The 57,671-nt window shown below is 73.8% G+C and carries 46 protein-coding genes (1 of these 46 running past the window's edge); 28 read left to right on the top strand and 18 right to left on the bottom strand.

Annotated features, from left to right (window positions below):
* Nucleotides 1-1,387, top strand: the 3' portion of a protein-coding gene (locus C5507_RS06210; RefSeq protein WP_104527662.1) for a DEAD/DEAH box helicase. Its footprint begins 77 nt before the window's first position; 1,387 of the gene's 1,464 nt are visible here — the last part of the coding sequence; its start codon lies off the left edge, out of view; its stop codon occupies nt 1,385-1,387.
* A gap of 104 nt (nt 1,388-1,491) precedes the next feature.
* Here C5507_RS06210 and C5507_RS06205 read toward each other — a convergent pair whose 3' ends face one another.
* From C5507_RS06205 to deoC, 7 genes are all read right to left on the bottom strand, one after another.
* Nucleotides 1,492-2,844: a hypothetical protein gene (locus tag C5507_RS06205; RefSeq protein WP_104527661.1), complete on the bottom strand. Its 1,353-nt coding sequence runs from the start codon at nt 2,842-2,844 to the stop codon at nt 1,492-1,494.
* Between the two features lie 91 nt (nt 2,845-2,935).
* The gene (gene lpdA / locus C5507_RS06200; RefSeq protein ID WP_104527660.1) at nt 2,936-4,342 is read right to left on the bottom strand and encodes a dihydrolipoyl dehydrogenase; all 1,407 of its coding nucleotides are present in this window, start codon (nt 4,340-4,342) and stop codon (nt 2,936-2,938) included.
* Nucleotides 4,343-4,408: 66 nt separating this feature from the next.
* Nucleotides 4,409-4,885, bottom strand: a complete 477-nt coding sequence (locus tag C5507_RS06195) for a universal stress protein (RefSeq protein WP_104527659.1) — start codon at nt 4,883-4,885, stop codon at nt 4,409-4,411.
* Nucleotide 4,886: 1 nt separating this feature from the next.
* Entirely contained in the window at nt 4,887-6,314 is a 1,428-nt protein-coding gene (locus tag C5507_RS06190; RefSeq protein WP_104527658.1) for an APC family permease, read from the bottom strand.
* A 91-nt stretch (nt 6,315-6,405) separates the two neighbouring features.
* Nucleotides 6,406-7,278 (bottom strand): aldehyde dehydrogenase family protein, encoded by an 873-nt coding sequence (locus tag C5507_RS06185; protein ID WP_242611158.1) that lies wholly within the window; start codon nt 7,276-7,278, stop codon nt 6,406-6,408.
* Nucleotides 7,275-8,729: an aldehyde dehydrogenase family protein gene (locus tag C5507_RS06180; RefSeq protein ID WP_104527657.1), complete on the bottom strand. Its 1,455-nt coding sequence runs from the start codon at nt 8,727-8,729 to the stop codon at nt 7,275-7,277. The genes C5507_RS06185 and C5507_RS06180 overlap by 4 nt, the downstream gene beginning before the upstream one ends.
* Before the next feature lie 6 nt (nt 8,730-8,735).
* Nucleotides 8,736-9,731 (bottom strand): deoxyribose-phosphate aldolase, encoded by a 996-nt coding sequence (gene deoC, locus C5507_RS06175; RefSeq protein ID WP_242611157.1) that lies wholly within the window; start codon nt 9,729-9,731, stop codon nt 8,736-8,738.
* A gap of 148 nt (nt 9,732-9,879) precedes the next feature.
* On the opposite strand from deoC, the gene C5507_RS06170 reads away from it, so the two are divergent.
* The 7 genes from C5507_RS06170 to C5507_RS23480 all read left to right on the top strand — a co-directional run bounded on the left by C5507_RS06170 (nt 9,880) and on the right by C5507_RS23480 (nt 17,951).
* Nucleotides 9,880-12,978 carry an arabinosyltransferase domain-containing protein gene (locus tag C5507_RS06170; protein ID WP_104527656.1) on the top strand — a complete coding sequence of 1,033 codons (3,099 nt, stop codon included), beginning with the start codon at nt 9,880-9,882 and terminating at the stop codon, nt 12,976-12,978.
* 99 nt (nt 12,979-13,077) lie between these two features.
* The gene (locus tag C5507_RS06165) at nt 13,078-14,136 is read left to right on the top strand and encodes a glycosyltransferase family 2 protein (protein ID WP_207225835.1); all 1,059 of its coding nucleotides are present in this window, start codon (nt 13,078-13,080) and stop codon (nt 14,134-14,136) included.
* Entirely contained in the window at nt 14,096-14,515 is a 420-nt protein-coding gene (locus C5507_RS06160; RefSeq protein ID WP_207225833.1) for a GtrA family protein, read from the top strand. Before C5507_RS06165 ends, C5507_RS06160 begins: the two co-directional genes overlap by 41 nt.
* Nucleotides 14,512-15,777: an NAD(P)/FAD-dependent oxidoreductase gene (locus tag C5507_RS06155; RefSeq protein ID WP_104527655.1), complete on the top strand. Its 1,266-nt coding sequence runs from the start codon at nt 14,512-14,514 to the stop codon at nt 15,775-15,777. Before C5507_RS06160 ends, C5507_RS06155 begins: the two co-directional genes overlap by 4 nt.
* Before the next feature lie 97 nt (nt 15,778-15,874).
* Complete coding sequence (gene upp, locus C5507_RS06150; protein WP_104527757.1) at nt 15,875-16,498, top strand: uracil phosphoribosyltransferase; 624 nt, start codon at nt 15,875-15,877, stop codon at nt 16,496-16,498.
* Between the two features lie 2 nt (nt 16,499-16,500).
* Nucleotides 16,501-17,391: a Gfo/Idh/MocA family protein gene (locus tag C5507_RS06145; RefSeq protein WP_104527654.1), complete on the top strand. Its 891-nt coding sequence runs from the start codon at nt 16,501-16,503 to the stop codon at nt 17,389-17,391.
* A 227-nt stretch (nt 17,392-17,618) separates the two neighbouring features.
* Nucleotides 17,619-17,951, top strand: a complete 333-nt coding sequence (locus tag C5507_RS23480) for a DUF805 domain-containing protein (protein WP_104527653.1) — start codon at nt 17,619-17,621, stop codon at nt 17,949-17,951.
* On the opposite strand, the gene C5507_RS06135 is transcribed toward C5507_RS23480, so the two are convergent.
* From C5507_RS06135 to C5507_RS06120, 4 genes are read right to left on the bottom strand one after another with little or no spacing between them, the layout of a single operon-like run.
* Nucleotides 17,881-19,953, bottom strand: a complete 2,073-nt coding sequence (locus C5507_RS06135) for an acyltransferase family protein (protein ID WP_104527652.1) — start codon at nt 19,951-19,953, stop codon at nt 17,881-17,883. The genes C5507_RS23480 and C5507_RS06135 overlap by 71 nt on opposite strands.
* Before the next feature lie 8 nt (nt 19,954-19,961).
* Nucleotides 19,962-21,593: a phospho-sugar mutase gene (locus C5507_RS06130; RefSeq protein WP_104527651.1), complete on the bottom strand. Its 1,632-nt coding sequence runs from the start codon at nt 21,591-21,593 to the stop codon at nt 19,962-19,964.
* Nucleotides 21,590-22,408 (bottom strand): NAD-dependent epimerase/dehydratase family protein, encoded by an 819-nt coding sequence (locus C5507_RS06125; RefSeq protein ID WP_104527650.1) that lies wholly within the window; start codon nt 22,406-22,408, stop codon nt 21,590-21,592. The genes C5507_RS06130 and C5507_RS06125 overlap by 4 nt, the downstream gene beginning before the upstream one ends.
* Nucleotides 22,405-23,214, bottom strand: coding sequence for a purine-nucleoside phosphorylase (locus tag C5507_RS06120; protein ID WP_104527649.1), 810 nt, complete (start codon nt 23,212-23,214; stop codon nt 22,405-22,407). Before C5507_RS06120 ends, C5507_RS06125 begins: the two co-directional genes overlap by 4 nt.
* Before the next feature lie 251 nt (nt 23,215-23,465).
* Here C5507_RS06120 and C5507_RS06115 point away from each other — a divergent pair, with 251 nt between their 5' ends.
* From C5507_RS06115 to meaB, 5 genes are read left to right on the top strand one after another with little or no spacing between them, the layout of a single operon-like run.
* Nucleotides 23,466-24,671 carry a glutamate--cysteine ligase gene (locus C5507_RS06115; protein ID WP_104527648.1) on the top strand — a complete coding sequence of 402 codons (1,206 nt, stop codon included), beginning with the start codon at nt 23,466-23,468 and terminating at the stop codon, nt 24,669-24,671.
* Nucleotides 24,668-25,957 carry an amidohydrolase gene (locus C5507_RS06110; RefSeq protein WP_104527756.1) on the top strand — a complete coding sequence of 430 codons (1,290 nt, stop codon included), beginning with the start codon at nt 24,668-24,670 and terminating at the stop codon, nt 25,955-25,957. Before C5507_RS06115 ends, C5507_RS06110 begins: the two co-directional genes overlap by 4 nt.
* Nucleotides 25,954-27,915: a methylmalonyl-CoA mutase family protein gene (locus tag C5507_RS06105; protein ID WP_104527647.1), complete on the top strand. Its 1,962-nt coding sequence runs from the start codon at nt 25,954-25,956 to the stop codon at nt 27,913-27,915. Before C5507_RS06110 ends, C5507_RS06105 begins: the two co-directional genes overlap by 4 nt.
* On the top strand, nt 27,912-30,137 hold the full coding sequence (gene scpA / locus C5507_RS06100; protein ID WP_104527646.1) for a methylmalonyl-CoA mutase: 2,226 nt from the start codon (nt 27,912-27,914) through the stop codon (nt 30,135-30,137). Before C5507_RS06105 ends, scpA begins: the two co-directional genes overlap by 4 nt.
* Nucleotides 30,137-31,150, top strand: coding sequence for a methylmalonyl Co-A mutase-associated GTPase MeaB (gene meaB, locus C5507_RS06095; protein ID WP_104527645.1), 1,014 nt, complete (start codon nt 30,137-30,139; stop codon nt 31,148-31,150). Before scpA ends, meaB begins: the two co-directional genes overlap by 1 nt.
* A 13-nt stretch (nt 31,151-31,163) precedes the next feature.
* On the opposite strand, the gene C5507_RS06090 is transcribed toward meaB, so the two are convergent.
* Complete coding sequence (locus tag C5507_RS06090) at nt 31,164-32,462, bottom strand: hypothetical protein (protein WP_104527644.1); 1,299 nt, start codon at nt 32,460-32,462, stop codon at nt 31,164-31,166.
* Nucleotides 32,463-32,658: 196 nt separating this feature from the next.
* Nucleotides 32,659-33,759 (bottom strand): glycosyltransferase family 2 protein, encoded by a 1,101-nt coding sequence (locus tag C5507_RS06085; protein ID WP_207225831.1) that lies wholly within the window; start codon nt 33,757-33,759, stop codon nt 32,659-32,661.
* A gap of 256 nt (nt 33,760-34,015) precedes the next feature.
* Between C5507_RS06085 and C5507_RS06080 the strand changes: the two genes are divergently transcribed.
* The 5 genes from C5507_RS06080 to C5507_RS22145 are packed head-to-tail and all read left to right on the top strand — an operon-like array spanning nt 34,016 to nt 39,619.
* Complete coding sequence (locus tag C5507_RS06080; RefSeq protein ID WP_104527643.1) at nt 34,016-35,155, top strand: DegT/DnrJ/EryC1/StrS family aminotransferase; 1,140 nt, start codon at nt 34,016-34,018, stop codon at nt 35,153-35,155.
* Entirely contained in the window at nt 35,145-36,116 is a 972-nt protein-coding gene (locus C5507_RS06075) for a glycosyltransferase family 2 protein (protein WP_207225829.1), read from the top strand. The genes C5507_RS06080 and C5507_RS06075 overlap by 11 nt, the downstream gene beginning before the upstream one ends.
* Complete coding sequence (locus tag C5507_RS06070; protein ID WP_158657525.1) at nt 36,103-36,516, top strand: GtrA family protein; 414 nt, start codon at nt 36,103-36,105, stop codon at nt 36,514-36,516. Before C5507_RS06075 ends, C5507_RS06070 begins: the two co-directional genes overlap by 14 nt.
* Nucleotides 36,510-37,448, top strand: a complete 939-nt coding sequence (locus tag C5507_RS23290) for a WxcM-like domain-containing protein (protein ID WP_207225827.1) — start codon at nt 36,510-36,512, stop codon at nt 37,446-37,448. The genes C5507_RS06070 and C5507_RS23290 overlap by 7 nt, the downstream gene beginning before the upstream one ends.
* Nucleotides 37,445-39,619, top strand: a complete 2,175-nt coding sequence (locus C5507_RS22145) for a hypothetical protein (protein ID WP_158657524.1) — start codon at nt 37,445-37,447, stop codon at nt 39,617-39,619. The genes C5507_RS23290 and C5507_RS22145 overlap by 4 nt, the downstream gene beginning before the upstream one ends.
* A gap of 7 nt (nt 39,620-39,626) precedes the next feature.
* Here the strand turns inward: C5507_RS22145 and C5507_RS06055 are convergent, their stop codons facing one another.
* On the bottom strand, nt 39,627-40,097 hold the full coding sequence (locus C5507_RS06055) for a gamma-glutamylcyclotransferase family protein (RefSeq protein ID WP_104527641.1): 471 nt from the start codon (nt 40,095-40,097) through the stop codon (nt 39,627-39,629).
* A 114-nt stretch (nt 40,098-40,211) separates the two neighbouring features.
* On the opposite strand from C5507_RS06055, the gene C5507_RS06050 reads away from it, so the two are divergent.
* The 3 genes from C5507_RS06050 (at nt 40,212) to C5507_RS06040 (ending at nt 46,308) form a co-directional block, all read left to right on the top strand.
* Nucleotides 40,212-41,615 carry an NAD(P)H-quinone dehydrogenase gene (locus C5507_RS06050; RefSeq protein WP_104527640.1) on the top strand — a complete coding sequence of 468 codons (1,404 nt, stop codon included), beginning with the start codon at nt 40,212-40,214 and terminating at the stop codon, nt 41,613-41,615.
* A 173-nt stretch (nt 41,616-41,788) separates the two neighbouring features.
* The gene (locus C5507_RS06045) at nt 41,789-43,480 is read left to right on the top strand and encodes a reprolysin-like metallopeptidase (protein ID WP_104527639.1); all 1,692 of its coding nucleotides are present in this window, start codon (nt 41,789-41,791) and stop codon (nt 43,478-43,480) included.
* Between the two features lie 65 nt (nt 43,481-43,545).
* Nucleotides 43,546-46,308 carry a S8 family serine peptidase gene (locus C5507_RS06040; protein ID WP_104527638.1) on the top strand — a complete coding sequence of 921 codons (2,763 nt, stop codon included), beginning with the start codon at nt 43,546-43,548 and terminating at the stop codon, nt 46,306-46,308.
* Nucleotides 46,309-46,360: 52 nt separating this feature from the next.
* Here C5507_RS06040 and C5507_RS06035 read toward each other — a convergent pair whose 3' ends face one another.
* The 4 genes from C5507_RS06035 to C5507_RS06020 all read right to left on the bottom strand — a co-directional run bounded on the left by C5507_RS06035 (nt 46,361) and on the right by C5507_RS06020 (nt 50,769).
* Nucleotides 46,361-48,124: an acetyl/propionyl/methylcrotonyl-CoA carboxylase subunit alpha gene (locus C5507_RS06035; protein WP_207225825.1), complete on the bottom strand. Its 1,764-nt coding sequence runs from the start codon at nt 48,122-48,124 to the stop codon at nt 46,361-46,363.
* 82 nt (nt 48,125-48,206) lie between these two features.
* Entirely contained in the window at nt 48,207-48,815 is a 609-nt protein-coding gene (locus C5507_RS06030; protein WP_104527636.1) for a Maf family protein, read from the bottom strand.
* Entirely contained in the window at nt 48,812-49,144 is a 333-nt protein-coding gene (locus C5507_RS06025) for an acyl-CoA carboxylase subunit epsilon (protein ID WP_104527635.1), read from the bottom strand. The genes C5507_RS06030 and C5507_RS06025 overlap by 4 nt, the downstream gene beginning before the upstream one ends.
* Nucleotides 49,141-50,769, bottom strand: coding sequence for an acyl-CoA carboxylase subunit beta (locus tag C5507_RS06020; RefSeq protein ID WP_104527634.1), 1,629 nt, complete (start codon nt 50,767-50,769; stop codon nt 49,141-49,143). The genes C5507_RS06025 and C5507_RS06020 overlap by 4 nt, the downstream gene beginning before the upstream one ends.
* Nucleotides 50,770-51,065: 296 nt before the next feature.
* Between C5507_RS06020 and C5507_RS06015 the strand changes: the two genes are divergently transcribed.
* From C5507_RS06015 to C5507_RS05985, 7 genes are all read left to right on the top strand, one after another.
* Nucleotides 51,066-52,037: a decaprenyl-phosphate phosphoribosyltransferase gene (locus C5507_RS06015; protein WP_104527633.1), complete on the top strand. Its 972-nt coding sequence runs from the start codon at nt 51,066-51,068 to the stop codon at nt 52,035-52,037.
* Entirely contained in the window at nt 52,030-53,394 is a 1,365-nt protein-coding gene (gene dprE1, locus C5507_RS06010) for a decaprenylphosphoryl-beta-D-ribose oxidase (protein ID WP_207225823.1), read from the top strand. The genes C5507_RS06015 and dprE1 overlap by 8 nt, the downstream gene beginning before the upstream one ends.
* Nucleotides 53,391-54,146, top strand: a complete 756-nt coding sequence (dprE2, locus tag C5507_RS06005) for a decaprenylphospho-beta-D-erythro-pentofuranosid-2-ulose 2-reductase (RefSeq protein WP_104527632.1) — start codon at nt 53,391-53,393, stop codon at nt 54,144-54,146. Before dprE1 ends, dprE2 begins: the two co-directional genes overlap by 4 nt.
* Before the next feature lie 21 nt (nt 54,147-54,167).
* Complete coding sequence (locus tag C5507_RS06000) at nt 54,168-54,995, top strand: biotin--[acetyl-CoA-carboxylase] ligase (RefSeq protein WP_104527751.1); 828 nt, start codon at nt 54,168-54,170, stop codon at nt 54,993-54,995.
* Nucleotides 54,996-55,058: 63 nt separating this feature from the next.
* Complete coding sequence (locus C5507_RS05995) at nt 55,059-55,631, top strand: PH domain-containing protein (protein WP_104527631.1); 573 nt, start codon at nt 55,059-55,061, stop codon at nt 55,629-55,631.
* Nucleotides 55,632-55,712: 81 nt separating this feature from the next.
* Nucleotides 55,713-56,861 (top strand): exonuclease SbcCD subunit D, encoded by a 1,149-nt coding sequence (locus tag C5507_RS05990; RefSeq protein ID WP_104527630.1) that lies wholly within the window; start codon nt 55,713-55,715, stop codon nt 56,859-56,861.
* The coding region (locus tag C5507_RS05985) for an AAA family ATPase (protein ID WP_158657523.1) at nt 56,858-57,671 on the top strand (814 nt) is incomplete at its 3' end. The genes C5507_RS05990 and C5507_RS05985, both read left to right, overlap by 4 nt.

Genomic DNA, 57,671 nt, shown 5'->3' with positions numbered 1-57,671 from the left:
CGTCGAGGCCCCGACCGGCCCGACGTTCGGCCAGCTGGGCCTGCCCCAGCAGCTCGTGACCGCCCTCGAGCGGCGCGGCATCCACCGCCCGTTCGCCATCCAGACCTCGGCCCTCCCCGACGCCCTCGCGGGCCGGGACGTGCTCGGCAAGGCCGCCACGGGTTCGGGCAAGACGCTGGCCTTCGGCCTGCCCCTGCTCGCCCGCGTCGGTGCCGAGGTCAAGAACGGCCGCCGGGCCCCCCGCGGACTGGTCCTCGTGCCCACCCGCGAGCTGGCCCAGCAGGTCTACGACAACCTGGCCCCGCTCGGCCAGGCGACCGGCGTCGTGCTGGCCACCGTCTACGGCGGCGCGCCGATGTACCGCCAGATCCAGCAGCTGCGCCGCGGCGTCGACGTCGTCATCGCCACCCCCGGCCGGCTGCAGGACCTGATCAGCCAAGGGGAGTGCACCCTGGCCGAGGTGGTCGTCACCGTGCTGGACGAGGCCGACTTCATGGCCGACCTGGGCTTCCTCCCGGTCGTCAAGGAGCTGCTCGACCAGACCGACCGCAACGCCCAGCGGCTGCTGTTCTCGGCGACCCTGGACGGCGAGGTCGACTCCCTGGTCCGCCGCTACCTCAAGGACCCGGCCCGGCACGAGGTCAAGCGGGCCGGCGACGACGCCCCGCCGGCCGAGCACCTGGCCTTCACCCTCGCCTTCCGCGACAAGCTGCAGGTGGCCACCGAGCTGGCCTCCCGCCCGGGCCGGACGATCATCTTCGCCCGCACCCAGCTGGGTGTGGACCGGCTGGCCGAGAACCTGAAGGCCGCCGGGATCAGGGCCGAGGCCATCCACGGTGGGCTGCCCCAGTCCGCGCGCAAGCGTGCGCTGGAGGAGTTCACCGATGCCCGCTCGCCGGTGCTCGTGGCCACCGACGTCGCCGCCCGTGGCATCCACGTCGACGACGTCTCCCTGGTCCTGCACTACGACCCGCCGGCAGACGCGAAGACCTACCTGCACCGTTCGGGCCGCACGGCCCGCGCCGGCGCCGCCGGTGTGGTCGTCTCGCTGCTGCTCCCGGACCAGGTGGGACAGGCCAAGCGCCGGTTCCGCACGGCCAAGGTCGACCCGCCCCTGGACCGCACCCGTCCGGGCGACAAGCCGATCCTGGACCTGGTCGCCGCCGGCATCCCGGTGGAGCCCAAGGAGCGCACGCAGCGCGACATGCGCCGCGGTGGCGGTGGCCCCGGTGGCCGTCCGCGCCGCGACGGCGACCGCCCCGGCGGTCCGCGCCGCTCCTACGGCGACCGCAACCGCTCCGGCGGCGACCGGTCGGGCCGTCCCGGTGGCGGCGAGCGCCGGTTCTCCGGTGAGCGGTCGTCCCGGCCCCCGCGCACCCGCGACTGACCCGCACGAGCCGTCCTGGGTCACCTCGAGGGGTCCTGGCTCACCGTCGATGGTGAGCCAGGACCCTTCGTGATCAGGTCACCTGATCAATAAGGCGTTCGAGGTCAGTCGCGGAACACCAGGGCGCCGTTGACGGCGGCCACGACCTCGTCCCAGGCCGGGTGCAGCTGCGCGGCGTCGGCGGCGGTGAGCGTGGCGTCGGGCTCGCGGTCGGCGCGGGCCACCGCGCGGCCCAGGGGAGCGGTGGGGGCCAGCAGCTCCTCCACCCGGGTGAGGCCCGCGTACTCGGCGAGGTCGCGGACGCCCTCCACCGGCTGGGCCAGCGTGCCGTACGTGACCAGGCCGGTGGCTCCGTCGGCGACCTGGGCGAGGGCCTCGGAGAGCTCGGTCAGGTCGTAGCGGTCCTGGTCGGCGGGCAGCGGCATGGTGTCGGTGTCGGCGACCTCCGGCCAGGATGCGATCTCGCTGAGGTCGTGCGGCTCCGTGCCGGCGCAGAAGCGGGCGAGGTCGGTCGGGCTGTCGAAGACGAAGATCTCGCCGTCGCGGCCCAGGAACCGGGCGACGTCCTCGACGTAGCAGCGCAGCGTCACCCCGGAGCCCTCGGGCACGACCACCTCGACCGGCAGGATGCCGACGGCCTCCCAGAACTCCTGGGCGGCGGCGACGGCGGCCGGGGTCGCGGTGATGCGGCTGTTGCCGCGGATGGTCGAGACGCCGGCCGTGGTCGCCTCGGCGGGCGCCGCGGCCGTCGAGCCCGCTGCCGGCCGGCGCACGTCGCCCTCGGCGTCGGTGTCCTCGTCGTCGGCCGGCTCCTCGTCGGTCGCCTCGGACGCCGAGGGGTACTCCTCCAGCGTGGCGGTGCCCCCGCCGGTCCAGTCGAAGTGCTCGGACAGCTCCTCGACGACGTCCTCCCAGAGGTCGTCCAGGACGCTGCCGACGCCGATCCAGGCGTCCTCGCCGGACCGGCCGGCGAACGCCTCGACGCCCAGGCCCAGCGAGCCGATCTCCGGCTTGGCGACGAGCTCGGCGGTGGCCTCGAACTGCTCCTCGTCGTCGTCCTCGTCCGTGGTGTCCAGGCACTCGGCGAGCCGGCTGACGATGTCGACGGTGGCGGCGAGCTCCTCGACCGCCCAGCGGTCGGGGTCCTCCGCGGCGATGTCGTACACGCCGTCGAGGTCGAAGCGGTGGTCCTCGTCCGGCGTCAGGTCCGCGGCACCCAGCCCGGAGACGACCGGCCACACCGGGTGGTCGGCGAGGTCGTGGTCGGTGCTGCTGCGGCAGAACGCGGCGAGCTTCGCCGGTGTCGGGAAGAGGTGCACGGTGGCCGTGTCACCCTCGGTCGTACCGAGGAACGCCTGCCACTCCTCGCCGTCCTCCTCCCAGGGCGGAGCCCACAGGGTGTACCCCGTGCGGTCGTCGAGAGTGAGGGCGATCGGGACGATGCTCGGCCTGGCCACCCGCCCATCCTGCCCTGTCGTCGTGGCCGCGCATCCCCGGGTGGCGGAGGACCGGCCCGTCCCCGTGCGGGAACGGGCCGGTCTCGCGCCGTCAGAGGTTGATCATGTGGCCGGCGAGACCGTGGATGGCCTCCTGCAGGCCCTCGCTGAGCGTGGGGTGGGCGTGCACGTTGCGGGCCAGCTCGGTGGTCGTCAGGTCCCACTTCTGCGCCAGCGTGAGCTCCGGCAGCAGCTCGGTGACCTCCGGACCGACCAGGTGCCCGCCGAGGAGCTCGCCGTAGGTCTCGTCGGCGATCAGCTTGACGAAGCCGTTGGGCTCGGCGAGGCCGTGCGCCTTGCCGTTGGCGGTGAAGGGGAAGGAGGAGACCTTGACCTTCCAGCCCTTCTCCTCGGCCATTTCGCGGGCCTGCTTCTCGGTGTAGCCGAAGCTGGCGACCTGCGGCGAGCAGAAGGTGGCCCGCGGCATCATCACGTAGTCCAGCTCCATCGTCTCCGCGCCGGCGATCGTCTCGGCGGCGACCACGCCCTGCGCCTCGGCGACGTGGGCGAGCATCAGCTTGGCGGTGACGTCGCCGATGGCGTAGACGTGCGGCACGTTGGTGCGCATCCGGTCGTCGACGGCGATCGCGCGGACCCGGTCGGTCAGCTCCACGCCCAGCTTCTCCAGGCCGTAGCCCTCGACGCGGGGGGTGAACCCGATCGCCTGCATGACCTTGTCCGCGTGCAGCTCGCGGGTGCCCTTGGCGTCGGAGACGGTGACGGTGACGCCAGCGCCGGTGTCCTCGATCTTCTCCACCTTGGTGGAGGTGAGGAGGTCGACGCCGAGCTTGCGGTAGGCCTTGGCCAGCTCCTTGGACACGGCCTCGTCCTCCAGCGGCAGCACGCGGTCGGCGAACTCGACGATGGTCACCTGGACGCCGAAGTTGCGGAGCACGAAGGCGAACTCGACGCCGATCGCGCCCGCGCCGGCGATGATGATGCTCTTCGGCAGCTCGCGGGTGAGGATCTGCTCCTCGTAGGTGACCACGCGCTCGGAGAGCTCGGTGCCGGGCAGCAGCCGGGTGTGCGCGCCGGGCGCCAGGATCACGTTCTCGAAGGTGACGGTCTCCTCGCCACCGGCGTTCAGCGCCACCTGCAGCGTGTGCGGGTCGGTGAAGGTGCCCCACCCGTCGAACTCGGTGATCTTGTTCTTCTTCATCAGGTAGTGCACGCCCTTGACCCGGCCCTCGGCGACCGAGCGGCTGCGGTCGAAGGCGGCGCCGAAGTCGAAGGAGACGTCCCCGGAGATGCCGAACGTCTTCGCCTCGTCGCGCACCAGGTGGGCGAGCTCGGCGTTGCGCAGCAGCGCCTTGGACGGGATGCAGCCCACGTTGAGGCAGACCCCGCCCCAGTACGTGGACTCGACCACGGCAACGGACCTGCCGAGCTGGGCGGCGCGGATGGCGGCGACGTACCCACCGGGGCCGGCACCGAGGACGACGACGTCGAAATGAGGCACGGAGCGAGGGTAGTGCGCCGCCGGGACGGTCCGGGACCGATGGTCAGCGGATCCGGGCGAGCGGGTTCAGGCCCTGCCCCGCTCGGTTCCCCCCGGCTCTCGCGCGGGGCGCACGACGAGGACCGGGCACGGTGCGTAGTGCTGGACCCGCTGGGCGGTGCTGCCGACGAGCATGACGTCGCTGAGCCCGCGCCCTCCGGCGGCCACCACGACCAGCCCGGCGTCGAGCTCCTCCGCCGCCTCGATGATCTCCGCGGCCGGGGAGCCGCTGCGGACCTGCCTGTGCACCTCGGGGCCCCAGTCGTCGAAGACGGCCGCCACCGCGTCGACGGCTCTCTGGGCCGCCTCGCGGAAGCTGCCCGTCCACTCGCCGGCACGGCCCTGCGGCTGCGAGATCTCGTCGGCGAACGCGACCGAGGCGAGGGGGCGGATCACCGCCACCACCGAGATCCCGGAGATCTTCCGCGGGTCCGCGAAGGACGTCAGGTGGTGCGCGGCGGCCAGCGACTGCGGTGACCCATCGGTGGCGACGACGACGTGCATCTCAGGCCTCCGTCCGCGAGACGGCCTCGGGATCGCCGCGCTCGATCCCCGGCGGACGGTTCCGCGAGCCGACGGCGTACTCGATCAGGAACAGCACCACTCCGACAGCGATCAGGGCGGCGCACCACAGCAGCGACGCGGGGTCGTCGTAGACGGAGAACCCCAGGATGGCGAGGTTGCCGACCAGCCCGACGACCAGCAGCGGGGTGTTGGCGCGGAACGTGCGCTCGTCCTCGTCACGTCCGCGCAGCTTCAGGCAGGTGACGATCACGAGGGCGTAGATGGCCAGGAGGAGGACGACGGTGACCAGCGCCAGCCGGTTGACGAGGTCGAGGCCGCCGGCCTGGAGCAGGATGTTGCCGATGATCAGCAGGGCCGCGACCACCGCACCGCTGAAGAGGAGCCCGACCCACGGGCTGCGGCGGGTCGCGTGGACCTTGGCGAAGACGCCGGGGACGACGTCCTCCTTGGCCATGCCGTAGAGGATCCGGGGCTGGGTGACGACCGTGACCAGCGTCGTGTTGGTGATCGCGATCAGCGCGATGATCGAGAACAGCGTGGTCATGAAGTCGGTCGAGAAGGGCAGGATGCCCTGCTCCACGACCTCCAGCAGCGCCGCGTCGGACTCCGCGAGCTGGTCGACGGGCACGGTGAGGGCCGCGGCCATCGAGACCAGGACGTAGACCGTGCCGGCGACGATCATCCCGCCGACGAGGGACCGCGGGAAGGACTTGTGCGGGTCGATCGTCTCCTCCGCGACGTTGGCGGTGTTCTCGAACCCGGTCATCGCGAAGAACGAGAAGGCGATGCCCGCCAGCACCGCGAGCGCCGGGTTGCCGGCGACGCTGATGTCACCGAGCACGCCGAAGTCGGCGTTCCCCTGGGCGATGTACACGATCCCGATGACCATGACGATGAGCAGGCCCGCCACCTCGACGAAGGTCATCAGCATGTTCATGACCACCGACTCGGTGATGCCGATGAAGTTGACGACCAGGAGGAGCAGGAGGAAAACCAGCGAGACCAGCAGCGCCGGCGGCCCCTCCCAGAGGGTGGCGAAGTAGGAGGAGAATCCGGTCGCCAGCGATCCGGTCGCGGCGAAGCTGGCCGACAGGAACGACACGGTGACCAGGAACGTCAGAGCCTTGTTGCCGAAGGCCTTCTGGACGTAGAGCGAGGAACCGGCAGCCTGGGGGTACTTGGTGACCAGCTCCGCGTAGGCCGCGCCGGTGATCGCGGCGACCGTGACGCCGAGGGCGAAGGCGAGCCAGAAGGCCCCGCCGACGGCGGCCGCGACCAGGCCGATGAGGACGTAGATCCCCGAGCCCAGGACGTCACCGAGCGTGTAGAAGAACAGCTGCTTCCCGGTGATGGACCGGCGGAGACCTGCGTCCTCCCGGTCGACCGTGGTGGGACGGGACTCGGCCACGAGGTCCTCGCTTCGGCGCCGGCGGACTAGCTGGGGAACGATCCTGACGCCGCCGACGAGCCGACGCTCGCTGAACGCCGGGCCGGGCCTCTCAGACCCCCATCGGGTGCCACACCGTCTTGGTCTCGAGGAACGGCGTCATGCGGCTGAGGCCCGGTTCGGCGCTCCAGTCCGGCTCGGTCGCCGGCGGCCGGACGACGCGCTTGATGGTGCCGGCGGCCTCCCGCTCGAACTCCATCGCCCGGCCCGCGGGGGCGCCGGTGAGGTCGATGCCGTCGACGTCGGCGTGCTCGGCCAGCCACGGGCCGAGCTCCTCGGCGTCCCCGGTGAGCAAGTTGACGACGCCGCCGGGGACGTCGCTGGTGGCCAGCACCTCGGCGAGGGTCACGGCCGGGATCGGCCGCTGCCGGGAGGTGACGACGACGGCGGTGTTGCCGGTCGTGAGCACCGGCGCCAGCACGCTCACCAGGCCCAGCAGCGAGGACTGCTGCGGCGCCAGGACGGCGACCACACCGCTGGGCTCCGGCGTCGAGAAGTCGAAGTACGGGCCGGCGACCGGGTTGGCCCCGCCGAGGACGGCGGCCAGCTTGTCGGTCCAGCCGGCGTACCAGACCCAGCGGTCGATGGCGGCGTCCACGGCGGCCCGCGCCTTCGACGACGACAGGCCCTCCGCGGCGGCGACCTCCTCGCAGAACTGGAGGTGGCGGCCCTCCATCACCTCGGCCACGCGGTAGAGCACCTGGCCGCGGTTGTAGGCGGTGGCGCCCGACCACTTGGCGAAGGCGCCGCGGGCAGCGACGACGGCGTCCCGGGCGTCCTTGCGCGAGGCCCACGCCACGTTGGCCAGGAAGTGGCCCTTGCTGTCGGTGACCTCGTAGGTGCGGCCGCTCTCCGAGCGCGGGAAGGCGCCGTTCACGTAGAGCTTGTAGGTCTTGCGGACGGCGAGCCGGTCGTTCCCGATCACTGGTCGGCACCCTTCAGGTATGCGGCGAGCCCGTGGCGGCCGCCCTCGCGGCCGTAGCCGGACTGCTTGTAGCCGCCGAAGGGCGACGTCGGGTCGAACTTGTTGAAGGTGTTGGCCCACACGACCCCGGCGCGCAGCTCGTTCGCGATCTTCAGGATCCGCGAGCCCTTCTCGCTCCAGATGCCGGCGGACAGCCCGTAGGTGGTGTTGTTCGCCTTGGCCACCGCCTCGTCGGGGGTGCGGAAGGTGAGGACGCTCAGCACCGGACCGAAGACCTCGTCGCGGGCGATGCGGTGGGCGGGTGAGACGTCGGTGAACACCGTCGGCGGGAACCAGTAGCCCTTGGCCGGCAGGTCGCAGGCCGGCTGCCAGCGCTGCGCGCCCTCGGCCTCGCCGATGTCGGACAGCTCTCGGATGCGGGCCAGCTGCTCTGCGGAGTTGATCGCGCCGATGTCGGTGTTCTTGTCCAGCGGGTCACCGACGCGCAGGGTGCCGATCCGGCGCTGCAGCGAGGCGACGACCTCGTCGTGGATCGACTCCTGCACCAGCAGCCGGGAGCCCGCGCAGCAGACGTGCCCCTGGTTGAAGAAGATGCCCTGCACGATTCCCTCGACGGCCTGGTCGATCGGGGCGTCGTCGAACACGATGTTCGCGGCCTTGCCGCCGAGCTCGAGGGTGAGCAGCTTCTGAGTCCCGGCGACCGCGCGGGCGATGGACTTCCCGACCGCGGTGGAGCCGGTGAACGCGACCTTGTCGACGTCGCCGTGCTCGACGACGGCGCGGCCGGTGTCCCCGGCGCCGGTGACGATGTTCACCACGCCGGCCGGCAGGTCGGCCTGCTGGCAGATCTCGGCGAACAGCAGCGCCGACAGCGGGGTGGTCTCGGCCGGCTTGAGGACGACGGTGTTGCCGGCGGCCAGCGCCGGGGCGACCTTCCACGCCAGCATCAGCAGCGGGAAGTTCCACGGGATGACCTGGCCGGCCACGCCCAGCGGCCGCGGGCCGGTGCCCAGGCCGACGTGCTCGAGCTTGTCGGCCCAGCCGGCGTAGTAGAAGAAGTGCGCCGCGGCCAGCGGGACGTCGACGTCGCGCGACTCGCGGATCGGCTTGCCGTTGTCCAGGGACTCGAGGACGGCGAACTCGCGCGCCCGCTCCTGCAGCAGCCGGGCGATGCGGAACAGGTACTTGCCGCGGTCGGCCGGGCGCATGGGGCCCCAGACGCGGGTGAACGCGCGGCGGGCGGCGGCGACCGCCCGGTCGACGTCGGCCTCGCTGCCGGAGGCGACCTCGCTGAGGACCTCCTCGGTGGCCGGGTTGACCGTCTTGAAGGCCTCGCCGGTGCCGTCGACGAACTCGCCGTCGACGAACAGGCCGTAGGAGGGGGCGATGGAGACGATCGACCGCGACTCGGGGGCGGGGGCGTACTCGAAGGCTGAGCTGGTGCTGGTCATCGTCGGTCAGTCCACCGTGACGTAGTCGGGGCCGGAGTAGTGGCCGGTGCGCAGCTTCTGCCGCTGCAGGAGGAGGTCGTTGAGCAGGCTCGAGGCGCCGAAGCGGAACCAGTCGGGGCTCAGCCAGTCGGGGCCGGCCGTCTCGTTGATCATCACGAGGTGCTTGACGGCGTCCTTCGTCGTCCTGATGCCGCCGGCGGGCTTGACGCCGATCTGGCGGCCGGTGGCGATGCGGAAGTCGCGGACCGCCTCGAGCATCACCAGGCCGACCGGCAGCGTCGCGGCAGGGGTCACCTTGCCGGTGGAGGTCTTGACGAAGTCGCCGCCGGCGAGCATGGCGATCCAGCTGGCGCGGCGGACGTTGTCCAGCGTCTTCAGCTCGCCGGTCTCGAGGATGACCTTGAGGTGGGCGTCCCCGCAGGCCTCCTTGACGGCGACGATCTCCTCGTAGACGTCGAGGTAGCGACCGGTCAGGAAGGCGCCCCGGTCGATGACCATGTCGATCTCGTCGGCGCCGTTCCCCACGGCGTCCCGGACGTCGGCGATCTTCACCGCGCGGCTGGCGCGCCCGCTGGGGAACGCGGTGGCGACGGCGGCGACGTGGATGCCGGTGCCCGCGAGCGCCTCCCTGGCGACGCCGGCGAGGTCGCCGTAGACGCAGACGGCGGCGACGCGCGGGGTGGTCGGGTCGCTCGGGTCGGGCTGCTTGGCCTTCGCGGCCAGGCTGCGGACCTTGCCGGGGGTGTCGGCGCCCTCGAGCGTGGTCAGGTCGACCATCGAGATCGCGGTGTCGATCGCCCACGCCTTCGAGGTGGTCTTGATGGACCTGGTCCCCAGCTGCGCCGCCCGGGACTCCGCACCGACCTGGTCGACGCCGGGCAGCCCGTGCAGGAACGAGCGGAAGGCGGCGTCGGACCGGGTGACGTCGTCGTAGGGAGGCAGCGGCGCGTGCACCGCGGGGGTCGCCCCGGGCAGCGCGTCGGGGTCGAGCACGTGGGTCATGCCGGCCATTCTCCCCCGCGGACCGGTGAGCACGGACGGCACCAACCCGGGGTGAGGATCCGGGGGCAGCGGCCGCTCCTGCGGACGGGCGGCGGCGCGACCGTCCGCTAGCCTTCGGGGAACTTCTCCGTCCCACCGGAAGGCGCCAGTGTCGACCACGCTCGTCCCGGAGGCGGTGGACGACGGGACGCCCGCCGCCGCGCGCCGCCGCCCGCGAGCGGGAACCCGCTGGCTCGCCCCCTCCCTCGGGCTGCTGGGGGTCGTGCTGGCGGTCGCGCTGCCGTTCGCGCCGGTCGTCGTCGACCGCACCGAGGTCAGCTGGCCGCAGCAGGGGGCGCAGCCGACCTCCACGACGGCGTTCTTCGTGCCCTACCGTCCCGCCGAGCTGCATGCGGAGGTGCCCTGCGCAGCCGTGCAGGCGGCCGCCGCGCAGGCCGACCGGACGACGCTGCTGGCCACGACGGTGGTCCGCGACGGGGGGCAGGCTGCGGGGCTCGTGATCGACACCGCCGACGGCCGGCTGCGCGTGCTGGTGAACGGCCGCCTGGTCAGCGAGGCGCCGGTGCCCGCCACGGGCTGCGACGTCCGGGTGGACTCCGACGACGTCGCGACGACGCTCGCGGTCGGCTCGGCGCCGCCCACGGTGCTGCCGGGGGAGCCGGTGCCGGAGGTCTTCGCCTTCGCCACCGACCTGCCACCCGGTGACGCAGCGGGGACCTCGGTGACCGCCCGGACGCGCACGTGGTTCGAGAGCCGGCCGAGCGACGCGAAGCTGGCGATGATCGGCGGCTACGTCGTGCTGCTGGCGGTCTCGCTCGCGCTGCTGGCCCGCCAGGACGTCCGGCGGGTCCCGGCGCCGGCGCGCGAGCGGGGGGCCCGCTCGCCGGGCCGGGCGCTGCGCGCGGGCCTGGATGCCGTCGTCGTGCTGGTGCTCGCGGGCTGGGCGGTCATCGCGCCGCAGACCGACGACGACGGCTACGCCTCGATGACGATCCGCAACGGCCTCGAGAGCGGCGACATCGGCAACTACTACCACTGGTTCAACGCCTCCGAGGCGCCGTTCACGCTGGTGCAGCACCTCGTCCAGCCCCTGGCCGCGGTCACCACCGCGCCGCTGTGGTTGCGCCTGCCGAGCCTCGTGGCCGGGCTGGTGGCGTGGTTCGTGCTCAGCAGGGGGGTGCTCGGGGCCGCGCTGCCGGCGCACGCGCGGCGCCCCCTCGTGCGGGGCTTCGCGGCGCTGTGCTTCCTGGCCTGGTGGCTGCCGTTCAACATCGGGGTGCGGCCCGAGCCGTTCGTCGCGCTCGGGTCGGCGACGGTGCTGGCCCTCCTGCTGCGCGGGACCGCCCCCGGGGCCCGGCGCCCGCTCCTGCTGCTCGGTGGCGCGGCGCTGGCCGCGGGTCTCACCATGTCGGTGACCCCCTCGGCCGTCGTCGCGCTGGCTCCCGTGCTCGTGCTGTTCCCCCGCATCTGGGGGCTGCTGCGCGCCGGTGGCACCCCGTCGGCGCGGGCCTCGTGGGTGACGACGGTCGGTCGCACCGCGCTGGTGGCCGCCGCCGCCGCTAGCGGACTGGTGGTGATGTTCGCCGACCAGTCGTGGGACGGGGTCGCCAAGGCCACCGAGCTGCACACCCTGATCGGGCCGAACCTGCACTGGTACGAGGAGCTGACGCGCTACGGCTACCTGATGAGCATCGGCGCCCAGGGGACGGCCACCAAGCGGCTGCCCGTGCTGCTCACGCTCGTGCTGGTCGTCGTGGTCGCGCTGCTGCTGGCGCGACGGGTGCCGGCGCTGCACGGGCTCGGCCGGCCGCAGGCCGTGACCGGGGCGGCCGCCCTGGCCTTCGCGCTGCTCATCGTCACGCCGTCGAAGTGGTCGCACCACTTCGGCGCGGTGGCCGGGCTCGGTACGGCGTTCCTGGTCGTCGCGGGCGTGCTCCTGGTCCGGGTGGCGAGGGCCCGGTCGGGGGACAGCGCTCTCGTGCTCGTCAGCGCGCTCGGGACGGGGCTGGTCGCCCTGGTCGCGGGGCTGTCGTTCTCCGGGGCGAACAGCTGGTGGCTGTACTCCAACTACGGCCTCGCCTACCGCGACGTGGCGGTGCGGCCGCTCGGCATCCCCATCGACAACCCCGTGACCTGGCTCCTCGTCGCGGGCGCGGTGGCGGGCGTGGCGTGGCTCCTGGCGCGCCGCGGCGCGGGGGACCCGCGGGCAGCGGTCGTCGCCGGGCCGGCGCTGCTCGCCGGCGCGGCGATGCTGGCCTCGGTCACCGTCCTGCTGGCCACCTTCACGGCGGCGCCGCTGCGGCAGGCGGACGGCGGCGGCTATTCGCTGGCGGCGGAGAACGTCGCCACCCTGACCGGCGCGGCCGACTGCGGCATCGCCGATCACATCGAGGTCCTGCGCGACGCACCCGGGGGGCAGCTGCCGCCGGCGGCCGAGGTCTCGCCGGACGCCGGCTCGACCGGCTTCGCCCTCGGCGGCGGGTACCCCTCGCCACCGCCGCCGACCTCCGGCGGTGCGGCGCCCGCCGCCGCCTGGGGCAGCCTGCTCGGTGGCGAGCTCGGCACGGGCTCCCTGGTGAGCCCCTGGGCCACGCTGCCGGCGGTCAGCGGTCTCGGCGACGTGGCCGTGGACGCGGTGGGGCGGGTGAACGGCGCCAACCGGCTGGAGCTGGAGTTCGGCCGGTCCGGCACCGGGGGCGTCGTGACGCCGCTGGCTCGGGTCCTGCTGGGGGAGGACGGCGTGGCGACCCCCGAGTGGCGGACGTTCGCCGTCGGCTCCGACCGGATCCCCGCGGACGCCGACCGGGTCCGCGTGCTGGCCACGGACAGCGCCACCGACGCCGGTGGGTGGCTGGGGGTCACCGGCCCGCGGGCGCGCACGGCCCAGCCGATGACGGAGTTCCTGGCCGACCGGGGGCCGGTGCTGCCGGACTGGCCGCTGTCCTGGCAGGTGCCGTGCGTCCGCGACATCCCCGTGCTGTCCGACGGTCTCGCACAGGCGCCGGAGGTCCTGCTCCAGGCGCCACCGGCCTACGCCGACCTCGCCGGCATCGCCTACGAGCCGAGCCAGGGCGGCAGCTTCGCGGGCGCCTCGCTCGCCCGTCGGGAGGTCCTGGCCACCCGGCTGGTCGGCCCCGGGAGCGAGGAATGGGGGAGCCTCGCCGTGCTCGACTACCCTGTGACCAGGGACGCCTACGACCGCGCGACGCAGCGGACAACGCTCTGGGGTTGGGAGGGTGACCGGTGACTCGGTCGCGCACCCGTCCCGCGGGGCGCATCGACAGCCACCCGTCCAGCGCCCCCAGGTCGGAGCACCTGTTCCGGGGCCGACACCGGAGAGTGCCGAGTGACCACGACACCGCAGCGCCAGACGACCGTCACGGGGAACTTCGTCGTCCAGCCGGGTCTGGGAGCAGAGGCAGTGCACGACCCTGCCGGGCGCCGGCTCGTCTCCTACGTCCTGCCCGTCTACAACGAGGCCGACGGCATCGAGAAGTTCCACGAGCGGCTGTTCGCGGCCTCGCGCTCGCGGCCGGACCTGGACTTCGAGTTCATCTACGTCAACGACGGGTCGCGGGACGGCTCCCTGGAGGTCCTGGAGAGCATCGCCCGGTCCTGCCCTGAGGCGACGGTTCTCGACCTGTCCCGGAACTTCGGTCACCAGATGGCGATCACCGCCGGGCTCGACCACGCCCGCGGGGACGCGATCGTCGTCATGGACACCGACCTGCAGGACCCGCCGGAGGTCAGCCTGCAGCTGATCGTGGCGTGGGAGGCCGGCGCCCAGATCGCCTACGCGCAGCGCCGGACCCGCAAGGACACGGCGATGAAGCGCTTCACCGCGCACGCGTACTACCGCCTCCTGCACCGGTTCGCCGACATCGAGATCCCGGTGGACACCGGTGACTTCCGGCTGATGGACCGCGCCGCCGCCGACGTGCTGCGCGCCCACCGGGAGCGCAACCGGTTCGTCCGCGGGCTGGTCGCCTCCCTCGGGTTCCACCAGGTGGCCGTGCCCTTCGACCGCGACGACCGGACCACGGGGGAGACGAACTACCCACTGCCCAAGATGCTGCGGCTCGCGGCCGACGGCGTGACCAGCTTCTCGACGACGCCGCTGAAGTGGATCACCCGGCTCGGCATCATCACCACGGTGCTGTCCCTGCTCGGGATCGTCTACGCCCTCGCGCTGCGGCTCTTCCTGCCGGAGATCTCCGTCCCGGGCTGGACCCTGCTCATGATCATGGTCCTCTTCCTCGGCGGCGTGCAGATGTTGTCGCTCGGCGTGATCGGCGCCTACGTGGGGCGCATCTACACGGAGGTCCAGGCCCGCCCCCTCTACATCGTGCAGAAGGTGGTGGGCAGTGACGACAGCGGAGCGGGGACACCGGGACCGGCTGAGTGAGCTCTGGACGCGGTACCGCAGCTTCGTCCTCTACCAGCTCATCGGGGTCACCGGCGTCCTGCTGGACCTTGTGCTGTTCCTCGTCCTCTACAACGTGGTGGGGATGCACGAGCAGATCGCGACGGCGATCAGCACCTCGGCCGGGATCACGAACAACTTCCTGCTGAACAGCTACCTGAACTTCCGCAAGCGCGACGGGATGCTGCGCCGCTTCGCGCGGTTCTACTCGGTCGGCCTGCTGGGCATCGCCCTCGTGGCCGTCCTGCTGCTGGTCTTCCACACCTGGCTGGGCGTGGACGCCAACATCGTCAAGGTCGCCTCGATGCCGGTCGTCGCGGTGGTGCAGTTCTTCCTGAACAAGAGATGGAGCTTCGGATGAGGATCGGCATCATCGGTGCGGGCGCGACCGGCCTGACGGCGGCGTACGACCTGGTCGGGGACGGCCACGACGTCACCGTGCTCGAGGGCGCCGACGAGATCGGCGGCCTGGCCGGGTCGCTCACGGTGCAGGGCACCCCGCTGGAGCGCTTCTACCACCACATCTTCGAGAGCGACCGCGCGATGATCGAGATCATCGACGAGCTGGGGCTGTCGCCGAAGCTGACCTTCCACTCGACGACGACCGGGATCTTCCACGGCGGGGAGCTGCACGACTTCTCCACCCCGGTGGACATGCTGAAGTTCCCGCCGCTGCGGCTGGTCGACCGGATCCGCTTCGGCGCCTCGTCGGCGATGCTCAAGCTCATCCGCAACGGCGAGCGCCTGGGCGACCGGCGCGCGCTGGAGTGGGTGCGCCGGTGGGCCGGCCGACGGGCCGGCGACGTCATCTGGGAGCCGCTGCTCACCGGCAAGTTCGGGTCGCGCGCGCCGGAGATCTCCATGGCGTGGCTGTGGGCACGGGTGCACTTCCGCACCTTCAAGCTCGGGTACATGGACGGCGGCTTCCACCAGGTCTACGAGGCGCTGCTGCGGGCCGTGGAGAAGCGCGGCGGCACGATCGAGACCGGGAAGAAGCTCACCGCCGTCGCCCAGCCCGACCCGGCCGGCCCCGTCGAGGTGCGCACGCAGGACGGCGCCCGCTACGAGTACGACAAGGTGCTGGTCACCGTTCCGCAGCCGGCGTTCGCCCAGGCGGCCGGGGCCGGGCCCGGGGACGTCCTGCAGCGCGCCGAGTACCTCGGGGCCACGTGCTTCGTGCTCGAGTGCGATCGCAGCGTCATCCCCTACTACTGGCTGAACATCAACGACCCGTCGTTCCCCTTCCTCGCCGTCGTGGAGCACACGAACATGGTCCCGCCGGAGCAGTACGGCGGTCGGCACGTGATCTACGTCGGCAACTACGTGCCGCGCGACGACTGGCGCTACACCACCGACCCGGCCGAGCTGCTGGAGCGCTACGTCCCGTGGCTGCGGAGGATCAACCCGGACTTCGACCTCTCCTGGGTCACGGACTGGCACTTCTCCAAGGCCGGGTTCGCGCAGCCGGTCGTCACCCCCGACTACCGGGAGTCGATCCCGCCGCACGAGACCTCGATGCCCGGGGTCGTGCTCGCCACGATGTCGCAGGTCTACCCGCAGGACCGCGGCCAGAGCTATGCCGTGGCGATGGCCCGCCGGGTGGTCCAGCAGTACTTCCGCTGAACCGGTGCTGCGGTCCGGACGGCAGCAGCCGGCCCCGGACCGGGCAGCGGAGGCGGGTGTGGCGGGGACGATCCCGGGGGCCGATACCGTGTCCCGCGTGCAGCTGACCGTCGTCGACCACCCGTTGGCCCGTGCCCGCCTGTCCCGCATGCGGGACGAGCGCACGGACAACGCCATGTTCCGGGCCGCCCTCCGCGAGCTCACGCAGATGCTGGTCTACGAGGCCACCCGCGACCTGATCGTGGCGGAGGAGCAGATCACCACCCCGGTCACCACGACGACCGGCTACCGGCTCGCCGCCCCGCCGCTGATCGTCCCGGTGCTCCGGGCCGGCCTCGGCATGGCCGACACCGCGCACGGGATGCTGCCGGAGTCCCAGATGGGCTTCGTCGGCCTGGCCCGCAACGAGGAGACCTTCCAGCCGGAGGCCTACATGGCCTCGCTGCCGGAGTCGCTCGTCGACCGCGATGTCTTCGTCCTCGACCCGATGCTGGCCACCGGCGGGTCGCTGGTGCACTGCTGCGAGCTGCTCACGGCCCGCGGGACGACGTCGATCACGGTGCTCTGCGCGTTGGCCGCGCCCGACGGCATCCGCCGCCTGGAGGCGAGCGGCCTGCCGCTGCGGGTGTTCACCGCCAGCATCGACGAGGGCCTCGACGACAAGGCCTACATCGTCCCGGGGCTGGGCGACGCCGGCGACCGCCAGTTCGGCGCGGTCTGACCGTGCGCTTCGGGGTGCTGGGTACCGGGTTCTGGGCCGAGGAGATCCATGCGTCCGCGCTCGCGGCGCACCCCGACGCCGAGCTGGTCGGCGTGTGGGGGCGGGACCTCACCAAGGCGAAGGCGGTCGGCGCGACGTTCGACGTCCCCGGGTTCGCCGACGTCGACGAGCTCCTGGCGCAGGTCGACGCCGTCTCCATCGCGCTGCCGCCCGACGTCCAGGCGCCGCTGGCGGTCCGCGCCGCCGAGGCCGGCAAGCACCTCCTGCTGGAGAAGCCCATCGCGCTCGACGTCCCCGGCGCCGACCGGGTCGTCGACGCCGTGCGGGCCGCCGGGGTGGCCTCGGTCGTGTTCTTCACCTTCCGCTTCCGTCCGGCGACGGCGACCTGGCTCGAGCAGGCGGCCCGGACGACGCTGGCCGGTGGGCACGGGTCGTGGCTGTCGTCGCTGGCGGGCACACCGTTCGGCTCCTCGCCCTGGCGCCAGGAGCACGGGGCCCTCTGGGACATCGGCCCCCACGCGCTCTCGCTGCTCGTGCCGGCGCTGGGTCCCGTCGCGACCGTGCAGGCGGGCGCCGGGCTGGGCGACACCGTGCACCTGGTCCTCGGGCACGAGTCGGGCACCGCCTCGACCGTCACGCTCTCGCACACGGTGGCGCCGATGTCGGTGGGCAACGAGTTCTTCGTCCACGGGGACGCCGGCCGGCTGGTGCTGCTGCCGGAGGACCGGGTGGCGCCGGAGGCCTTCGCGGTCGCTGTCGACGAGCTCACGCAGGCCGCGGTCGCCGGTGGCATCCACCCCTGCGACGTCGGCTTCGGCCGGGACGTCGTCGCCGTGCTGGCCGCCGCTCAGCGGGCCCTGTCATCCGGCTGCCGGGAGACCGTCGGGGGATGACCGTGCCGACGGCACGGCGCACCACGCCGGGTCGTGGTCCCTGCCCGTCGGGCGGATCCCGCGGCGGGTGTGGTGGCTGCACCACGTGCGGGTGATCGCACTGCTGGGCGTGGTCACCACGTCCGTCGAGGCGACGTGGTCCGCCGGGAACTACCCGCGACCGGAGGGGGGGCGACGACTTCGACGTCCTCTGGCCGTTCGCGGACTCCGGCGGACCGGTCACCGCGATCGCCGCGCTGGTGCTGCTCGTGCCGGACGTCGCGGCGATGGTGACGCGGCTGCACGACCGCGACCACTCGGCCTGGTGGCTGCTGTGGAACGTGCTGCCGGGGATCGGCTGGCTGGTGCTGGTCGTGACGCTGGGCTTCCTGGGCAGCGATGCCCGCCCCCACCGGTACGGGCCGCCGCCGGACCACGCGGGCACCGGGCCCACCGCCCACCGGTGGAGCCGGCCGGCGGCCGCACCACCCGCAGGGGTGCGCTGGTCGTTCACCACCCCAGGTGCCCCAGCAGGTCCTCCTCGAACAGTGGCCGGACCGTGCGCATGTAGGTCCCGGTGACGTGCCCGTCGTCCATGTACACCCGGACGTTGCCGATCAATGCCGGGCATACGTCCTCGAGGCAGAAGTAGCGGCTGGTGTCGACCAGGCTGACGCCGTCGGGCAGCACACTCGGCGGCGGGTCCAGCAGCCCGTCGTCGTAGACGGAGGACCGTGGTGACCGGCAGCGGGGGGACGCGTCCCCCCACTCCGCCATGCAGTCGGGGACGTCCATGGTGTGCCGCGGGCTGTCCCGGAGCCCGACGATCCGGATGCCGGCATCGGTCAGCGGCTTCCACGCCGCCACGAAACCCGGCGGCAGCCACTCCGGCTCCTCGCCCGCGGCGGTGCGGGTACCGAGGGCGATCACCACGTCCGGCTCCAGCGAGACGATCCGGTCGGTCATCCGGGACCGCCACACGGCGCACTCCTCGTAGCCGGGCCATCCCTCCTGGATGAACTCGGACTCCGTCGAGAGGTTGCACCCGCCGCGGATCACCGAGATGACCTGCCAGCCGCGGTCCTCGGCGATGGCGTTCAGCGGCGGGAGCCAGTGCGCGACGTGGGAATCCCCGACCGCGACCACGCGCCGCTTCCGGTCGTCGTCGCCGTTCACGCACATGTCGATCTCCGTGGGGACCGGTGCGTCCTCGATCACCTCCTGCGTGCAGGAGGCGCCGGCGGGTGGCCAGGGCCAGTCGTCGCGGATCAGCGACAGCGGCGGCATCGGCTCCACGTCACCGGCCGGGCCCGTCTCCCAGAAGGGGCTGCCCAGCGCCGCCGCGCCCGGGTACGCCGGGTCGTCCACCACCGCCGCGACACGGTCGGCCTCCCGGTCCATCCAGGAGAGGACCCCCGCGCCGGCCAGGGCCGGGGGCGCGGCCATGGCGGCCACCACGGCCAGCGCCGCAGCGGGCCGCCAGGTCTGGATGCGGGCGCCGGCCGGCCGCTCGACCAGCCGGTGCGTCGCCTCCGCCAGCAGCAGCGACAGCACGATGATCGCCACGGCGCCCTTGACGGAGGGGAAGTCCCGGCCGGTGTGCGCGAGGTAGAGCACCAGGACCGGCCAGTGCCAGAGGTACAGGGCGTAGGACCGCGATCCCAGCCACCTGGCGAGCGGCGTGGAGAGCGCCCGGTGCACACCTGCCCGGCCTCCGTGGTCGGCCGCGACGATCACCGCCACGGCCGACAGGACCGGCCACGCCGCCTGCCAGCCCGGGAACTGGTGCGCGCCGTCGAGCAGCGCGCCGCAGGCGACGAGCATGGCGACGCCGGTCCACCCGAGGGCGGCCGCCAGCCACCGGGGCGGCCGCAGGCGGGCCAGCAGCACGGCGGCCAGGGCGCCGACGCCCAGCTCCCAGAGCCGCGGGACGGTGGAGAAGTACGCGCGCTGCTGGTCCTCCGCCGTCGCGACGACCGACCACGCGAAGGACGCCGCCGTCGCCGCCGCGGTCGCGCCGATCGTGACGGCACGCCCGTGCCGCCACCAGGGCGTGCGGCGCAGGAGCACCGCCGCGCCCGCGACGAGGAACGGTGCGGCCACGAGCACCTGCACCTGGATGGAGAGCGACCAGAACTGCTGCATCGGGCTGGCCAGCAGGTTGCTCGCGGCGTAGTCGACCGACTCCGCGACCAGACGGTGGTTCTCGGTGAAGGTCGCGGCGGAGAGGAGGTGCTCGGCGATCTCGCGCCACCGGGTGCTGGGCAGCACGAGGACCGCAGCCGCGACCGTCCCGGCCAGCACGAGCGCCGCGGAGGGGACCAGCCGCCCGAGGGTGCGGCTGATCGCGCGCAGCGGGCGCACCCTGCCGGACCGTGCCAGCCGGCCCGTGAGGCCGTGGACGAGGAAGAACCCGCTCAGCGCCAGGAAGACGTCGACGCCGCCGGAGACCCGGCCGCTGAGGACGTGGTAGCCGACGACGAGCGAGACCGCGAGCGCCCGCAGCCCGTCGATCTCCGTGCGGTACCGGCGGGCGGACGTGGCGTCGTGGGCAGGCGGGACGGCAGTGCTCGGTGCTGGCATCGGGTGGGTCAGATCCCCAGGGCGGACGTCATCTCGGCTCGGAGCTGGTCGAGCTCGTCGGCGCCCCGGCCGCGGGCGGCGATGATGCCGGCGTCGTCGTGCACGGGGACCACGGTCTCCAGGTAGGCCTTGAGCTTCGGCTCGGTGCCGCTGGGCCGCACGATGGCGCGCACGCCGTCGCCGAGCAACCGGACGGCGTCGACCGGCGGGTCCTCCAGCGCGAGGTCGGCGAACTCCACCGGCCGGCCGAGCAGCGCGGCCGGGGGAGCGGAGCGCAGCCGGGCCATCGCGTCGGAGATCAGCGTGAGGTCCTCGACCCGCACCGACAGCTGCCCGGTGACGAACAGGCCGTGCTCCCGCGCCAGCTCGTCGAGCCGGTCCAGCACCGTGCGGCCCTCGGCCTTGAGCTCGGCGGCCAGCAGCGCGACGGCGAGCGCGGCGGAGATCCCGTCCTTGTCGCGCACGACCGAGGGCGCCACGGAGTAGCCCAGCGCCTCCTCGTAGCCGAACACCAGCGGGGCCGCATCCGAGCCGGCTCGCATGATCCACTTGAAGCCGGTCGGGGTCTCCTCGGATGCGACGCCGTGCGCCTCGGCGATCGCGTGCATCAGCGAGCCGCTGACCAGCGAGGAGGCGTAGGTGCCGCGCACGCCGCGGCGCAGCAGCCAGTCGGCCAGCAGCGCACCCACCTCGTCGCCGGTGAGCTGGCGCCCGCCGCACACCACCGAGCAGCGGTCGGCGTCGGGGTCCTCGGCGATCGCGACGTCCGCCCCCACCCGCGCGGCCAGGGCCAGCAGCAGGTCGACCGCGCCGGCCTCCTCCGGGTTGGGGAAGGACACCGTCGGGAAGGCCGGGTCCGGGGCGTCCTGCTCGGCGACGCTGTGCGGTGCGGCGAGCCCGGCGGCGGCGAACACCGCGCGGGTGGTGCCCGCGCCGACGCCGTGCATGGCCGTGTAGGCCACGGTCAGCGCCGCGCGGTCGGCCGCCGGCACGCGCGCGGGGTCGACCGCCCGGACGACGGCGTCGACGTAGTCGGTCTCGATGTCGTCGCCGAGGGGAACCCAGCCGTCGGACCGCGGCACCTCGCGCGCCGGCCCGGTCGCGGCGATGGCGGCCTCGATCTCCCGGTCCGCCGGCGGCACCAGCTGTGCGCCGTCGGCCAGGTAGACCTTGTAGCCGTTGTCGTCGGGCGGGTTGTGGCTGGCGGTGACCATCACACCGGCCACCGCACCGAGGTGCCGGACGGCGAAGGCCAGCACGGGGGTGGGCAGCGGCCGGGGCATCACCTGGACGGCGAACCCGGCCGCGCCGAGCACCGCGGCGGAGATGCGGGCGAACTCGTCGGACCGGCGCCGGGCGTCGAAGCCGATCACCACACCGCCACCCGCGTGCCCGGCGGCGGCCAGCCAGGTGCCCAGGCCCGCCGCGGCGCGGGTCACGACGGCGGCGTTCATGCCGGCCGGGCCGGCGCGCAGCGGACCGCGCAGCCCCGCCGTCCCGAAGGTGAGCGGACCGGCGAACCGGCGCTCCAGCTCGGCGGTGTCACCGGCGTCGGCGAGCGCGAGGAGCTCCGCGCGGTCGCCCTCGTGCGGGTCGGCCGCGGCCCAGGCCCGGGCCGCCGCGAGCAGGTCCTGCGTCATGCGGAGAAGTTCTCCGCGTCGAAGGCGGCCGTCGTGTACTCCCCGCCCACCCGGGCGTGCACCGGGTGGTCCGGGTCCGGCTCGCCGTGCGCCTCGATCAGCGCCTCGGCGTAGGGCTCGGCGTCGTCGGCCGACCGGTACCCCAGCGCCTCGGCGGCCGAGAGGTCCCACCAGCGACGGGTGTTGTCCGAGACGCCCCACACGACCGAGAACCCGGGTGCCGGCGCGGTCAGCGCCGCGTCGACCAGCGAGACGGTGTCCGCGGGGGAGAGCCACGTGGCCAGCTGCCGGGTGGTCGTCGGCTCGGTGAAGGCGCTGCCGATGCGCAGGCAGACGACGTCGAGGCCGTAGCGGTCGACGTACAGCGAGCCGAGCGCCTCCATCGCCACCTTCGAGACGCCGTAGTAGGTGTCCGGCCGCGGTGGGGCGTCCTCCTCGCGGAGCAGCCCGTCGCCGGGCCGCGGCGTGTAGCCGGTCGCGTGGTTGCTGCTGGCCAGGACCACGCGCGGGACCGACGCCCGGCGGGCGGCCTCCAGCGCGCAGTAGGTGCCCTCGATGTTGGCGTGCGAGATCGCCGGCCAGGTCGACTCCCCGGAGATGCCGGCCAGGTGCACGATCGCCGAGGCGCCACGGGCCGCGTCCACCATCGCGTCGAGGTCGGTGACGTCGGCGACCAGGTGCTCCTCGCCCGGGCGGACGTCGCCCACCGGCACGACGTCCAGGCAGCGCAGCGCCCAGCCGCGCTCGGGCAGTCCGCCGCGCAGCACCGTCCCGATCCGGCCGGCCGCGCCGGTGACGAGGACGGGCCCGCTCACGGCAGCCGCCCGATGAGCTGCACCAGGAACTCACCCAGCCGGCCGGCCGCCGCCTTTCCCGCCTCGAGCACCTCCACGTGGTCCAGCTGCTCGCCGGTGATGCCGGCCGCGGCGTTGGTGACCATGGAGAGACCGAAGACCTCGAGCCCGGCCGCGCGGGCGGCGATCGCCTCGAGCGCAGTGGACATGCCCACCAGGTCGGCGCCCATCGTGCGGAGCATGCGGATCTCGGCCGGCGTCTCGAAGTGCGGGCCGGGCAGCTGCGCGTAGACGCCCTCGACCAGCGTGGGGTCCAGCTCGCGGGCCAGCGCGCGCAGCCGCGGGGAGTACAGGTCGGTGAGGTCGACGAAGTCGGCGCCGACCAGCGGGGAGCGCGCCGTGAGGTTGAGGTGGTCGGAGATCGCGACGGCCTGGCCCACCCGGTGGTCGGGGGCGAGCCCGCCGGCGGCGTTGGTGAGGACCACCGTCGTCACACCCGCGGCGGCCGCCGTGCGGATGCCGTGCACGACGGGCTCGACGCCGCGGCCCTCGTAGTAGTGCGTGCGACCCAGGAAGAGCAGCACCTTGCGCTCGCCGACGCGTACCGAGCGCACTTCGCCGCCGTGGCCGACGACGGTCGGCGCGGCGAAGCCGGGGAGGTCGCCGATCGCCACCGAGCCGGCGACGTCGCCGAAGGCGTCTGCCGCGGGGGCCCACCCGGAGCCCATGACGACGGCGACGTCGTGCGCCCCGCCGAGGCTGCCGGTCAGCGCGTCGGCGGCCTGCGCGGCCAGGGTGATCGGGTCGGGGCCCGGGTGCTCGCTCACGCGGGGACGCTAGCGCAGTGCCGGGAGAGGGGTGGAGCCCGCGGCGGGCGCCGGAGATCACGGGCCCGCGACCGGAGGCTGCCGGGTCCACCGCGGAGGGGACGATCCGGCAGCGGTTCCTGCACCGGGGCCGGCCCGGTGACGTGGTCCTCTGCGCCCGCCTCGTGACGTGATGGAGCGGCCACCCTTCAGGGTCCCGCCCCGAGCCTGCGAGAGGTGGGGGGAAGGGTGGTCCTTCTAGACTCCCGGAGGTGGAGATCCCCTTCCGTAGCTCGGAACGCGCCAGCCTCGGTGTGGAGTGGGAGCTGCAGCTCATCGACCGGGAGACGCGCGAGCTCTCGCCCGGTGCCGTCGAGATCCTCGAGGAGCTCCGGCCCGAGGGCGCCGAGGAGCACCCCAAGGCCAAGCACGAGCTGCTGCAGTCGACCGTGGAGATCATCACCGGCATCTGCGGCACCGTGAGCGAGGCCAAGGCCGACCTGGCCGGCACGCTGGCCGAGGTCGTCGCCGCCGCGGACGAGCGGGGCCTCGGGCTGCTGTGCGCCGGCACGCACCCGTTCACCGACTGGCAGAGCCAGCAGATCTCCCCGAAGGAGCGCTACGCCCAGCTCGTCGAGCGCATGCAGTGGCTGGCCCGCCGGATGCAGATCTTCGGGGTGCACGTGCACGTCGGCGTGCGCGCCCCGGAGAAGGTGATCCCGGTGGTCAACGCGCTGTGCCAGTACGTGCCGCACTTCCTGGCGCTGTCGTCGTCCTCGCCGTTCTGGGTGGGCTGCGACACCGGGCTGGCATCGGTTCGGACCAAGGTCTTCGAGGGGATGCCCACCGCGGGCCTCCCGTTCCGGCTCGCCGACTGGGGCGCGTTCGAGGCGTACATGGAGACCCTCATCGACGCCGGCGCCATCGAGAGCGTGCGCGAGGTGTGGTGGGACATCCGCCCGCACCCCGACTTCGGCACCGTCGAGCTGCGCATCTGCGACGGGCTGCCGACCCTCGACGAGATCGGTGCGGTCGCCGCGCTGGCGCAGTGCCTGGTCGAGCAGTTCGACACCCAGCTCGACCGGGGCTACACCCTGCCCAGCCCGGCCGAGTGGGTCGTGCGGGAGAACAAGTGGCGTGCGGTCCGCTACGGCCTGGACGCCGAGATCGTCGTCGACGAGACCGGTGCCGTCCGGCCGGTGCGCGAGGCGATCACCGAGCTGGTGGAGGAGCTGCGGCCCACGGCCCGGAAGCTGGAGTGCGAGGCCGAGCTGGACGACGTGCTCCGCATCCTGGCGGTGGGGGCCTCCTACCAGCGGCAGCGCGCCGTGGCGCTGGAGCACGACGGCGAGCTGGTGCCGGTCGTCGACAGCCTGCTGGCCGAGCTGCGGGACGGCCTCCCCGAGCACGGGCCGGCGGGCCGGCCCCCGGGTTCCGTGCCCGGACCGGCGGAGTGCGCGGGCGGGCACGCGGCATGACCCCGGTCGTGGAGAAGCTGGCGGCGGCCGTCGACGAGTGGACCGGCAGCCACCACGCCGACCTGGTGTCCATCCGACGCCACCTGCACGCCCACCCCGAGCTGGCCTTCGCCGAGTTCGAGACGACGTCCTTCATCGAGCAGCGGCTGCGCGCGGCCGGGCTCAGGCCGCGCCGGCTGCCCACCGGCACCGGGCTGGTGTGCGAGGTGGGCAGCGGGAACGGGCCGGTCGTGGTGCTCCGGGCCGACATCGACGCCCTGCCGCTCGCCGATCTCAAGGACGTGCCCTACGCCTCCACCCGGGAGGGGCTCTGCCACGCCTGCGGCCACGACGTGCACACCACGGTGGTGCTGGGGGTGGCGCTGGCGCTCACCGAGCTGGACGGGATGCCCGGCCGGGTGCGGTTCGTCTTCCAGCCGGCCGAGGAGACGGTGCCCGGCGGGGCGACCGAGGTGGTGGCGTCGGGCGTCCTCGACGGCGCCTCGCGCGCCTTCGCCCTGCACTGCGACCCGTCGGTGCCCGTCGGCAAGGTCGGTCTGCGCACCGGGGCGATCACCGCAGCCTGCGACCGCATGGACGTCACGCTCACCGGGCCGGGCGGGCACACCGCGCGGCCGCAGATGACCGTGGACCTGGTCGACGCCCTGGGCCGGCTCATCACCGACCTGCCGGGGCTGCTCTCCCGTCAGGTCGACCCGCGCTCCGGGATGAGCCTGGTCTGGGGGGCGGTGAACGCGGGGGTGGCCGCCAACGCCATCCCGCAGCGCGGCACCCTGCGGGGCACCGTCCGGGTGCTCGACCGCGACGCCTGGAAGGGCGCCGAGGAGCTGCTGCGCTCGCTGGTCGAGCGGGTGGCGGCCACGACCGGTGCGGAGGTCGGGGTCGACTACATCCGCGGCGTGCCGCCGGTGGTCAACGACCCGCGCGCGGTGGCCCTGCTGCGCTCGGCGGCCATCGGCTCGGTGGGCGGCGACAACGTCGTGCTCTCCGCGCAGAGCATGGGTGGCGAGGACTTCGGCTGGTTCGCCGACGTCATGCCGATCGCGCTGGCGCGCCTGGGCACCCACGGCGGCGGTGCCCCCCTCGACCTGCACCGGGGCACCTTCGACGTCGACGAGCGGGCCATCGGGATCGGTGTCCGGCTGCTGGCCCGGACGGCGCTGCTGGCGCTCGAGGCGGACGCCGAGCCGTCCGCCACCGGCTCGGCGGCACCCCCTCGCACGCGCCGCCCCGCGCCTGGGGACACTGCTGGCCGCCCATCTGTTGAGGAGACCCACCGACGATGAGTTCCACCGACCAGCAGGCGAGCGGCCCGGCACCGGCAGGGACTGACGCCGACGTCCCGGCCGAGCACGAGGTCCCCGAGGACCTCGCGCTCGCGGGCGAGTTCGAGGCGGTCACCCGCGACCAGTGGCGGGAGCTGGTCGCCGGTGTCCTGCGCAAGGCCGGCCGCGAGGACCTCCCCGACCCGGTCGAGGACGCGCTGCGCCGGCCGGTCGCGCCCGGTGTGACGGTCGCCCCGCTGTACACCGCAGACGACGCCGCGGAGCTGCCGGCCGGCGTCGGCGTCCCCGGCCTGCCGCCGTTCGTGCGCGGCTCCCGTCCCGGTGGCGGCCCGGCCGGCTCGGCCGAGGTCACCGCCGCCGGTGGCGCCGACGGCGGCGCGTCCGGCGGCTGGGACGTCCGCCAGCGGCACGCGCACCCCGACGTCACGACCACCAAGGAGGCCATCGCGGCCGACCTGGAGAACGGCGTCACCTCGCTGTGGCTGGTCGTCGGCGAGGGTGCGGTCCCCGTCGACTCCCTCGGCGACGTCCTCTCCGACGTCCTCCTCGACCTGGCGCCGGTCAGCGTCTCCGGCGGGCTGCCGGCCGCCGAGGCGTTCCTCGACCTGGTGGAGGGCCGCACCGACCTGGCCCCCGGCGGCTCCCTCGGCCTGGACCCGCTGGGCGTCGAGGCCGCCTCGGGGGAGGAGCAGGACCTCTCCGGCCTGGCCGACGTCGCCCGTCGCGCCGCCGCCCATGCCGGTCTGCGCACCGTGGTCGTCGACGGCACGGTCTTCGCCGACGCGGGAGCCTCGGTCGTGGAGGAGCTGGGCTCCTCGCTGGCCGCGGGCGTCGCCTACCTGCGGGCGCTCACCGGTGCGGGGCTCTCCGTCGACGAGGCCGCCGCCCAGCTGGAGTTCCGCTACTCGGCGTCCGCGGACCAGTTCACCACCATCGCCGCCCTCCGTGCCGCCCGCCGGCTCTGGGACCGGGTCGGCGAGGTCAGCGGCGCCTCGCCCGAGGCCCGCGCCCAGCGCCAGCACGCCGTCACCTCCTCGGTGATGACGACGAAGCGCGACCCGTGGGTCAACATGCTGCGCACCACCGTCGCCTGCTTCGCCGCCGGCGTGGGCGGCGCGGACGCCGTGACGGTGCAGCCCTTCGACGCCGCGCTGGGGCTGCCCGACTCCTTCTCCCGCCGGATCGCGCGCAACACGCAGAACCTGCTGGTGGAGGAGGGGCACCTCGGGCGGGTGCTGGACCCGGCCGGTGGCTCCTGGTACGTCGAGTCGCTGACCGACGACCTGGCCCGCGCCGCCTGGGACTGGTTCACCGAGATCGAGCGGGCCGGCGGGCTGTCGGCCGCACTCGCCTCCGGGCTCGTCCGGGACCGGATCGCGCAGGCGTGGGACGCCCGAGCGAAGCGGCTGGCCACCCGCGCGGACGCCATCACCGGCGTCAGCGAGTTCCCGAACCTCGGTGAGAAGCTGCCCGACCGGCAGCCGGCCGTGTCTCCTGGGAAGCGGCGGTCGGCCGCAGGTGACCCGCAGCCCACCGGCGGGCTGCCCCGGGTGCGGGCCGCGCAGGAGTACGAGGCGCTGCGCGACGCGGCCGACGCCGCGACCAGCCGGCCGAGCGTCTACCTGGCCACCGTCGGTCCGATCGCCCGGCACACGGCCCGCGTCACCTTCGCCGGCAACCTGTTCCAGGCCGGCGGGCTGGCGACGCCCTCGGGTGACGAGGCGAGCGGGCTGGCCGAGGCGGGCACGACGGTCGCCTGCATCTGCGGCACCGACAAGGACTACGCGGAGAGGGCCGCCGGTCTGGCGACGGAGCTGCGGGAGGCCGGTGCCACGCAGGTGTGGCTGGCCGGCAAGCCCGACCTCGCGATCGACGGGGTCGACGGGTACGTCTTCGCCGGGTGCGACGCGCTCGCGGCGCTCCGGAGGGTCCACGAGCAGCTGGAGGTCCAGGCATGAGTGCGATCCCCGACTTCGGCGACGTCGAGCTGGGCACCCCGTCGGCGGGCACGTCCGCGGACGACTGGGCCAAGGCGTTCAAGGAGACCACCGGGCGCGGCGTGGAGGAGGTGGCCTGGGAGACCCCCGAGGGCATCACCGTCCCGCCGCTCTACACACCGGCCGACCTCGAGGGCCTGGACTTCCTCCAGACCCTGCCCGGGCTGCCGCCGTTCCTGCGCGGCCCCTACCCGACGATGTACACGACCCAGCCGTGGACGGTCCGCCAGTACGCGGGCTTCTCCACCGCCGCGGAGTCCAACGCGTTCTACCGGCGCAACCTCGCCGCCGGGCAGAAGGGCCTGTCGATCGCCTTCGACCTGCCCACCCACCGCGGCTACGACTCCGACCACCCGCGCGTGGTCGGCGACGTCGGTATGGCCGGCGTGGCCATCGACTCGATCCTGGACATGCGGCAGCTGTTCGACGGCATCCCGCTGGACAAGATGAGCGTGTCGATGACCATGAACGGCGCCGTGCTGCCGGTGCTGGCGCTCTACATCGTGGCGGCCGAGGAGCAGGGGGTGGAGCCCGGTCAGCTGACCGGCACCATCCAGAACGACATCCTCAAAGAGTTCATGGTGCGCAACACCTACATCTACCCGCCCCAGCCCTCGATGCAGATCATCAGCGACATCTTCAGCTTCACGTCGCAGCGGATGCCGAAGTTCAACTCCATCTCGATCTCCGGCTACCACATTCAGGAGGCCGGGGCGACGGCCGATCTGGAGCTGGCCTACACGCTGGCCGACGGCGTCGAGTACCTCAAGGCCGGCCAGGCGGCGGGGATGGACGTCGACGCGTTCGCGCCCCGTCTGAGCTTCTTCTGGGCCATCGGCATGAACTTCTTCATGGAGGTCGCGAAGCTCCGCGCCGGGCGGCTGCTGTGGGCGAAGCTGGTGAAGGAGGCCGGTGCGCAGAACCCGAAGTCGCTGTCGCTGCGCACCCACTCGCAGACCTCGGGCTGGTCGCTGACCGCGCAGGACGTCTACAACAACGTCGTCCGCACCTGCCTGGAGGCCATGGCCGCGACCCAGGGGCACACCCAGTCGCTGCACACCAACGCCCTGGACGAGGCGCTGGCGCTGCCGACGGACTTCTCCGCCCGGATCGCCCGCAACACCCAGCTGCTGCTGCAGCAGGAGTCGGGCACCACCCGTGTCGTCGACCCGTGGGGCGGCTCGGCGTACGTGGAGCGGCTGACCTACGACCTGGCCCGCCGTGCCTGGGCGCACATCCAGGAGGTGGCCGAGCACGGCGGGATGGCGCAGGCCATCGACGACGGCATCCCGAAGCTGCGCATCGAGGAGGCCGCTGCCCGCACCCAGGCGCGCATCGACTCCGGGCGCCAGCCGGTGATCGGGGTGAACAAGTACCGGGTCGACGCCGACGAGGCGATCGAGGTGCTGCGCGTCGACAACGCCGACGTGCTCGCCCAGCAGAAGGCCAAGCTCGGGCAGCTGCGCGCCGATCGGGACGACCGCGCCGTGTCCGACGCGCTGGGCCGGCTCACCGACGCGGCCCGCGCCGCGGCCGGGGGCACGCGCGGCAACGACCTCGACGCCAACCTGCTGAAGCTCGCGGTCGACGCCGCACGGGCCAAGGCCACGGTGGGCGAGATCTCCGACGCCCTGGAGGCCGTCTACGGCAGGCACGCCGGCCAGGTCCGCACCATCTCCGGCGTCTACCGCGACGAGGCGCTCGCCGGGGGCCGGGCGGGGGAGGACAGCCCGATGGAGCAGACCCGCCGGCTGGCCGAGGAGTTCGCCGAGGCCGAGGGGCGCCGTCCCCGCATCCTGGTGGCCAAGATGGGCCAGGACGGGCACGACCGCGGGCAGAAGGTCATCGCCACCGCCTTCGCCGACCTGGGCTTCGACGTCGACGTCGGCCCGCTGTTCCAGACCCCGGACGAGGTCGCCCGCCAGGCGGTGGAGGCCGACGTGCACGTCGTCGGCGTCTCCTCGCTGGCCGCCGGTCACCTCACCCTGGTGCCGGCGCTGCGCGACGCGCTGGCCGAGCTCGGCGCCGACGACGTGCTGATCGTCGTCGGCGGCGTCATCCCGCCCGACGACGTGCCCACGCTCAAGGAGATGGGCGCCGCCGCGGTCTTCCCGCCCGGCACCGTCATCGCCGAGGCGGCGCAGGAGCTGCTGCGCGCGCTGTCCGAGCGCCTCGGCCACTGATGGGTCGCGAGGTCGACGTCCCGGCGCTGGTCGAGGGGGTGCTCGCCGGGGACCGCCGGGTGATGGCCCGCGCCATCACGCTGGTGGAGTCGCGGCGGGCCGACCACCGGGAGAGGGCGCAGGAGCTGCTCGTCGAGCTCCTGCCGCACGCCGGGGGAGCGCGCCGCATCGGGATCAGCGGCGTCCCCGGGGTGGGCAAGTCGACCTTCATCGACCAGCTGGGCGTGGACCTGACGGCGGCCGGATCGAAGGTGGCGGTGCTCGCCGTCGACCCGTCGTCGGCGCGGTCGGGCGGGTCGATCCTCGGCGACAAGACCCGGATGGCGCGGCTCGCCGTCGATCCGGACGCCTTCATCCGGCCGTCGCCCACCTCCGGCACGCTGGGTGGTGTCGCGCAGGCGACGCGCGAGTCGATGGTCGTGGTGGAGGCGGCCGGCTACGACGTCGTCCTGGTGGAGACCGTCGGCGTCGGGCAGTCGGAGATCACCGTCGCCGAGATGGTCGACTCGTTCCTGTTCCTGACCATCGCGCGCACCGGCGACCAGTTGCAGGGCATCAAGCGCGGCATCCTCGAGATCGCCGACGTCATCGCCGTCAACAAGGCCGACGGTCCGGCAGCCGCCGACGCCCGCAAGGCCGCGCGGGAGCTGTCCTCGGCCATCCGGATGCTGCGGGGGCGCGGGGAGCCGTGGGACGTGCCGGTGCTCACCTGCGCCGGGCTCTCCGGCGAGGGGCTGGACGAGGTGTGGGCCAAGCTCGTCGAGCACCAGGAGCGGGCCAAGGCGTCGGGCGCGTTCGACGAGCGCCGCCGCGCGCAGCAGGTGCGCTGGACCTGGCAGCTCGTGCGCGACGGGCTCGAGCACTCGCTGCGGGCGCACCCCGGCGTGCGCGCCGCCGTGCCGGATCTCGAGAAGCAGGTGCTCGCCGGTGAGCTCACCCCCGCGCTCGCCGCCCGGCAGGTCCTGGAGCTGTTCATCGGACCAGCGACCGGCGAGGCAGCCCGAACGCTGTGACGGAGCCGGTCGCTCAGCCGCCCGTGCACATCTCGAGGACCACGATGCCGGGGACCGGGTGGCCGAGACCGCTGATCCCGACGGCGTAGACCGCCACCATGGCCAGGAGCGTCCAGCCCACCCACCGGCGCGCCGAGCCGCCTCGGGCGAGATCCGGCCGGCGGTCGGCCACGGAGGCCAGGCCGGCGACGCCGACCAGCACCAGCAGGACGGCGAAGCGCGTCTCGGTCGCCGACGTCACCAGGGTCGCCAGCGAGCCGATCCACACCAGGCCCACGGCGACCTGCTCCAGTGCGATCCCTCGGCGGGCGCGGAGACCGTGCCGCAGCAGGAAGGCGGCGCCGACGACGGTGATGGTGGTGATCAGCAGGGCGAACAGCCCGTCCAGGCCCGGCTCGTCGATCCGGTAGGGCGTCGACAGCGGCCAGTGCAGCGCCGCGCCGATCTTCTGCGCCGAGAACAGCAGCGCGTGGGGGAAGTTCGACAGGAAGGTGACCGCCAGCTCGCTGAACGACGTCGGTGCCCGGCCTTCGAGGGCGTCGGCCATGCCCGGGCTGCAGAAGAACAGCCGCGGCCCGGCCTCGTCGTCGATGACCGTGTCGTACCGGACGATGTAGGCCGCGTACGACGCCTGGAGCTCGGTGAGCGCGCCGCTCTCCTCCGGGAAGGGCAGCCAGGCGGTGCCGCGCCACCGGTTGAGCAGGAACTGCGGCACCAGCGCGCCCACCGCTCCCGCGGCGAACCACAGGCCGCTCGACCGGCGCGCGACGAGGACGGCGGCCGCGAGCAGCAGCAGCGGCAGCAGGGCGGCGGGCCTGATGTTGAACGCAGCGCCCGCCGCGGCGCCGGCTGCGACCAGCCACCATCGGGACCGACCGTGGAGGAGCAGCGCCGCGGTCAGGAGGAGGGCAGCCACCCAGATGTCCATGAGGGGGAACGGCGCGAAGCCACGGAGCACCACCCCCGTGCCCGCGGCCGAGACGAGAACCACCGGGGTGGTCACCGGTCGCCAGAGCCCGACGAGCCGCGGGAGCAGGACCACGCCGATGACCGCGATCAGTGCCGCGTTCTGCGCCAGCACGGCGACACCGGCCAGGGAGTCGGAGGTCAGCTCCACCAGCACCGCGGCCGGGAGGTAGACGAACGAGGTCAGCACGCCGCGGAGCGAGAGGTATCCGGCCTCGAAGGTGCTGCCGCCGCGGAGGACCGACTGCGTGCCGTTCCAGTAACCGGAGGCGTCCCAGAGGAAGACGGGGGCCGCCGGCTGCAGGAGGACGGTCCCGGCCAGGACCGCAGCCACCAGCGCTCGCACGCGCCAGGTGACGGGACGTGCGGACGGAGCCGCCGCAGAGGGGTGGGCGGCCGACCGTTTCACCGGCACCGCCGGGAGCAGTCGCCGCACCGATGTCGTCTCGCTCGTCGCTGCGGCACGTCGGGCCACCGGTTCATCCGCACGCGGGGGAGCCGGTGACCGGGGCCCCGCAGCGCGGTGCCCCCGGGTGTCGGCCTCAACCACGTTCGGCGGGCGTGAAGTGCTCGTGCGCCATCGGGATCGCGCTGGGGCGCTGCTTGCTGTTCTCGTACGTCCGCCAGACGTAGGACCCGACGATGCCGAGGGCGAGCAGGATCGACGAGCACAGCAGGAACAGCATGAGCATCAGCGGGGTGTACCCCGCCACCTCGACGTTGCCGGTGGCCCAGGCCAGGAGCACGGCGACGCCGGCGACGGTGGAGGACGCCACCCCGAGCAGGCCGGCGGCGATCAGCACGGTGATCGGCAGGTCGGTGAAGGAGAAGATGCTGTCGGTCATGTACCGGAGCTTCTTCCTGAAGGTCCACCCGCTCTTCCCGTGCTCGCGTTCCTGACGGACGTAGGGGACCTCGGCGCGCCGGAAGCCGAGCCAGTAGAGCAGGCCGACGAGGCTGGTGTTCGACTCCTCGAGGCGGAGCAGTTCGGTCGCCACCTGCCGGGTGCAGCCGAACATGTCGACCCCGCCCGCGGGGAGATCCTTCTGGACGAACCGACGGTAGGTCCCCCAGAACGTGCGGGACGCCAGCGAGGACAGCGCGGGGTCGGTGCGCCCCGCGCGGACGCCCACGGCCACGTCGTAGTCGCCGGTGGCCAGCCGGGCGAAGATGTCCTCCACCAGGGAGACCGGCTCCTGCAGGTCGGCGGCCATCACCGCCACGAAGTCACCGCGGGCGACGGCCAGGCCGGCCCGGATCGCGGGGAACGAGCCGTAGTTCCGCGACAGCGTCACCAGCTGCGCCCGGAGCCCGGACCCGGGCAGCAGGCGGCGCAGCAGCAGCAGCGACCCGTCCGGGGAGCCGTCGACGACGAAGACGACCTCGAGCGGGGCGTCCGCTTCCCGCGAGAGCGTGGCGAGCCGGGCGACGAGCCGGGGGATGGTGGCCTCGTTGCCATACACCGGCACGACGACGGAGTAGGTGACCGCGACCTCGCAGGACTCCGGAGCGAGGGTGTGGTCATCGGCGGAGGCGCGAGCCACCGGGACGACCGGAGCGGCGGGTCGCGCGACCGACGCCGCGGTGCGGTGTCCCTCGTGGACGGCCGGCCGGGCCATCAGGTCAACGTTGGTCAGGGACATCGCACACCCGCTCGGTCTGGTTCACGTCGTTCCGGCGGGCCGTCCGTGGACCGCTCATCCGTAGATGACGTCCCGAGGGTGGCATGTGACGGACCGTTTCCCCGTTTCCCGCGCAAGGCACGTGCGGCCGGTGGGACGACTGCGTTCACTGTGGTCGCTGGGGCAGTGATGTGCCGCCTCGGCAGCGCGGAGGGTGACCATCGGACCGGGTCCACGGACGGCACCGGTTACCGTGGTCGGGAGCTTTGGAGGATGCATGGCCGGAGAGCCCGAGCAGAAGGCCGACGCGGTGGCGAGTTCCTCGCCCGCAGTGCCGCTGAACGACCTCAAGCGTGGCTACGAGGCGCTCGCCGAGGAGCTGGAGGCGGCCGCCACGCGGGTGCTCCGCAACGGCTGGTACGTCCACGGCCCGGAGCACCAGGCCTTCGAGCGGGAGTTCGGGGAGTACCTGGGTGGCGTCGAGTGCATCGGAGTCGGCAACGGCACCGACGCGCTCGAGATCTCCCTGAAGTCGCTGCTCCCCAGCCCCGGCTCGGTCGTGGTCACTGCCGCCAACGCGGGCATGTACAGCTCGACGGCCATCCGCAGGGCGGGGCTGATCCCCCGGTACGCCGACGTGGACCCCGAGACCCTCCTTCTCACCCCGGAGTCGGTGGAGGCGGTCCTGGGCGACGACGTCTCGGTCGTCGTCGTCACCCACCTCTACGGCCGGCTCGCCGACGTCGCCGGCATCCGCGCGGTCGCGCGGGCTCGCGGTGTCGCGGTGCTGGAGGACTGCGCGCAGGCCGCGGGTGCGGGAGAGCCGGGCCGGCGCGCCGGCGGGCTCGGCGACGTGGCTGCCTTCAGCTTCTACCCGACCAAGAACCTCGGGGCGCTGGGTGACGGCGGCGCGATCACCACCCGCCGCCCGGACGTGGCCGAGCAGGCCCGCCGACTGCGCCAGTACGGCTGGGAGGCGAAGTACCGGGTCGGCCAGGACGGTGGCCGCAACAGCCGCCTGGACGAGCTCCAGGCCGCCTTCCTGCGGGTGCGACTGCCCCATCTCGACGACTGGAACCAGCGCCGTCGAGAGGTGATCGCGCGCTACGTCGAGGCCGCCGACGGGGTCCGCGTGCGGGTCCTCCCGGCATCGGGGGCCGACCACGTCGGCCACCTGGCCGTGCTGGTCGCCCAGGACCGCGCAGCGGTCCGGGCAGCCCTGGACGCCGCCGGGATCCAGTCCGATGTCCACTACCCGGTACCCGACCACCAGCAGGCCCCGTTCGTCGACCACTTCGCGAGCGTGTCGCTGCCGGTGACGGAGGAGATGGCCGGGCGGATCCTCACCCTTCCGTGCTTCCCCGAGCTCGGGAAGGACGAGGTGGACCGCGTCTGCACCGTGCTCCGTGATCTCTGAGCCGGGGGACGTCCGCTACTCCGTCGTCGTGCCGGTGTACGGCAACGAGGCCACGCTGCCGGCCCTGCTCGAGCGGCTGGAGGTCATGGCCCACCGGCTCGACGGCCACATGGAGGCGGTCTTCGTCGTCGACGGCTCGCCTGACGGGTCCCTCGTGGTGCTGCGGCGCCTCCTCCGGTCGGCGGCCTTCCCCTCGCAGCTGGTGGCCCACTCGCGCAACTTCGGCTCCTTCGCCGCTCTCCGTACCGGCTTCGCCGCGGCGGAGGGGCGGTACATCGCCGCGATGGCCGCCGACCTGCAGGAGCCGCCGGAGCTGGTCGAGGAGCTGTTCGCGCGGCTGTCGACGGGCGACGTCGACGTGGCCGTGGGCACCCGGGAGAGCCGCGACGACCCTCGGACCAGCATGCTGCTGTCCCGGGTCTTCTGGTCGGTGTACCGGCGGTGGGTGCACCGCGAGATCCCCGCGGGTGGCGTGGACATCTTCGGCTGCACCCGGCAGGTGGCCGACGAGCTCGTCGCGCTCGACGAGTCGCACTCGAGTCTGGTGGGCCTGCTGTACTGGCTCGGGTTCCGGCGCGCGGAGGTGCCCTACCGGCGGTCACCGCGGACCGAGGGGCGCAGCGGCTGGACTTTCGGGCGCAAGCTGCGGTACTTCCTCGACAGCGTCTACTCCTTCACCGACGTGCCGATCACGCTCCTCACGCTCGTCGGCGCCGTCGGCGGCGTCCTCACCCTGCTCACCGGGGCGGGACTGGTCGCCGCCCGGCTCACCGGCGCCATCCAGCAGGCCGGCTACACGCCGCTGATGCTGGTCGTGCTGCTCTCGACGTTCACCCTCCTGTTCGGGCTCGGCGTCGTGGGCTCCTACGTCTGGCGCACCTACGAGAACAGCAAGGGCAGGCCCGCGGCCGTGGCGATGACGCACGAGAAGTTCCTGGCGCGCAATCGTGTCGACAACTGACTCCTCCGGCCAGATCTGGCGGTTCCTCCTCGTCGGCGGTGCCAACACCGCCGTGACGGCGGCCGCGCTGGCGGTGCTCGCGCAGTTCATGGACGCCGCCATCGCCTATACCCTCGTCTACGTCCTCGGCCTGGCGTTCACCACCGCGATGACCAACAGCTACGTCTTCCGCGCGGAACGGTCGTGGGCCCGCCGGGCGCTCTTCGTCTCCTGGTACCTGGGCGTCTACGCCATCGGGCTGGGGGTCGTCGGCCTGCTCGACCGCGGCCACGACTGGGCGCCGCTGCCGCTGGCCCTCGCGACGGTGGCCGTGACTGCTCCGCTGAGCTTTCTCGGCGGCCGCCTCATCTTCGCCCGCACCACACCAACGTCGTCCCACGACCAGGAGCAGCCGTGCTGAACTACTTCGTCCACGACCAGGGCCTCTGCGAGAGCACCACCATCGGCGAGGGCACCCGGATCTGGGCGTTCGCCCATGTGCTCCCCGGTGCCCGGATCGGCGCGGAGTGCAACATCTGCGACCACGTCTTCGTGGAGAACGACGTCGTGGTGGGGGACCGCGTGACCGTGAAGTGCGGGGTGCAGCTCTGGGACGGCACCCGGCTGGCCGACGACGTCTTCGTCGGCCCCAACGTGACGTTCACGAACGACCGCTATCCCCGGAGCAAGGTCTACCCGGAGACCTTCGCGCGCACCACCGTCGGCCCCGGGGCCTCCCTGGGGGCGAACGCGACGATCCTGCCGGGTGTCTCGATCGGCCGGCAGGCCATGGTCGGTGCCGGAGCGGTGGTCACCAAGGACGTACCTCCCCATGCCATCGTGGCGGGCAACCCGGCGCGGATCGTCGGGTACGTGGACGCCGGTCCCGGCGAGGTCACCGACCGGCGGGGCGATCCGCGCCACGTGCAGACCAGTCGCGTCCCGGGTGCGAACCTGGTCCGGCTGACCCGAGCGGACGACCTCCGCGGCAGTCTCGTCGCCGCCAACTTCGGCGGCGACCTCCCGTTCGTGCCGCAGCGGTTCTTCACCGTCTTCGGGGTTCCCTCGACCGACGTGCGCGGAGCGCACGCGCACCGCCAGTGCCATCAGCTCCTCGTCTGCGTCCAGGGCAGCGTGAGCGCCCTGGTCGACGACGGCACCGGACGGCAGGAGTTCGTGCTGGACCGGCCGGACCTCGCCCTGCACATGGAGCCGATGATCTGGGGAACGCAGTACCGGTATTCCTCCGACGCCGTCCTGCTGGTCCTGGCGTCGGACCCCTACGACCCCGACGACTACATCCGCGACCACGACGAGTTCCTCGCCGAGGTCGCCCGGGCCGCGTCCTCGTGACCGCGACACTGCTGGAGCGGGGGACGCCGCCGGAGGGGCGGCTGCGTCCGGAGGGCGCGCGCGTCGCCTGGGCGGTCCCGTGCGGGCTCGCCGTGGCCGGCTGGACGCTGCTGGTCGCGGGTGACGTCGACCCACTCCAGGCCTTCGTCCTCGTCCTCGTCGTCGGCGTGCAGGTGGGCACCGGGGCGCTGCTCTGGCGGCTGGCGCAAGGGCCGGCCGGACTGTCGGTCAGCGAGCTGATCGGCATGGGGACGGCGATCGGTCTGCTGCTCGCCATGCTCGGCGCGCAGCTGCTGCGGCCGACACCGCTGGCCCCGCTCGGCTGGCTGGCACCCACCGCGGCTCTCGCCGCCGCCCTCCTGGCGCCGGCCGTCCGCGCCCGTCTACGCGCGGGCACCGTCGTGCGTCCCGCGTTCGACGAGCTCGGCAGCGTGGGCGCGGGCCTGGCGGTGGCGCTGGTCTACGTGTGGTCGTTCTGGCGGGCGCACCCGCTGTCCTTCGACGGCTGGCGCAGCTACTACGTCGACATCCCCTACCACGAGGCGCTGGCCACGTCCCTGGCCACCTGGGGGCCGGGCGACAGCATCTTCGCCGCGGGGAACCCGGTCCGTTACCACTGGTTCGTGCACGCCTGGTCGGGCGCGACGACGGACGCCGCGGGTGCCGACGCCTTCGTCGTCCTGACCCGCGTCCTGCCGCTGGTCGTCTTTCTCGGCATCCTGTGCCTGGTCTGGACGTGGAGCCGGCGGCTGTCGACCCACCGCGCGGTGCCGGCCCTGGCGGTCCTGCTGGTCGCCGTGGGCCTCAACGTCGCGAGCGCCTCGTCGATCACCTTCCTGCAGCACTCCCTGCTCTCACCGTCCCTCGGCTTCGGCGCGCTGTCCCTGCTGGGCGCCGCCGTGGTCATCACCGACCTGCTCCGCGGGACGCTCCGGTGGCCCTACGCCTTCCTGGCCCTCTTCGCCGTCGGCTGCGTCGGCGGCAAGACCAGCTTCGCCGCGGTGCTCGGGGGCGGGGTCGGCCTGCTCGCCGTGGCCGGGCTGCGCGACCGGGACAACCGGAGGCGCGCGCTGACCGCGCTGCTCGTCGTCCTCGGCGCGGTCGCCGTCGCCTTCGTCGTCCTCGTCATGGGGAGCGCGGGTGACCTGTTCCTGGAGCCCGGGGCCACTGCCCGCGCCTTCGGCGTGTGGGACGGGTCGGGGTGGCTGGGCCTGGTCCTCGGCACGGTGGCGGTGGTCCTGGTGTTCGCGGCCAAGTGGGCGGGATTGCTGGTGCTGCTCGGGCGCCGGGCCCGGCCGGAGGTGTGGTTCGCGCTGGGGGCGGCCGGGGCGGGGTTGCTCTTCGCCGCGGTGCTCGGTCACCCCGGCCTCAGCCAGACCTACTTCCCGATCTCGGCGGGGGTGGCCGTCTCGGTGGTGGCGGCGGCCGGGCTGGGGGTCGCGCTGGACCGGCTGCCCGCCGCCACGCTGTGGACGGCGGCCGGCGTCGGGGTGGCGGCCGGTGTCGTGGGGCTGCTGTCCGTGCCTCAGCGGCTGGCCTGGCTCTCGCCCTACGCGGTCTGGGGGCTGCCGCTGCTCCTGGCCCTCGGGCTGCTCCTGCACCGGTGGTGGCGGGGCGGTCCGGCCCGTGTCCGCGCGGGTGCGGTCGGCGCCACGGCGGCGCTGGCTTGGGCGCTGTCGATCGCCGCGCTGACGTCGGGTCAGGCCGCGGTGCTGGACAGCGCGCGGGCCCCGGCCCCGGCGCCCGCTGCCCCGGAGGCGCCGATGGCCTGGTCGCCGGCGCACGCCGCCGCGCTGGACTGGCTGCGGGTGCACTCGGCGGTGGACGACGTGGTGGCCACCAACCGGCAGTGCAGCGCTCCCGGGGACCAGGCGGCCACCTGCGGCCGGCACCGGTGGTTCCTGGATGCCGCGCTGGCCGACCGGCGGATGTACGTGCAGGGGGCGGACTACCTCGACGGCCTGCCGCACCCTGCCTGGGTGCGGGACCGGATCGACGTGTCGCGGCGGTTCGTGGACGCGCCGAACGAGGCCGACGCCCGGATGCTCTGGGACGCGGGTGTCCGGTGGGTGGTCGTCGACCTGGCCTCGACGTCGAACCGGGACTGGGGTGCCCACGCCGCGCAGGCGTTCGCGACGGACACGACGGTCATCCTGCGTCTGTCCCCCTGACCGGGGATCAGAAGGCGGAGCGGCAGGGGCGCGCGCGGAGTTCGTGGACGTAGTCGTCGGGGGCGCCGGCGGCCTCCGCGCCGTCGGCGATCGCGCCGAGGTGGCGGGCCGAGGGCAACCCGCCCTCGAAGGCGTCGAGCACGTAGGCGTAGGCGACGACGTCGCCGCCGAGGGTGTGCACCCGCAGGTGCACCCGGCGGTAGAGGCCCGAGTCGGCACCCTCCCACGAGTCCAGCGCCCGCTCGTCGGCCTCGGTGAGGTCGTACAACGCGACGAAGACCGCATCGGTGTCCCCGCCCACCCCGTCGTCCTCCGCCGGGACGAGGGTGGCGAGCGCGCCCTCCCAGCCCAGCTCCTCGCCGCCGAAGGTCAGCCGCCAGCCGCGGATCCAGCCGGTGCCGGTGTGCGGCGACGACGGGCAGCGGCGCAGCATCTGCGCCGGATCCATGTTCGACCCGTAGGCGGCGTAGAGGCCCATCGCAGGCGAGACTAACCAGCGAGCGGGCAGGCCGGGAAACGGGCGGTCCCCGGAACGGTGGCGGCAACGGGGACAATGGCCGCGACCGACCGAACGGCTGAGGAAGTTGGATCCATGACCCGCATCGTCATCATCGGTGGTGGCCCGGCCGGCTACGAGGCCGCCCTGGTCGCCGCGCAGCTCGGCGCGGAGGTCACCGTGATCGAGCGCGACGGCATCGGCGGGGCCAGCGTGCTCACCGACTGCGTGCCGTCCAAGGCGCTGATCGCGGCGGCCGGCGCCATGACGTCGGTGCGCGACTCCGCCGTCCTCGGCGTGCACGGTGCGGAGCTCGCGACGGTGAGCCTGGACCTGCCGGCCGCCAACCAGCGGGTGAAGGACCTGTCGATGGCGCAGTCCGCCGACATCCAGGCCCGTCTCGAGGGCGAGGGCGTGCGGATCCTCCGCGGTCAGGGGCGGCTCGCCGACGACGTCCCCGGCCTGGCGGCGCACGAGGTGGAGATCCTGGACGACGCTGGCGCCGTCGTCGACGAGATCGAGGGCGACGTCGTGCTCATCGCCACCGGCGCCGACCCGCGCGTGCTGCCCGGTGCCGAGCCGGACCACGAGCGGATCCTCGACTGGCGCGACGTCTACGACCTGCAGGAGCCGCCGCAGCACCTCGTCGTCGTCGGCTCCGGCGTCACGGGCGCCGAGTTCGCCTCCGGCTACCTCGAGGCGGGCGTGCCGGTCACCCTCGTCTCCTCCCGCGACCGCGTGCTGCCCGGCGAGGACTCCGACGCCGCCGAGGTGCTCGAGGAGGTCTTCCAGTCCCGCGGTGGCCGCCTGGAGCGCGGCCGGGCCGCCGGCGTCCGGCGCACCGAGAAGGGCGTCGTGGTCGAGCTGACCGACGGGCGCACCGTCGAGGGCTCGCACGCGCTGATGACCGTCGGCACCGTGCCCAACACCGCCGGGCTGAACCTCGGGTCCCACGGCGTCCAGGTGACCGAGGCCGGGCACGTGGTGGTCGACCGCGTCTCCCGCACGTCGGTCCCCGGCATCTACGCCGCCGGCGACGTCACCGGCGTCTTCCAGCTGGCGTCGGTGGCCGCCATGCAGGGCCGGATCGCCATGTGGCACGCCCTCGGCGAGGCCGTGGCGCCGATCAAGCTCAAGACGGTCGCCGCCAACGTCTTCACCCACCCGGAGATCGCCACCGTCGGCGTCCAGGAGAGGTCCCTGGCCGACGACGCCGATGTCGAGGTCGTGCGGCTGCCGCTGGCCACCAACGCCCGCGCCAAGATGAGCGACCTGCGCGCCGGGTTCGTGAAGCTGTTCGCCCGCCGCTCGACCGGCGTGATCGTCGGCGGCGTCGTCGTCTCCCCGGGGGCCTCGGAGCTGGTGCTGCCCATCGCGCTCGCCGTCACCAAGGGCCTGACCGTCGCCGACCTGGCGCAGACGTTCGCGATCTACCCGTCGCTGTCGGGGTCGATCACCGAGGCCGGCCGCCGGCTGATGGGTGCCGACGACCTCGCCTGAAGAAGGACCCCCTTCCTCCCCGCCCCTCGCACGCTCGGGGCGCGGCCCTGGAAGGGGCCGTTCCACAGCGTCACCTGAGGAGCCGGGGGCGCCTGCGGCGGATGTGACGGGAGTTCGGCTCAACTTCGCGCCGACGGTGCCGACGCGTGCGCGGGCCGCCGATTCAGGAGTCGATGTCTCCTGACCACGACCTCCGTCGTCCCCGCGGCCACCGTCGTCTGCTGCGCGCCGTGGCGGTGGCCGGTGCGCTGACCACGTCTGCCGTCGCCGTCCCTGCGGTCGCCGCCGCGGACAGCGGCACCACCGTCGTCGGCGAGTTCGTCCAGGCCTACGCCGAGGGCGCGCCCGGCGCCGCGCAGGACCACGGGGACGACGCGATGCTGAGCTGGGTCGCCGCTGCCGACGGGGCCGTCCGGGTGCCCACCGGGCAGATGGCGGGCGTGCCGGCCGGGGCGACCGTCGAGGTGACCGTCGGTGGCACCGTCGAGGACGACCACAGCGAGGACGGCGGCGACCAGGCCCGCGAGGTCCTGGAGAGCGACGTGCTGTCCCCGCCCCCGAGCCCGGACACCACGCCGGTGCCGGCGCCCCGCGGCGGGCTGACCAACGAGGTGACGGTCGTCCTCGTCGCGCCCGCCGGCACGATGCCCGACGGCACGCAGCTGAGCGACGTCGTCCGCACCGTCGACGGCACGGTCGCCGACTTCTGGGCGCAGCAGACCGGCGGCGCCATCCAGCTCGGTGTCGTGGCCTCCCGCCCCTGGGTGAGCACCACCGCCGGCTGCGCCGACCCGAACGCGCTGTGGACCGAGGTGGCCGCGAAGGTCGGGTTCGTGCCCGGCCCGCGCAAGCACCTCCTGCTGCGCCTGAGCGACCAGACCGCCGGGCAGCCCGGCTGCTCCTACGCGCTGGCCCAGGTCGGCGCCGAGCCGTCCTCCGGTGGCTACCTCTACGTCCGCCAGGACCTCCCGTCGGTCATCGCCCACGAGCTCGGCCACAACTTCGGTCTCGGCCACTCCTCGGCGGAGCAGTGCGACGCGACGATGGAGGGCGGCTCCTGCCGCACCAGCGGCTACCGCGACCTCTACGACGTCATGGGCGCCTCCTGGGGCCGGCTCGGGGCGCTCAACGCCGGCCAGGCCGCTGCCCTGCGGGTGCTGCCCGACGCGGCGACTCGGACCGTCTCCGTGGGCGACGCCGCCACCACCGTGACCCTCAGCCCCCTGGCCGGCACCGGCCAGGTCCGCGCCGTACGGCTGGTCGACGCCGAGGGCGTCGACCACTGGCTGGAGCTGCGCGCCGCCACGGGACAGGACGCCTGGCTGGGCACGGGCGACAACGTCTACCGCCTCGACTCCGGGGTCCTGCTGCGCCGCGTGGGAACCTTTCCCGACACCACGCTGCTGCTCGACGGCACGCCGAGCGCGGCGTCGCGCTGGGACGACGACCTGCAGTCCGCGCTCCCCGTGGGCACTGCCGTTCCCGTCTCCGGCGGCGACATCACGGTCACGGTGCAGCGGGTCGACGACGCCGGTGCGGTGCTCCAGCTCGCGCCGGCGGCGCGCGGGGCCGCCGCGGCCGCCGCACCCCGGTCCGCAGCCGCCGCCGCGCGGGGGGGCGCCGACCGCGCCGGCACGATCGCCGCGGACCCGGCGTCGGAGGCCCCGACGGCGCCGGCGCCGAAGCCGGTGACCTGGGTGCCGCCGGTCCCGGAGTTCTCGACGCGCGGGACCGTCTCGCTGGAGCCGGTCGCGGACTCCGCCAGCTCGCTGGGCGGGCTCCTGGTCCCGATCGGGGCCTCGGTGCTGGTCGGTGGCGGGCTGCTGGTCCTGCAGTCGCTGCGCCGCAACCGTCTCCGCCGCTGAGCCGACGGCCGCCGATCCCCGATCAGGTGATCCATCGTGCGGGGGCGACTGCCGATACACCTGACATGTCGTCCGCATCCACCCGTCAGCGCTTCGGCGCGGCCCTCACCGCCGCTCTCGCGTCCGCGCTGCTGCTCTCCGCTCCGCCGGCCCTCGCGGCCGGCGACCCGGTCACGCTCGACGTGCTGCGGGTCGTCGACGGTGAGTACGTCGTCGAGACGGTCACGGTGCCGGCCGGCAGCGCCGACTCGACCGCGGCCTCGCTGGAGGCCCGGGCCGACGTCGTCCACGCCTCCCCGGCGGTGAGCTACCGCGTGCAGGCCCCCACGGACCCGCTCTGGGAACTGGACGACCCGCAGGCGGCGAGTTCCGTCCCGGACGTCTGGCCGAGCACCCGGGGCGCCGGGCAGGTCGTGGCGGTGCTCGACACCGCGGTCGACGCCGGTCACCCCGACCTCGTCGGCGCCTTCGTGCCCGGTACGGACACGACGGGACTGGCGGCGGACCCGTCCGAGTGGCACGGGACCGGGGTGGCCGGTGTCATCGCGGCGCGCGCCGACAACGGCCAGGGAAGCGCCGGCATGGCGCCGGAGGCCAAGATCATGCCGGTCCGGGTGTGCACGGACGACTTCGGCTGCTCGTCGGCGGCCGTCGCGCGGGGCGTGCTGTGGGCCGCCGACCACGGTGCCGACGTCATCAACATGTCGCTGGCGGGTCCCGGCTACTCCGACGTCACCGCCGCGGCCATCCAGTACGCGCTGGACAAGGGCATCTCGGTCGTCGCGTCGGCCGGCAACTCCGGGGACACCGGCAACCCCGTCAACGAGGTGATGTACCCGGCGGCCAACAGCGGTGTCATCGCCGTCTCCGCGACGACGCCCACGGGCACGCCCGCACCCTGGGCCCAGCACGGCTGGCAGGTGGACATCGCCACCGTCGGGCAGGACCTGCTGACCACCTTTCCCGGCGCGCGGTACACCAGCGCGACCGGCACCTCCTTCTCCGCCCCCGCGGTCGCCGGGGCGGTGGCCCTGCTCCGCAGCAGCCGTCCGGGGATCACCCCGGACGAGGTCCAGGCCGCCCTGCAGGCCGGCGTGGACAGCTCGGCCTGGGACCGGGCCTGGGGTGCCGGGCGGCTCGTCATGCCGGCTGCCGTCGAGGCCGCCGGGCGCACCGGCGCCGCACCGACCGTCACGCCGTCGAGCGGCTCGATCACCGTCGCGTGGTCTGCGGTGACCGCTGCGACCGGCTACACCGTGCGGGTCGACGGCGTCGTCCGGGCCACCGTGACCGGCACCAGCGCCACGGTCACCGGACTGACCGACGGCCAGCAGGTCGCCGTCGACGTCCAGCCGAGCAACGGCCTCCGCAGCGCGCCGGTCCTGGCGACGGTGGGGCCCCCGCCACCTGTCGCCCCGACGCTCGAACCGGTCGCCAGGCTGGGCGTCACCAGTGGCAGGCCGTCGGTCACCCTCAAGGCCTCGACCACCGGGACGAACACCGGCAGGTACTCCCTCGTGCGCGACGGGCTGAGCCTGGGGACCTACTCCCTGCCCCTCGGCGCGTCGCCGGCCGACCGCACGTTCGTCATCGATGCGATGCCCAGCGCCACCACGCGCTGGCAGCTGCGGGCCGTGGACTCCCTCGGGCGCACCTCGGCACTGTCGAACGAGGCCGTCGCCGACCTCAGCCACCACCCCGTCACGGTCGCCTACGAGGCGCGCGGCGGCAGTTCCGGCCCTCTCGGTGCCGCGAGCGGGGCGCTCGCGTGCGGCCTGCGCGACGGCGGCTGCTTCCGCCACTACGCGGGCGGATCGATCTACTGGTCGCCGTCCACCGGGCCGCGCAGCGTCCAGCACTCGCTCCGTGAGCGCTGGGCGGGCTCGGGCTGGGAGAACGGCACCCTCGGCTACCCGGTGTCCGACACCGTCTGCACGCTGCGGAACGGCGGGTGCTTCCAGCACTTCCAGGGTGGGTCGCTCTACGCCACCGGCGCCCAGGCGCGCGCCTTCCTGGTCCAGGGGCGGACCCGCGACCGGTGGGCGGCCTCCGGGTGGGAAAACGGGCAGCTCGGGTTCCCGACGACGGACACCATCTGCGGTCTGCGTGACGGCGGGTGCTTCCAGCACTTCCAGTCCGGTTCGATCTACCTGTCCGCGACGACGGGCGTCCGGCTGGTGGGCACCGCCATCCGGTCACGGTGGGGCGGGACGGGCTGGGAGAACGGGCCGTTGGGCTATCCGACCGCGGACCAGGTCTGCGGGCTCCCGGACGCCGGCTGCTTCGTCCATTTCCAGCGGGGGTCGGTCTACGCCTCGGCGGCCACGGGCGCGCACGACGTCTCGCTGGTCATCCGGGACGCCTGGGCCAGGTCCGGATGGGAGCGCGGGACTCTGGGCTATCCGACCACCGACACCCTCTGCGGGTTGCGGGACGGCGGCTGCTTCCAGCACTTCCAGCGCGGATCGGTCTACTGGTCGCCGGGCACCGGGTCCAGGCTGATCGACGTCGCGACGCGGAACGTCTGGGCGTCGACGGGGTGGGAGAACGGCGTGCTCGGTTACCCGGTGACCGACCAGCAGTGCGGGCTCCTCCGCGGCGGCTGCTTCGTCCACTTCCAAGGGGGATCGGTGTACACGTCGCCCGAGAGCGGGACCCACGTGGTCATGGGCTGGGCACGGGACACCTGGGCGGCCTCCGGCTGGGAGGGCGGCTCGCTCGGGTACCCGGTGGAGGGCCGGCGCTACTACAGCGACGGCGAGTCCCAGCGCTTCCACGGTGGCACCCTGCGGCTGTACTACCGCACCGGTCAGGTGCGGGTGGTCTGAGCGGGGGCCCGCCACCGCGCAGCGGTGGCGGGCCCCCGCCCGGCAGTGGTGCCTACTGGGCGGCGTCGGCGATGGTGCAGATGACCGCACCGCTGGTGACCGAGGCGCCGACCTCGGCGGCCAGCCCGGAGATGGTGCCGGCCTTGTGCGCGGTGATCGGCTGCTCCATCTTCATGGCCTCGAGGACGACGACCAGGTCGCCGGCCTCCACCGTGGCGCCGTCCTCGACGGCGACCTTCACGATCGTGCCCTGCATGGGCGAGGTGAGGGAGTCACCCGAGGCGGCCGAACCGCCCCCACCGCCGCCACGCTTGCGCGGCTTCGCGGCGGCACCCGGAGCCGCGCCACCGCCACCGGCGGCCAGGCCCGCCGGGAGGGATACCTCCATGCGGCGGCCCCCCACCTCGACGACGACGGTCTGCCGCGGGGCGTCCTCGTCGGCCACGGCCGGGGCGACGTCGTAGGGCGGGACCTGGTTGTCCCACTCCGTCTCGATCCAGCGGGTGTGCACCGTGAACGGCTCGCTGGTGAACGCCTCGTCGCGGACGACCGCGCGGTGGAACGGGATGACCGTGGGCATGCCCTCGACGATGAGCTCGTCCAGGGCGCGGGCGGCCCGCTGCAGGGCTTCGGCGCGGGTGGCACCGGTGACGATCAGCTTGGCCAGCATCGAGTCGAACGCGCCGGCCACCTCGCCGCCGGTCTCGACACCGGAGTCCCAGCGGACGCCCGGGCCCTGCGGGATCTCCAGGCGGTTCACCGGGCCGGGCGCCGGCATGAAGTTGCGGCCGGCGTCCTCGGCGTTGATCCGGAACTCGATGCTGTGCCCGCGTGGCGTCGGGTCCTCGGTGATCTCCAGCGGCAGCCCGTCGGCGATGCGGAACTGCTGGCGGACCAGGTCGATGCCCGAGGTCTCCTCCGAGACCGGGTGCTCCACCTGGAGGCGGGTGTTGACCTCGAGGAAGGAGATGGAGCCGTCGGCGCCGACGAGGTACTCGACCGTGCCCGCGCCGTGGTAGCCCGCCTCGGCGCAGATCGCCTTGGCCGAGGAGTGGATGCGCTCGCGCTGCTCGTCGGTGAGGAAGGGTGCGGGAGCCTCCTCGACCAGCTTCTGGTTGCGGCGCTGCAGCGAGCAGTCGCGGGTGCCGACGACGACCACGTTGCCGTGGGTGTCGGCCAGCACCTGCGCCTCGACGTGCCGGGGCTTGTCCAGGAAGCGCTCGACGAAGCACTCGCCGCGACCGAAGGCGGAGACCGCCTCGCGGACGGCGGAGTCGAACAGCTCGGGGATCTCCTCGATCGTGCGGGCGACCTTGAGCCCGCGGCCGCCACCGCCGAAGGCGGCCTTGATGGCGACGGGCAGGCCGTGCTCCTGCGCGAAGGCCACGACCTCGTCGGCGCCGCCGACCGGGTCCTTGGTGCCGGGCACCAGCGGGGCGCCGGCCTTGGTGGCGATGTGCCGCGCCTGCACCTTGTCGCCCAGGGCGATGATCGCCTCGGGGGAGGGGCCGATCCAGGTCAGCCCGGCGTCGAGGACGGCTTGGGCGAAGTCGGCGTTCTCCGACAGGAAGCCGTAGCCGGGGTGGACGGCGTCGGCGCCGGACTGCTTGGCGGCGCCGAGGATCTTGTCGATGACCAGGTAGGAGTCGCCGGGCGTGGTGCCGCCCAGGGCGAAGGCCTCGTCGGCGACGCGGACGTGCAGCGCGTCGCGGTCGGGTTCGGCGTAGACCGCCACGCTGGTCAGACCCGCGTCCTTGCACGCGCGGGCCACCCGGACCGCGATCTCGCCACGGTTGGCGATGAGGACCTTCTGCACCGGTGCTCTCCCTCTTCTGTGGGCCGGTCGAACGATTGTCAGTGCCCGCGCCGGGCGGGATGGTTCACCGACGCCGCGGTGGTCAGCGGCGCCAGAGGTCGGTGATGGTCAGGCCGCGCTTGGACAGCTGGGTCCGCAGGACCGTCAGCGACAGCCCCACCACGGCCGCCGGGTCGCCCTCGACCCGCCGGACGAACGGTGCCCCGAGCCCGTCGAGGGTGAAGGCGCCCGCCACGGACAGCGGCTCACCGGTGGCGAGGTAGGCCTCGACCTCGGCCGGGGTGGGGTCGGCGAAGTAGACGACGGTCGAGGCGACCGCGATGTCCCGGCTGACGACCGCGCCGTCGCGGACGTCGAAGAGCGCCTGGCCGGTGTGCAGGATGCCGGAGCGCCCCGCCATCCGCCGCCAGCGGTCCCGGGCCTCCGCGGCGTCGGCCGGCTTGCCCTGCGGCTTGCCGCCGAACTCCAGCAGCGAGTCCGCACCGATGACGAGGGCGTCGGTCTCGCGATTGGCGACGTCGGCGGCCTTGGCCGCGGCCAGCAGGGCGACCTGCTCGGCCACGCGGGGGGCGGAGTACGACGACTCGTCCACCTCGCTCACCACGACCTCCGGCGCCAGGCCCGCCTGACGCAGCAGGGACAGCCGGGCGGGGGAGGCGGACCCGAGCACGAGCCGGCGGTCGACGGTCATGCCGGGCTCCCCGCGGCGCGCCAGCCCCCGGGGCCGGCCTGCAGCGGACGGCGGTGGGTGCGGCCGTAGGACGCCCAGGCGCCCACGGGGGTGGGCCGCCGGCGGGTACCGCGCTGCGACATCGCCGCCACGACGACGGTCAGCGCGGCGAGCTCCTCGGCCGAGGGCTCGCCCTTGACCACACGCAGGAGCGGGGAAGCCGGGGACGGCAGCTGGCCTGGTCGCGCCGAGTGGGCCCCGGAGGGGTCCGCGCAGGCGTGACGGGTGGGCTCCACGTCGTCCGGGAACGGCACCTGGCCGCGGTGCGGCCCGGAGGGTCGCGATGTCATAGCGGGATGTTCCCGTGCTTCTTCGGCGGCAGGGCCTGCCGCTTGTTGGCCAGCACGCGCAGCGCCTTGGTCACCTGCACGCGGGTGTGCGACGGCGGGATCACCGCGTCCACGTACCCGCGGTCGGCGGCGATGTAGGGGTTGGCGAGGGTGTCCTCGTACTCTGCGATCAGCTCCGCGCGGCGGGACTCCGGGTCCTCGGCCGCGGCGAGCTCCTTGCGGTACAGGATCCCCACCGCGCCCTGCGCACCGACGACGGCGATCTGCGCCGTCGGCCACGCGAGGTTGACGTCGGCGCCGAGGTGCTTGGAGCCCATGACGTCGTAGGCGCCGCCGTAGGCCTTGCGGGTGATGACGGTGACCTTGGGGACCGTCGCCTCCGCGTAGGCGTAGATCAGCTTGGCCCCGCGCCGGATGATGCCCTCCCACTCCTGCGAGGTGCCGGGCAGGAAGCCCGGGACGTCGACGAAGGTCAGCACCGGGATGTTGAAGGCGTCGCAGGTGCGCACGAAGCGCGCGGCCTTCTCGCTGGCGTCGATGTCCAGGGTGCCGGCGAACTGGGTGGGCTGGTTGGCCACGACGCCGACCGGGCGGCCCTCGACCCGGCCGAACCCGACGAGGATGTTCGGCGCGAACAGCGGCTGCACCTCGAGGAACTCGCCGTCGTCGAGCACGTGCTCGAGAACGGTGTGCATGTCGTAGGGGGTGTTCGCCGAGTCGGGGACGAAGGTGTCGAGCTCGAGGTCCTCCTCGGTCAGCGCGTCCGGCAGGACGGTCTCGACCGGCGCCATCTCGACGGCCGGCAGCGGGTCGAGGTTGTTGCTCGGCAGGTAGGACAGCAGCGCCTTGACGTAGTCCAGGGCGTCGTTCTCGTCCTCGGCCAGGTAGTGCGCCACCCCGGACCTGGTGTTGTGCGTGCGGGCGCCGCCGAGCTCCTCGAGCGTCACGTCCTCACCGGTCACGGTCTTCACGACGTCGGGGCCGGTGATGAACATCTGGCTGGTCTTGTCGACCATGACGATGAAGTCGGTGAGGGCGGGGGAGTAGACGTGCCCGCCGGCGGCCGGGCCCATGACCAGGGAGATCTGCGGGATGACGCCGGAGGCGTGCACGTTGCGCTGGAAGATCTCGCCGTACAGGCCGAGGGAGACCACGCCCTCCTGGATCCGGGCGCCGCCGCCTTCGTTGATGCCGACGAGGGGGCAGCCGTTCGTGATCGCGAAGTCCTGGACCTTGACGATCTTCTCGCCGTAGACCTCGCCGAGGCTGCCGCCGAAGACGGTGACGTCCTGGGAGAAGATCGCCACCGGCCGGCCGTCGACGGTGCCGTACCCGGTGACGACGCCGTCGCCGAAGGGGCGCTTGTCGGCCATCCCGAAGTTCGTCGAGCGGTGGCGGGCGAACTCGTCGAACTCGGTGAACGAGCCCGGGTCCAGCAGCGCCTCGATCCGTTCGCGCGCGGTCATCTTCCCCGCGGCGTGCTGCTTCTCCACGGCCCGCTCCGAGCCCGCGTGCACGGCCTCCTGGACCCGCCGCTCGAAGTCGGCCAGCTTGCCGGCGGTCGTGTGGATGTCGACGTCGTCGGGGACGTGCTCCCCGGCGCCCTGCAGTTCGGCGGCACTCACGCGTACTCGGTCTCCTCGCTGGCGCTCGTCGGCCGCCGCAGCGGCACTGCTGTCTACCCCGTGACCGAGCGGTACCCGGGCCACGGGGTACGTAGCGTAGGGGAGTCACCGGCGCCCTTCCTGCCGGTGTCCCGGTGTCTGCCGTCCGGGCGATCCGCGGCCTCCACCTCCGCGGGGGGACGTCGGCTGTCGGCCGCCCGACAGGCAGGGCACTATCCATCCGGGCGCCCGAGTCCCGCGTCGCGGTCGGCGGTGTCCGCCCGCAGGTTCCACCGATGCGACCGAGAGGGCAGACGATGACCGACGCGGCAGCGCCTGTCCCGCCGGCCCGGTACGCCGGTGAGGTGCCCGCCCCCGCCGGCGAGCCCGGCACCGGTCGTCCGGCCGGGCTCCACGGCTCAGTCGCGTGGGGCCTGGTGCGCGCGGTGCGGCCACGGCAGTGGGTGAAGAACGCGCTGGTCCTGGCCGCGCCCCTCGCGGCGGGCCGGATCGCCGATCTCGACGTCCTCGGGCCGACGCTGCTGGCGTTCGTGCTGTTCTGCCTGGTGTCGGGCGCCGTCTACCTGGTCAACGACGTGATCGACGTCGAGGAGGACCGCCGGCACCCGCGCAAGCGGCTGCGGCCGATCGTCTCCGGGCTCGTGCCGCGGCCGGTCGCGGTGGTCACCGCGGTCGTCCTGGCCGGTGCCGCCCTGATCGGCGCCTTCCTCCTGACCCGGCCGGCGCTGGCCTGGGTGCTGGCCACCTACGTCGTGGTGCAGGTGGCGTACTGCCTGGGCCTGAAGAACCAGGCCGTGCTCGACCTCGCCGTCGTCGCCTCCGGCTTCCTGCTGCGCGCGGTGGCCGGCGGCGTCGCCGCCGGGCTGCCGCTGTCCCAGTGGTTCCTGCTCGTGGCCTCGTTCGGCTCGCTGTTCATCGTGGCGGGCAAGCGGTACTCGGAACTGGTCCTGGTCGGGGACGCCGCGCAGACCCGCCGCACCCTGCAGGAGTACTCGGCCAGCTACCTGCGCTTCGTGTGGGGGCTGTCGGCGGGGGTGGCCTGCACCGCGTACAGCCTCTGGGCGTTCGAGATGGGCGAGACCCGCCCCGGCATCCCGTGGGCGGCGCTGTCCATCGCCCCGTTCGTGCTCGGCGTGCTGCGCTACGCCGTCGACGTGGACAAGGGCACCGCCGGCGCACCGGAGGAGATCGTCTTCCGGGACCGCACCCTGCTCCTCCTCGGGCTGGCGTGGGCCGCGACCGTCGGGGCGGGAGTCTTCGGTGGCTGACGCCGGCCCGCGCACGGCGGTGCCCCTGACCGGCTGGGGGCGGACCGCCCCCACGCCTGCGACCGTCGTGCCCGTCCGCGGTGCCGACGACGTCGCTGCGGCGCTTCGGGCGGTCTCCCCGCGAGGGGTGCTGGCCCGCGGGCTGGCGCGCAGCTACAACGACGCCGCCCAGAACGCCGGCGGGCACGTCCTGGACATGACCGGCGCCGACCGGCTGCTCGACGTCGACCTGGCCGGCGGCGAGGTCGAGGTGGAGGCCGGGATCTCCCTGGACCGCCTGATGGATCTCTTCGTGCCGATGGGGCTCTTCGTCCCGGTGACCCCGGGAACCCGGTACGTCACCGTGGGCGGGGCGATCGCGGCCGACATCCACGGCAAGAACCACCACGTCGCCGGCACCTTCTGCGAGCACGTGGCACACCTGGACCTGCTGACGGCCGACGGCGAGGTCCGCCGGATCGGGCCCGGCGCCGATCCCGAGCTCTTCTGGGCCACCGCCGGCGGCATGGGCCTGACCGGCGTGATCCTGCGGGCCCGCGTCCGGATGACCCGCATCGAGTCGTCCCGGCTCGTCGTCGACACCGACCGCACGCCCGACCTCGACTCGCTCATGGCGCTGCTGGAGAGCACCGACCACCGCTACGACTACTCGGTGGCCTGGATCGACTGCGTGGCCCGGGGCGCCCGCATGGGGCGCTCGGTCCTGACCCGCGGGCGGTTCGCCCGCCGCGACGAGCTGTCGGCGAGGCAGCAGGCCGACCCGCTGCGCTATGCCGGCTCGATCACGCTGTCCGCGCCCGACCTGTTCCCGCCGGGGCTGCTGAACCCGGCGACGGTCGCCGCGTTCAACGAGCTCTGGTACCGGAGGTCGCCGCGGCGCAGACGGGACCAGCTGCAGGGCATCGGTGCCTTCTTCCACCCGCTCGACGGCGTGGGGAACTGGAACCGGGTGTACGGCCCGCGCGGTTTCGTGCAGTACCAGTTCGTCGTCCCGTTCGGGGCGGAGGAGACGATGCGCCGGGCGCTGGAGCGGATCAGCCGCTCCGGGCACGCCTCGTTCCTCGCCGTCCTCAAGCGGTTCGGGGCGGCCAACCCCGGCCTGCTGTCCTTCCCGGCGCCCGGCTGGACGCTCGCCCTGGACATCCCGGTCGTCCGCGGGCTGGCCGCGCTGCTCGACGAGCTCGACGAGCTCGTGGTGGGCGCCGGCGGCCGGGTGTACCTCGCCAAGGACCCCCGCGTCCGGCCCGAGGTGTTCGAGCGCATGTACCCCCGTCTCGAGTCGTTCCGGGACGTGCGCCGCCGCGTGGACCCCACGGGCATGTTCACCTCGGACCTGGCCAGGAGGCTCGCCCTGTGATCGACGCGCTCGGTTCGGTCGGCTCGCTGCTGCTCGTCGGCGGCACGTCCGACATCGCCGTGGCCACGGCCCGCCGCTACCTCGTCGACCGTCCGCTGCGCATCGTCGTCGCGGCCCGGGAGACGCCGCGCCGCGTGACCGTGGCCGAGGAGCTGCGGGCGGCCGGCGGGCAGGTGGAGGTCGTCGACTTCGACGCCGACGACCCGGCGTCCCCGGCGCGGATGCTGACCGCCGCGACGGCCGGCGGCGACATCGACGTCGCGGTGGTCGCCTTCGGTCAGCTGGGCGAGGCCGACCGGCTGCGCACCGACAGCGCGGCGGCGGCCCACCTGGCGCAGGTCAACTACGTGGCCGCCGTCGCGGTCGGCACCGAGCTGGCCGTCCGCATGCGGACGCAGGGCCACGGCGTGATCGTCGCGCTCTCCTCGGTGGCCGGTGAGCGGGTGCGCCGGTCCAACTACGTCTACGGGTCGACCAAGGCCGGCATGGACGGATTCTTCTCCGGCCTCGGCGACTCGCTGGCCGGGACCGGGGTGTCGGTGCTCGTCGTGCGGCCCGGGTTCGTGCGCTCGAAGATGACCGAGGGGCTGCCCGACGTGCCCCTCTCCACCACGCCCGAGGCGGTGGCCGAGGCGATCGTCGCCGGTGTCCGCGGCGGCCGGCACACGGTCTGGGTGCCCGGGGCCATGCGCTGGGTGATGAGCGGCCTGCGGCACACCCCGCGCGCGGTCTTCCGGCGGCTGCCGTTCTGAGCGCTGGCTAGCGTGGCCCCCGTGCCCGACGACAACTCCTCCCGCTGGTCGGACCTCGACCGCCCCGCGCTCGACGCCGCCGCGCTGCAGTCCGCCCTCACCCGGGACAGCGCGCTGTGGCGCTCGCTCGAGGTGGTCCAGGAGGTCGGCTCGACGAACGCCGCCCTCACCGCCGCCGCGGTGGACGGCGCCGCGGAGGGCTCGGTGCTGGTGGCCGAGCACCAGGTCACCGGGCGGGGCCGGCTGGACCGCGTCTGGACCTCCCCGCCGCGGGCCGGGCTGACCGTCTCCTTCCTGCTGCGGCCCGACGTGCCGGCCGCCCGACGCGGCTGGCTCCCGCTGCTGACCGGTGTGGCCCTGGCCGAGGCCGTCGGCGAGGTCACCGGGGTGCTGGCCTCGGTGAAGTGGCCCAACGACCTGCTGGCCCGCGACGGCCGCAAGCTCGCCGGGATCCTCGCCGAGGCCTCCGGCGACGCCGTCGTCGTCGGGGTGGGGCTCAACGTCTCGACGACGGCGGACGAGCTGCCCGACACCGGCACGTCGCTGTCGGGGGTCACCGGCGCCACCGTGGACCGGGCACCGGTGCTGCTGGCGTTCCTGCGGGCGGTCGAGCGTCGCTACCGCGGCTGGGTGGAGGCGCTGGGGGACCCGGTGCTGTCCGGGCTGGCGCGTGACTACCTGGCGTGGTCCTCGACGGTTGGCAGCGCGGTGCAGGTGACGATGCCGGACGGTTCCACGCTGGCCGGGACGGCCCGGGCCGTGGACTGGGACGGCCGCCTCGTCGTCGACACCCCGGAGGGCACCGTCGAGCTGGCCAGCGGCGACGTCCGGCACGTCCGCCCGGCCTGACGCCTGACACGCCGACGGCGTCGGTCGCCGGATCGGGGCCGGATCGCCAGGCATCCTGGGGAGGTGCCGTACCCGGACAGGCTGCTCGCCGACGACGAAGAGGTGGTGCGCCACCTCCACCCGCACTGGCTGACGATCTTCTGGCCGGTGGTGTTCTTCCTGCTGCTGGTGGGCGGTGCCTCGTTCGGGGCGGCGCTCGTCCCGGCCGGCCGGCAGCAGGGCATGGTCCGGCTGGCGATCGTCGCGCTGGCGCTCCTGCTCCTGCTGGTCTTCGTCGCCGTCCCGCTGCTGCGCTGGCGGACGACGCACTACGTCGTCACCACCCACCGGCTGCTGTTCCGGGAAGGCGTCCTGGCCCGCCGGGGCCGCGACCTGGGGCTGTCCCGGATCACCGACGTCTCCTACACGCAGACGCTCTGGGCGCGGATCGTCAGCTCCGGCACGCTGACCATCGAGACCGCCGGCGACAGCGGCCCGACGGTCTTGCGGCGGATCCCCGACAGCGACGGGGTCCAGCAGCTGCTCAACCACATGATCGAGGAGGACGCCGACCGGCGGGCGCAGGAGAGCGCCGGGTACCTGCGCGACGACGACTGGCCGTCCGACGGCGGCTGGCGGTCCACCGCCGTCCTCTGAGCAGGACGTATCCGGATGTGACGGGTCCGTCACGGCGCGCCTGACCGGTTCTGTCGTACCCCCTCCCTACCTTTCGGCCTCATGCGGCTCCTGCACACGTCCGACTGGCACATCGGCCGGACGCTGCACGGCACCGACCTGCTCGCCGAGCAGGAGGCGGTCCTCGGGGGCCTGGCCGCCGTCGTCACCCGGGAACGGGTCGACGTCGTGGTCGTGGCCGGAGACGTCTACGACCGGGCCGTCCCGTCGGCGGACGCGACCGGTGTGCTCGACCGCGTCGTCGGCCGGCTGCTCGCCACCGGTGCCCGCGTGGTCCTCACTCCCGGCAACCACGACTCGGCACGCCGCCTGGGCACCTTCTCCGGCCTGCTCAGCGCCGCCGGGCTGCACGTGCGCGCGGCCACCGCCGGCCTCGACGAGCCGGTGCTGCTGGCCGACGAGCACGGCGAGGTGGCCGTCTACGGCATCCCCTACCTGGAGCCGGAGGTCGCCCGCCACGAGCTGGGCGTGCCCGAGGCGCGCAGCCACGAGGCGGTGCTGGGCGAGGCGATGGACCGGATCCGCGCCGACCTCTTCCTGCGCCCGGGCGTCCGGTCGGTCGTGCTCGCGCACGCCTTCGTCGGCGGCGGGCAGCCCAGCGACAGCGAGCGCGACATCTGCGTCGGCGGGGTCGACCTCGTGCCGGCCGGCGTCTTCCACGGCGTGGACTACGTGGCGCTGGGACACCTGCACCGCCCGCAGACGCTGTCGCCGCGGCTGCGCTACAGCGGCTCCCCGCTGGCCTACTCCTTCGGCGAGGCCGGCCAGCAGAAGCAGGCGTGGCTGGTCGACCTCGACGCCGCAGGGCTGGCCGACGTCCGGGCGCTCCCGCTGCCCACGCCGCGGCCGCTGTCGGTGCTCACCGGTTCCCTGGAGGAGCTGCTCGCCGATCCGGCCCACGCGGCCGCGGAGGAGCACTTCGTCTCCGCCCGCCTCACCGACCCGGCCCGTCCGGCCGACCCGATGCGCCGGCTGCAGGCCCGCTTCCCGCACTGCGTGCACCTGGACTGGACGGGGTCGGCCGAGGTTGCGGAGAGCGGCAGCTACCAGGAGCGGATGCGCGGCCGCAGCGCCCTCGACGTGGCCGGCGAGTTCGTGAGCCACGTCCGCGGCGTGCCGGCCAGCCCGGCGGAGCGGGAGCTGCTCGCCCGGGCCCTCGGCGCCGTGGACCGCGCGGAGGCGGCCCGATGAGGCTGCACCGGTTGTCGGTCACCGCCTTCGGCCCGTTCGCCGGCACCGTCGAGGTGGACCTGGACGAGATAGGCCGCGACGGTCTCTTCCTGCTGTGGGGTCCCACGGGTGCGGGCAAGACCACGCTGCTGGACGCCGTGGTGTTCGCCCTCTACGGCCGGGTGCCCGGCGCGCGGGGCGAGGAGAAGCGCCTGCGCAGCGACCACGCCGACGCCGCCACCCGCACCGAGGTCACCTGCGAGCTGACCCTGGGCGAGGAGCGGCTGCGGGTGGTCCGGCGGCCGGAGCAGCAGCGACCGAAGAAGCGCGGGGAGGGCTGGGCGACCGAGCAGGCCAAGCTCCTGGTCTCCCGGCTCACCGACGGCGGCTGGGAGCCCGTCAGCACCCGGATCGACGAGGGCTCGGAGCACCTGCGCACGCGCGTGGGGCTCGACGTCCACCAGTTCTGCCAGGTGGTGCTGCTGCCGCAGGGGGACTTCGCGCGGTTCCTGCGCGCCGAGCCGGAGTACCGGGCCGAGCTGCTGCGCACGCTGTTCGACGTCGACCGCTTCGCGCGGGCCGAGGAGTGGCTGGCCGAGGAGCGCAGCGCGGCACGGGAGCTGACCGCGGCGCACCGGGCGCAGCTGAGCACCCTGCTGGCGCGGGTGGCGCAGATCGCCGACGTCGACATGCCGGAGGAGCTGGCCCCGGAGCTGGTCGGCGCCGCGCCGGGCGCCCGCGTGCTGCCCTGGGTGGACCAGGTCCGCGCCGCGGCGGCCGGGCGGCTGACGGCGGCGACGGCCCGCGCCGAGGCCACGGCCGCCGAGGTGG

Source organism: Blastococcus saxobsidens, assembly GCF_002938435.1.
GTDB lineage: Bacteria > Actinomycetota > Actinomycetes > Mycobacteriales > Geodermatophilaceae > Blastococcus > Blastococcus saxobsidens.
This window is presented reverse-complemented; position numbering and strand designations above follow the sequence as displayed.

Coding starts and splice junctions, on each gene's coding strand:
- C5507_RS06195 (WP_104527659.1), bottom strand. CDS start 4,885: ATGCACGTCGTCGTCGCCACCGATGGGTCACCGCAGTCGCTGGCCGCC.
- C5507_RS06180 (WP_104527657.1), bottom strand. CDS start 8,729: ATGACCAGCACCAGCTCAGCCTTCGAGTACGCCCCCGCCCCCGAGTCG.
- deoC (WP_242611157.1), bottom strand. CDS start 9,731: ATGACCCACGTGCTCGACCCCGACGCGCTGCCCGGGGCGACCCCCGCG.
- C5507_RS06155 (WP_104527655.1), top strand. CDS start 14,512: ATGAGGATCGGCATCATCGGTGCGGGCGCGACCGGCCTGACGGCGGCG.
- C5507_RS06135 (WP_104527652.1), bottom strand. CDS start 19,953: ATGCCAGCACCGAGCACTGCCGTCCCGCCTGCCCACGACGCCACGTCC.
- C5507_RS06130 (WP_104527651.1), bottom strand. CDS start 21,593: ATGACGCAGGACCTGCTCGCGGCGGCCCGGGCCTGGGCCGCGGCCGAC.
- C5507_RS06110 (WP_104527756.1), top strand. CDS start 24,668: ATGACCCCGGTCGTGGAGAAGCTGGCGGCGGCCGTCGACGAGTGGACC.
- C5507_RS06105 (WP_104527647.1), top strand. CDS start 25,954: ATGAGTTCCACCGACCAGCAGGCGAGCGGCCCGGCACCGGCAGGGACT.
- scpA (WP_104527646.1), top strand. CDS start 27,912: ATGAGTGCGATCCCCGACTTCGGCGACGTCGAGCTGGGCACCCCGTCG.
- meaB (WP_104527645.1), top strand. CDS start 30,137: ATGGGTCGCGAGGTCGACGTCCCGGCGCTGGTCGAGGGGGTGCTCGCC.
- C5507_RS06085 (WP_207225831.1), bottom strand. CDS start 33,759: ATGTCCCTGACCAACGTTGACCTGATGGCCCGGCCGGCCGTCCACGAG.
- C5507_RS06080 (WP_104527643.1), top strand. CDS start 34,016: ATGGCCGGAGAGCCCGAGCAGAAGGCCGACGCGGTGGCGAGTTCCTCG.
- C5507_RS06055 (WP_104527641.1), bottom strand. CDS start 40,097: ATGGGCCTCTACGCCGCCTACGGGTCGAACATGGATCCGGCGCAGATG.
- C5507_RS06050 (WP_104527640.1), top strand. CDS start 40,212: ATGACCCGCATCGTCATCATCGGTGGTGGCCCGGCCGGCTACGAGGCC.
- C5507_RS06045 (WP_104527639.1), top strand. CDS start 41,789: ATGTCTCCTGACCACGACCTCCGTCGTCCCCGCGGCCACCGTCGTCTG.
- C5507_RS06040 (WP_104527638.1), top strand. CDS start 43,546: ATGTCGTCCGCATCCACCCGTCAGCGCTTCGGCGCGGCCCTCACCGCC.
- C5507_RS06030 (WP_104527636.1), bottom strand. CDS start 48,815: ATGACCGTCGACCGCCGGCTCGTGCTCGGGTCCGCCTCCCCCGCCCGG.
- C5507_RS06025 (WP_104527635.1), bottom strand. CDS start 49,144: ATGACATCGCGACCCTCCGGGCCGCACCGCGGCCAGGTGCCGTTCCCG.
- C5507_RS06015 (WP_104527633.1), top strand. CDS start 51,066: ATGACCGACGCGGCAGCGCCTGTCCCGCCGGCCCGGTACGCCGGTGAG.
- C5507_RS05990 (WP_104527630.1), top strand. CDS start 55,713: ATGCGGCTCCTGCACACGTCCGACTGGCACATCGGCCGGACGCTGCAC.